At 43.8% G+C, this 57,671-nt stretch carries 55 protein-coding genes (1 of these 55 cut by a window edge); 29 read left to right on the forward strand and 26 right to left on the reverse strand.

Annotated elements, in window-relative coordinates; translation table 11 throughout:
* Positions 1-8 precede the first annotated feature (8 nt).
* Complete coding sequence (locus ACFGVR_RS23380) at positions 9-1,229, reverse strand: OmpP1/FadL family transporter (RefSeq protein ID WP_448700117.1); 1,221 nt, start codon at positions 1,227-1,229, stop codon at positions 9-11.
* 227 nt (positions 1,230-1,456) lie between these two features.
* Between ACFGVR_RS23380 and atpD the strand changes: the two genes are divergently transcribed.
* Both atpD and atpC read left to right on the forward strand, forming a co-directional pair.
* On the forward strand, positions 1,457-2,959 hold the full coding sequence (atpD, locus tag ACFGVR_RS23385; protein ID WP_448700118.1) for a F0F1 ATP synthase subunit beta: 1,503 nt from the start codon (positions 1,457-1,459) through the stop codon (positions 2,957-2,959).
* Positions 2,960-3,098: 139 nt separating this feature from the next.
* Positions 3,099-3,356: an ATP synthase F1 subunit epsilon gene (gene atpC / locus ACFGVR_RS23390; RefSeq protein WP_448700119.1), complete on the forward strand. Its 258-nt coding sequence runs from the start codon at positions 3,099-3,101 to the stop codon at positions 3,354-3,356.
* Between the two features lie 175 nt (positions 3,357-3,531).
* Here the strand turns inward: atpC and ACFGVR_RS23395 are convergent, their stop codons facing one another.
* Entirely contained in the window at positions 3,532-4,038 is a 507-nt protein-coding gene (locus ACFGVR_RS23395) for a gamma-glutamylcyclotransferase family protein (RefSeq protein WP_448700120.1), read from the reverse strand.
* 537 nt (positions 4,039-4,575) lie between these two features.
* On the opposite strand from ACFGVR_RS23395, the gene ilvD reads away from it, so the two are divergent.
* The 11 genes from ilvD (at position 4,576) to fabF (ending at position 18,667) form a co-directional block, all read left to right on the forward strand.
* The gene (gene ilvD, locus ACFGVR_RS23400; RefSeq protein WP_448700121.1) at positions 4,576-6,273 is read left to right on the forward strand and encodes a dihydroxy-acid dehydratase; all 1,698 of its coding nucleotides are present in this window, start codon (positions 4,576-4,578) and stop codon (positions 6,271-6,273) included.
* Between the two features lie 83 nt (positions 6,274-6,356).
* On the forward strand, positions 6,357-8,096 hold the full coding sequence (gene ilvB, locus ACFGVR_RS23405) for a biosynthetic-type acetolactate synthase large subunit (protein ID WP_448700123.1): 1,740 nt from the start codon (positions 6,357-6,359) through the stop codon (positions 8,094-8,096).
* Between the two features lie 32 nt (positions 8,097-8,128).
* A complete protein-coding gene (ilvN, locus tag ACFGVR_RS23410) occupies positions 8,129-8,719 on the forward strand; it encodes an acetolactate synthase small subunit (protein ID WP_448700124.1) in 591 nt (196 codons plus the stop codon).
* Positions 8,720-8,879: 160 nt separating this feature from the next.
* Entirely contained in the window at positions 8,880-9,938 is a 1,059-nt protein-coding gene (gene ilvC / locus ACFGVR_RS23415; RefSeq protein WP_448700125.1) for a ketol-acid reductoisomerase, read from the forward strand.
* Positions 9,939-9,999: 61 nt separating this feature from the next.
* A complete protein-coding gene (locus tag ACFGVR_RS23420) occupies positions 10,000-10,773 on the forward strand; it encodes a class I SAM-dependent methyltransferase (protein WP_448700127.1) in 774 nt (257 codons plus the stop codon).
* A gap of 148 nt (positions 10,774-10,921) precedes the next feature.
* A complete protein-coding gene (locus ACFGVR_RS23425) occupies positions 10,922-12,088 on the forward strand; it encodes a 2-isopropylmalate synthase (protein ID WP_448700128.1) in 1,167 nt (388 codons plus the stop codon).
* A gap of 43 nt (positions 12,089-12,131) precedes the next feature.
* Positions 12,132-13,538, forward strand: coding sequence for a 3-isopropylmalate dehydratase large subunit (leuC, locus tag ACFGVR_RS23430; RefSeq protein WP_448700129.1), 1,407 nt, complete (start codon positions 12,132-12,134; stop codon positions 13,536-13,538).
* An 83-nt stretch (positions 13,539-13,621) separates the two neighbouring features.
* Positions 13,622-14,218: a 3-isopropylmalate dehydratase small subunit gene (leuD, locus tag ACFGVR_RS23435; protein ID WP_448700130.1), complete on the forward strand. Its 597-nt coding sequence runs from the start codon at positions 13,622-13,624 to the stop codon at positions 14,216-14,218.
* 162 nt (positions 14,219-14,380) lie between these two features.
* Positions 14,381-15,898 (forward strand): alpha-isopropylmalate synthase regulatory domain-containing protein, encoded by a 1,518-nt coding sequence (locus tag ACFGVR_RS23440; protein WP_448700132.1) that lies wholly within the window; start codon positions 14,381-14,383, stop codon positions 15,896-15,898.
* A 244-nt stretch (positions 15,899-16,142) separates the two neighbouring features.
* The gene (gene leuB, locus ACFGVR_RS23445) at positions 16,143-17,204 is read left to right on the forward strand and encodes a 3-isopropylmalate dehydrogenase (protein WP_448700133.1); all 1,062 of its coding nucleotides are present in this window, start codon (positions 16,143-16,145) and stop codon (positions 17,202-17,204) included.
* Positions 17,205-17,422: 218 nt separating this feature from the next.
* Positions 17,423-18,667 carry a beta-ketoacyl-ACP synthase II gene (gene fabF / locus ACFGVR_RS23450; RefSeq protein WP_448700134.1) on the forward strand — a complete coding sequence of 415 codons (1,245 nt, stop codon included), beginning with the start codon at positions 17,423-17,425 and terminating at the stop codon, positions 18,665-18,667.
* Positions 18,668-18,757: 90 nt separating this feature from the next.
* Here fabF and ACFGVR_RS23455 read toward each other — a convergent pair whose 3' ends face one another.
* The 4 genes from ACFGVR_RS23455 to ACFGVR_RS23470 form a co-directional block, all read right to left on the reverse strand.
* Positions 18,758-19,771, reverse strand: coding sequence for an ABC transporter ATP-binding protein (locus tag ACFGVR_RS23455; protein WP_448700135.1), 1,014 nt, complete (start codon positions 19,769-19,771; stop codon positions 18,758-18,760).
* Between the two features lie 120 nt (positions 19,772-19,891).
* Entirely contained in the window at positions 19,892-20,695 is an 804-nt protein-coding gene (locus tag ACFGVR_RS23460) for an outer membrane beta-barrel protein (protein ID WP_448700136.1), read from the reverse strand.
* Between the two features lie 31 nt (positions 20,696-20,726).
* Positions 20,727-21,491, reverse strand: a complete 765-nt coding sequence (locus ACFGVR_RS23465; RefSeq protein WP_448700137.1) for a hypothetical protein — start codon at positions 21,489-21,491, stop codon at positions 20,727-20,729.
* Positions 21,481-22,050 carry an RNA polymerase sigma factor gene (locus tag ACFGVR_RS23470; RefSeq protein ID WP_448703052.1) on the reverse strand — a complete coding sequence of 190 codons (570 nt, stop codon included), beginning with the start codon at positions 22,048-22,050 and terminating at the stop codon, positions 21,481-21,483. The genes ACFGVR_RS23465 and ACFGVR_RS23470 overlap by 11 nt, the downstream gene beginning before the upstream one ends.
* A gap of 69 nt (positions 22,051-22,119) precedes the next feature.
* Between ACFGVR_RS23470 and ACFGVR_RS23475 the strand changes: the two genes are divergently transcribed.
* Positions 22,120-22,935, forward strand: coding sequence for a hypothetical protein (locus tag ACFGVR_RS23475; RefSeq protein ID WP_448700138.1), 816 nt, complete (start codon positions 22,120-22,122; stop codon positions 22,933-22,935).
* A complete protein-coding gene (locus ACFGVR_RS23480) occupies positions 22,932-24,194 on the forward strand; it encodes an amidohydrolase family protein (protein ID WP_448700140.1) in 1,263 nt (420 codons plus the stop codon). Before ACFGVR_RS23475 ends, ACFGVR_RS23480 begins: the two co-directional genes overlap by 4 nt.
* Positions 24,195-24,540: 346 nt before the next feature.
* On the opposite strand, the gene ACFGVR_RS23485 is transcribed toward ACFGVR_RS23480, so the two are convergent.
* Positions 24,541-24,999: a nuclear transport factor 2 family protein gene (locus ACFGVR_RS23485; RefSeq protein ID WP_448700142.1), complete on the reverse strand. Its 459-nt coding sequence runs from the start codon at positions 24,997-24,999 to the stop codon at positions 24,541-24,543.
* A 147-nt stretch (positions 25,000-25,146) separates the two neighbouring features.
* Between ACFGVR_RS23485 and ACFGVR_RS23490 the strand changes: the two genes are divergently transcribed.
* The 4 genes from ACFGVR_RS23490 (at position 25,147) to ACFGVR_RS23505 (ending at position 28,693) form a co-directional block, all read left to right on the forward strand.
* On the forward strand, positions 25,147-27,489 hold the full coding sequence (locus ACFGVR_RS23490) for an ATP-binding protein (RefSeq protein ID WP_448700144.1): 2,343 nt from the start codon (positions 25,147-25,149) through the stop codon (positions 27,487-27,489).
* Between the two features lie 107 nt (positions 27,490-27,596).
* Complete coding sequence (locus tag ACFGVR_RS23495) at positions 27,597-27,905, forward strand: PqqD family protein (protein WP_448700146.1); 309 nt, start codon at positions 27,597-27,599, stop codon at positions 27,903-27,905.
* A gap of 15 nt (positions 27,906-27,920) precedes the next feature.
* A complete protein-coding gene (locus tag ACFGVR_RS23500) occupies positions 27,921-28,364 on the forward strand; it encodes a lasso peptide biosynthesis B2 protein (RefSeq protein ID WP_448700148.1) in 444 nt (147 codons plus the stop codon).
* Positions 28,365-28,510: 146 nt separating this feature from the next.
* Positions 28,511-28,693 (forward strand): hypothetical protein, encoded by a 183-nt coding sequence (locus tag ACFGVR_RS23505; RefSeq protein WP_448700149.1) that lies wholly within the window; start codon positions 28,511-28,513, stop codon positions 28,691-28,693.
* A 26-nt stretch (positions 28,694-28,719) separates the two neighbouring features.
* Here the strand turns inward: ACFGVR_RS23505 and ACFGVR_RS23510 are convergent, their stop codons facing one another.
* From ACFGVR_RS23510 to ACFGVR_RS23540, 7 genes are all read right to left on the reverse strand, one after another.
* Positions 28,720-29,604 carry a sulfotransferase domain-containing protein gene (locus ACFGVR_RS23510; protein ID WP_448700151.1) on the reverse strand — a complete coding sequence of 295 codons (885 nt, stop codon included), beginning with the start codon at positions 29,602-29,604 and terminating at the stop codon, positions 28,720-28,722.
* Positions 29,597-30,505: a serine kinase gene (locus tag ACFGVR_RS23515; protein WP_448700152.1), complete on the reverse strand. Its 909-nt coding sequence runs from the start codon at positions 30,503-30,505 to the stop codon at positions 29,597-29,599. Before ACFGVR_RS23515 ends, ACFGVR_RS23510 begins: the two co-directional genes overlap by 8 nt.
* Before the next feature lie 108 nt (positions 30,506-30,613).
* Positions 30,614-31,417, reverse strand: a complete 804-nt coding sequence (locus tag ACFGVR_RS23520) for an inositol monophosphatase family protein (protein ID WP_448700154.1) — start codon at positions 31,415-31,417, stop codon at positions 30,614-30,616.
* Positions 31,383-31,874 carry a GtrA family protein gene (locus tag ACFGVR_RS23525; RefSeq protein WP_448700156.1) on the reverse strand — a complete coding sequence of 164 codons (492 nt, stop codon included), beginning with the start codon at positions 31,872-31,874 and terminating at the stop codon, positions 31,383-31,385. The genes ACFGVR_RS23520 and ACFGVR_RS23525 overlap by 35 nt, the downstream gene beginning before the upstream one ends.
* The gene (locus ACFGVR_RS23530; protein WP_448700158.1) at positions 31,867-33,048 is read right to left on the reverse strand and encodes a prolipoprotein diacylglyceryl transferase; all 1,182 of its coding nucleotides are present in this window, start codon (positions 33,046-33,048) and stop codon (positions 31,867-31,869) included. The genes ACFGVR_RS23525 and ACFGVR_RS23530 overlap by 8 nt, the downstream gene beginning before the upstream one ends.
* A gap of 30 nt (positions 33,049-33,078) precedes the next feature.
* A complete protein-coding gene (mtaB, locus tag ACFGVR_RS23535) occupies positions 33,079-34,398 on the reverse strand; it encodes a tRNA (N(6)-L-threonylcarbamoyladenosine(37)-C(2))-methylthiotransferase MtaB (protein WP_448700160.1) in 1,320 nt (439 codons plus the stop codon).
* 36 nt (positions 34,399-34,434) lie between these two features.
* Positions 34,435-34,944, reverse strand: coding sequence for a hypothetical protein (locus ACFGVR_RS23540; RefSeq protein WP_448700162.1), 510 nt, complete (start codon positions 34,942-34,944; stop codon positions 34,435-34,437).
* A gap of 136 nt (positions 34,945-35,080) precedes the next feature.
* Here ACFGVR_RS23540 and ACFGVR_RS23545 point away from each other — a divergent pair, with 136 nt between their 5' ends.
* The gene (locus ACFGVR_RS23545) at positions 35,081-35,869 is read left to right on the forward strand and encodes a tetratricopeptide repeat protein (protein WP_448700164.1); all 789 of its coding nucleotides are present in this window, start codon (positions 35,081-35,083) and stop codon (positions 35,867-35,869) included.
* Positions 35,870-35,992: 123 nt separating this feature from the next.
* Here the strand turns inward: ACFGVR_RS23545 and ACFGVR_RS23550 are convergent, their stop codons facing one another.
* The 4 genes from ACFGVR_RS23550 to ACFGVR_RS23565 form a co-directional block, all read right to left on the reverse strand.
* Complete coding sequence (locus tag ACFGVR_RS23550; protein ID WP_448700166.1) at positions 35,993-36,559, reverse strand: UbiX family flavin prenyltransferase; 567 nt, start codon at positions 36,557-36,559, stop codon at positions 35,993-35,995.
* A gap of 201 nt (positions 36,560-36,760) precedes the next feature.
* Positions 36,761-37,639: a Ppx/GppA phosphatase family protein gene (locus ACFGVR_RS23555; RefSeq protein ID WP_448700167.1), complete on the reverse strand. Its 879-nt coding sequence runs from the start codon at positions 37,637-37,639 to the stop codon at positions 36,761-36,763.
* A 5-nt stretch (positions 37,640-37,644) separates the two neighbouring features.
* Complete coding sequence (gene ppk1, locus ACFGVR_RS23560) at positions 37,645-39,690, reverse strand: polyphosphate kinase 1 (protein WP_448700168.1); 2,046 nt, start codon at positions 39,688-39,690, stop codon at positions 37,645-37,647.
* 93 nt (positions 39,691-39,783) lie between these two features.
* Positions 39,784-40,362 carry a hypothetical protein gene (locus ACFGVR_RS23565; protein WP_448700169.1) on the reverse strand — a complete coding sequence of 193 codons (579 nt, stop codon included), beginning with the start codon at positions 40,360-40,362 and terminating at the stop codon, positions 39,784-39,786.
* A gap of 161 nt (positions 40,363-40,523) precedes the next feature.
* Between ACFGVR_RS23565 and ACFGVR_RS23570 the strand changes: the two genes are divergently transcribed.
* From ACFGVR_RS23570 to ACFGVR_RS23580, 3 genes are read left to right on the forward strand one after another with little or no spacing between them, the layout of a single operon-like run.
* Positions 40,524-41,015: a YajQ family cyclic di-GMP-binding protein gene (locus ACFGVR_RS23570; protein WP_448700170.1), complete on the forward strand. Its 492-nt coding sequence runs from the start codon at positions 40,524-40,526 to the stop codon at positions 41,013-41,015.
* A 50-nt stretch (positions 41,016-41,065) separates the two neighbouring features.
* A complete protein-coding gene (locus tag ACFGVR_RS23575; RefSeq protein ID WP_448700171.1) occupies positions 41,066-42,043 on the forward strand; it encodes a hypothetical protein in 978 nt (325 codons plus the stop codon).
* Between the two features lie 9 nt (positions 42,044-42,052).
* Positions 42,053-42,553 (forward strand): hypothetical protein, encoded by a 501-nt coding sequence (locus ACFGVR_RS23580; RefSeq protein ID WP_448700172.1) that lies wholly within the window; start codon positions 42,053-42,055, stop codon positions 42,551-42,553.
* A 308-nt stretch (positions 42,554-42,861) separates the two neighbouring features.
* Here the strand turns inward: ACFGVR_RS23580 and ACFGVR_RS23585 are convergent, their stop codons facing one another.
* Positions 42,862-43,299, reverse strand: a complete 438-nt coding sequence (locus ACFGVR_RS23585; RefSeq protein WP_448700173.1) for an Hsp20/alpha crystallin family protein — start codon at positions 43,297-43,299, stop codon at positions 42,862-42,864.
* A 156-nt stretch (positions 43,300-43,455) separates the two neighbouring features.
* On the opposite strand from ACFGVR_RS23585, the gene ACFGVR_RS23590 reads away from it, so the two are divergent.
* A complete protein-coding gene (locus tag ACFGVR_RS23590; RefSeq protein ID WP_448700174.1) occupies positions 43,456-43,899 on the forward strand; it encodes an acyl-CoA thioesterase in 444 nt (147 codons plus the stop codon).
* A 132-nt stretch (positions 43,900-44,031) separates the two neighbouring features.
* Positions 44,032-45,462 carry a DUF4419 domain-containing protein gene (locus tag ACFGVR_RS23595; protein ID WP_448700175.1) on the forward strand — a complete coding sequence of 477 codons (1,431 nt, stop codon included), beginning with the start codon at positions 44,032-44,034 and terminating at the stop codon, positions 45,460-45,462.
* Positions 45,463-45,468: 6 nt separating this feature from the next.
* Here ACFGVR_RS23595 and ACFGVR_RS23600 read toward each other — a convergent pair whose 3' ends face one another.
* Both ACFGVR_RS23600 and folB read right to left on the reverse strand, forming a co-directional pair.
* Positions 45,469-46,866, reverse strand: a complete 1,398-nt coding sequence (locus ACFGVR_RS23600; RefSeq protein ID WP_448700176.1) for an FAD-binding oxidoreductase — start codon at positions 46,864-46,866, stop codon at positions 45,469-45,471.
* Positions 46,856-47,224: a dihydroneopterin aldolase gene (folB, locus tag ACFGVR_RS23605; protein WP_448700177.1), complete on the reverse strand. Its 369-nt coding sequence runs from the start codon at positions 47,222-47,224 to the stop codon at positions 46,856-46,858. The genes ACFGVR_RS23600 and folB overlap by 11 nt, the downstream gene beginning before the upstream one ends.
* Positions 47,225-47,584: 360 nt before the next feature.
* Between folB and ACFGVR_RS23610 the strand changes: the two genes are divergently transcribed.
* Together ACFGVR_RS23610 and ACFGVR_RS23615 are read left to right on the forward strand one after the other, a co-directional pair.
* A complete protein-coding gene (locus ACFGVR_RS23610) occupies positions 47,585-48,766 on the forward strand; it encodes an acyl-CoA dehydrogenase family protein (protein ID WP_448700178.1) in 1,182 nt (393 codons plus the stop codon).
* Positions 48,767-48,917: 151 nt separating this feature from the next.
* Positions 48,918-50,999 carry a tetratricopeptide repeat-containing sensor histidine kinase gene (locus tag ACFGVR_RS23615; RefSeq protein WP_448700180.1) on the forward strand — a complete coding sequence of 694 codons (2,082 nt, stop codon included), beginning with the start codon at positions 48,918-48,920 and terminating at the stop codon, positions 50,997-50,999.
* Positions 51,000-51,102: 103 nt separating this feature from the next.
* On the opposite strand, the gene ACFGVR_RS23620 is transcribed toward ACFGVR_RS23615, so the two are convergent.
* Together ACFGVR_RS23620 and ACFGVR_RS23625 are read right to left on the reverse strand one after the other, a co-directional pair.
* Complete coding sequence (locus ACFGVR_RS23620; RefSeq protein WP_448700181.1) at positions 51,103-51,942, reverse strand: hypothetical protein; 840 nt, start codon at positions 51,940-51,942, stop codon at positions 51,103-51,105.
* Between the two features lie 475 nt (positions 51,943-52,417).
* Entirely contained in the window at positions 52,418-52,876 is a 459-nt protein-coding gene (locus ACFGVR_RS23625) for a hypothetical protein (RefSeq protein ID WP_448700182.1), read from the reverse strand.
* 103 nt (positions 52,877-52,979) lie between these two features.
* Here ACFGVR_RS23625 and ACFGVR_RS23630 point away from each other — a divergent pair, with 103 nt between their 5' ends.
* Together ACFGVR_RS23630 and ACFGVR_RS23635 are read left to right on the forward strand one after the other, a co-directional pair.
* Positions 52,980-54,917 carry a heparinase II/III domain-containing protein gene (locus ACFGVR_RS23630; RefSeq protein ID WP_448700183.1) on the forward strand — a complete coding sequence of 646 codons (1,938 nt, stop codon included), beginning with the start codon at positions 52,980-52,982 and terminating at the stop codon, positions 54,915-54,917.
* Between the two features lie 6 nt (positions 54,918-54,923).
* The gene (locus ACFGVR_RS23635) at positions 54,924-55,334 is read left to right on the forward strand and encodes a hypothetical protein (RefSeq protein WP_448700185.1); all 411 of its coding nucleotides are present in this window, start codon (positions 54,924-54,926) and stop codon (positions 55,332-55,334) included.
* Between the two features lie 92 nt (positions 55,335-55,426).
* On the opposite strand, the gene ACFGVR_RS23640 is transcribed toward ACFGVR_RS23635, so the two are convergent.
* The 3 genes from ACFGVR_RS23640 to recQ form a co-directional block, all read right to left on the reverse strand.
* Positions 55,427-55,948, reverse strand: a complete 522-nt coding sequence (locus ACFGVR_RS23640) for a tetratricopeptide repeat protein (RefSeq protein ID WP_448700186.1) — start codon at positions 55,946-55,948, stop codon at positions 55,427-55,429.
* Between the two features lie 301 nt (positions 55,949-56,249).
* On the reverse strand, positions 56,250-56,609 hold the full coding sequence (locus ACFGVR_RS23645) for a hypothetical protein (RefSeq protein ID WP_448700187.1): 360 nt from the start codon (positions 56,607-56,609) through the stop codon (positions 56,250-56,252).
* 49 nt (positions 56,610-56,658) lie between these two features.
* Positions 56,659-57,671, reverse strand: partial view of a DNA helicase RecQ gene (gene recQ, locus ACFGVR_RS23650; RefSeq protein ID WP_448703053.1) — the 3' end only. It continues 1,183 nt past the right edge of the window; only the last 1,013 of its 2,196 coding nucleotides appear in the window; its start codon lies beyond the right edge, outside the window; its stop codon occupies positions 56,659-56,661.

Here is a 57,671-nt window from a genome sequence, read left to right on the forward strand (position 1 = left end):
TTAAATGATTACCAGTGATAGGCAAGTGATATACCCGGAATAAATACATCGGTACGGAATGTACCGGCCAGTTGTGATTCGATATTGGTTTGGGTACGGGCATTAACGTGTTCGTACTCAAACGACAGATCAAGATCTAAATGGCTGGCAACCTTGTAACCTAAGCCACCGGTTACATAATAACGGTTAGCATCCGGAGCCTCTGGGGTTACATACCCGTCTTGAACAGGGCTTATGCCATAACCACCGCCAAAACGCAAAGCGGTTTTTGTATTGGCTTTATACTCGGCCCCGCCCCTAAAGGCAAAACCATCGCGGTAGTTACGGGCAGAGCTTGTGTTTTGTAAAGCAGAGGTAGTTGTGCTATAAACAAAATCTAATGATTTATAGGGCTTCCAATCAATATAGTTAATATCTACGGCTAGGGTCCAGTCTTTACATGGGTAGAACCCAAAAGCCAGCGTAGTTGTTGATGGCAACGGTATTGATGACGCAAAGGTGCCATTGGGGAAGTTTGCTTCTAATGAAGGGGGCACGGTAAAGGTTGTTTTACCTGCTTCTATCTTGGTATCAACTTGTGAACGGTAGGTTAAACCTACGGTCATACCAACTTCAGTTTTAAGGTAAATACCGGCGTTCCAGCCGTAACCATGGCCGCTGCCGTCTAACTCTGCTTTACCATCTGCAGCGCCTGCGCTTGATAACGGAATAGCTTTGGTTAAATTTACACTACCGTAATTATAAACAAAGCCACCGCCAATACTTATAAAATCGGCCAGCTTAATACTCAAGGTAGGCTGGAAATAAATAGCTTTCAGGTTAAGGCTCTCTAATGCATATTTGCCCTGCCATTGGTTACCCCAGTCGGTTAAACCGCCAAACGGTGTGTAAACACCTAAGCCTAATTTCCATGGCGCATTTTTGGGCCCCCAAACAGCATAAGCCGTAAAGGGTGTGGCAACTTTGTTAGCATTATTATATTGAGTACCGGTACCGCTGCCTGCAAATGCTGATTTAAAAAACAGCGGACTGATACCGCCCTGAACGTAATTTTCAGGCAGCATAGCTACTGCGCCTGGATTAAATAATACAGACGCACCATCCTGCAACAATGCAGCACCTGTGTGCCCCATACCAATTTGCTTCTGTCCATGTAAATTAACCTGGAACCCTTGTGCCATAGCCAGAGCCGGAAACAACGCCAAGGCCATTAGTAGTAATCTTCTCATAATCTATTTTTAGGTTTACCGAATGGTACTTTGTTATGCAAACATAATAAAAAAATACTATGCTAACATAGTAAATAATTATTTTTTTTATATTTTTTCAACGTTGATAAATTCTTTCGCCGAAGTATTTGATTATCGGATAGAAAGCTTAATTTTGCAACCCGAAACAGCCCGGCATCAAAAAACGGGTTGTGAGTGATAATTTAAAAAAGAATTACCCAGATAGTATGCCAAACATTGGAAAAATAGCACAGATCATTGGTCCGGTAGTTGACGTAAGCTTTGCAAATGACGCTGAGCTTCCACGTATTTATGACGCTTTAGAGATCACAAAAGAGAATGGCCAAAAGATCGTTCTTGAAGTTCAACAACATTTAGGTGAAGACCGTGTACGTGCCATCGCGATGGACTCGACCGACGGTTTATTACGCGGTATGCCTGTTTTAGATACAAAATCGGCTATTAAAATGCCTGTTGGAGAAAAGATCAAGGGCCGTTTATTGAATGTTGTGGGCGAAGCTATTGATGGTATCGATACTTTAGATAACTCAGCAGGTTATCCTATCCACAACAAACCGCCAAAATTTGATCAGTTATCAACCGAAACCGAAGTACTTTATACCGGTATCAAGGTTATCGATTTGTTAGAGCCTTATGTAAAAGGTGGTAAGATCGGTTTGTTCGGTGGTGCCGGTGTAGGTAAAACTGTATTGATCATGGAATTGGTAAACAACATCGCGAAAGCTTATGCAGGTTTATCTGTGTTTGCCGGTGTAGGTGAGCGTACCCGCGAAGGAAACGACTTACTGCGCGAGTTTATCGAATCGAACGTAATTAACTACGGCGATGCTTTTAAACACTCAATGGAAGAAGGCGGCTGGGATTTAAGCGTAGTTGATAAAGAAAAATTAAAAGAATCAAAAGCAACCCTGGTATTCGGTCAGATGAACGAGCCGCCGGGTGCACGTGCACGTGTTGCCCTTTCGGGATTAACAGTTGCCGAATATTACCGTGATGGTGAAGGCGAAGGCCAGGGTAAAGATATCCTTTTCTTCGTGGATAACATTTTCCGTTTTACCCAGGCAGGTGCCGAAGTATCGGCTTTGTTAGGCCGTATGCCATCGGCGGTAGGTTACCAGCCAACACTGGCTACCGAAATGGGTTTGATGCAGGAACGCATCACTTCAACCAAACGTGGTTCGATCACATCTGTACAGGCCGTTTACGTACCTGCGGATGACTTGACCGACCCTGCGCCGGCTACAACCTTTGCCCACTTAGATGCTACAACAGTATTATCACGTAAAATTGCCGAGTTAGGTATCTACCCTGCGGTAGATCCACTGGATTCAACTTCACGTATTTTGAACCCGGTAGTATTAGGCGATGAGCATTACAACACCGCTCAACGTGTTAAAGAAACCCTGCAACGTTACAAAGAATTGCAAGATATCATTGCCATTTTAGGTATGGACGAGTTGAGCGAGGAAGATAAATTGGTGGTATCGCGTGCACGCCGTGTACAACGTTTCTTATCACAACCTTTCCACGTAGCTGAGCAGTTTACCGGCTTAAAAGGTGTATTGGTTGACATTAAAGATACCATCAAAGGTTTCAACATGATCATGGATGGCGAAGTTGACGAATACCCTGAAGGTGCATTTAACCTTGTTGGTACTATTGATGATGCTATTGAAAAAGGTAAAAAACTGTTAGCGGAAGCAAACTAATAGTATTGAGATATGCGTATTGCGTATTGAGAGTTTTACTCTTTTCGCGGTACACAATATTAACTAACAAAGTATTGAGGTAGCTCATTTGATATTTATATCGCAATACGCAATACTCACTACGCAATACTAAACAGAAATGAATTTAGAAATACTTACTCCCGATAAAAAAGTGTTCGAAGGCGAAGTTCGTTCGGTAACCGTTCCGGGCACTATGGGGTCGTTTGAAATATTGAACAACCACGCTCCTATCATCTCAACTTTAGATGATGGCAAGTTGATCGTTCGTACCGGCGGTCACGAAGATGTTTACCTGGTTAAAGGCGGCGTTGTTGAAGTGCTGGATAACAAGGTAGTTGTTTTAGCCGAGGGCATTGCCCAGCGCGAAGGCAAATAATTACTTTATAGTATAAGGTATAAAAGCTCTGGAGAATATCCGGAGCTTTTTTTGTTTTTATACTTACGAAGGATTTAACCGGAGCGCGGGAATGTCATGGTGAGCTTGTCGAACCAATGCGGCCAGGCCAATCAACTCTGAAAAAAATCCGAAATCGAACATTCGAATTCCGAAATCAATCAAGGCTTTCTCTAAACTTCTTCATCCTTCGCTCCGCACGTTTAGTATTAGGATCAGGTTTAGCCGGCATCAGTTTCAGGGCGGCTACATAATTACCGGGTAATTTCTCCATCACAGCAAGGGTTACCAACTTTTCTTTATACCATTCATACGGAAGCAAATACTCGTTAACTGCGTGCGGCAACGAAATAAACACATGCGCAGTTACAAAATCTCCTTTTTCATCAACACACTGCATCGGCTTTAGCTCCATGTGTTTGTGCCAATCGCCTTTATCAAACATCCGGGCATCCTGGTCGCTAAATTCAAGCAGCACTCCCCACACCGGCACATCCGGATTATCAGCCAGCACAACGTTTGCCTTCGACGACCGGTCCTTCCCTGTTTTATTAAATGCAAAAGCATATCCGGGCAAGTGAGCGTTTCCCAGTTTTTGGGCTGATGGCAACGACCGTTTAAAGTCCTTTACATTCATGTTAGAGGCATAAGCAAATAAGATCATGATTGTAGTTTTTTGCGACACTTTTCTCCCATGAAAAGCATAACTAAATTTACACAATTTTTGAGCCAGTAAGTCAATTTCAGGCAGAATTTTGGCTCGTTACAAAAATCTGACAAAAGTTATACCGTATACCAAATTTAACTTTGGTATACGGTATACCATTATAAATTTCACGCAATGCAATTTATCAATATATTATATCGTTAATAATACAAAATCGAAATTATATACTTATTTCAAAAAAGCATTATAGGGTATTGCCTGTTAAAATCCAACTGCCTATCTTACAGATATAGAAATTCAATACAAAATGAACCCTGATATAGCAGTTAACTTAACACTTTTAAGAAGCCGGATTTCGGTCATTCTTAACAGTATTCTGCTCAGTGTTGTGGGTATTCAAATTTTGCTGGTGCTGGCACCGGTACATAATTGCGGGAAGCGTTTTAAACTATAATAAATACAACCACCAAAAACGCCTTCCCAATAAAAATAAGAAGGCGTTTTTTTTGTAAAGACCGATTTTAAAAACAGAATATGAGTACTACTACCGATACCGTTGAGATCAACAAATACAGCAAAACACTAACGCAAGATCCTACCCAGCCTGCGGCCCAGGCCATGTTATATGGAATTGGCCTTACGGATGATGATATGAAAAAGGCGCAGGTGGGCGTGGCAAGCATGGGTTACGATGGTAACACCTGCAACATGCACCTCAACGATCTGGCTAAAATTGTAAAGCAAGGCATTTGGGATGAAGAATTGGTAGGTTTGATATTTCACACCATTGGCGTAAGCGATGGCATGAGCAACGGTACCGAGGGTATGCGCTACTCGTTAGTTAGCCGCGATGTGATTGCCGATTCGATTGAAGCGGTATGTGGTGCACAATATTATGATGGCCTGATCACCTTGCCGGGATGCGATAAAAACATGCCGGGCTCAGTTATGGCTATGGGACGCTTGAACCGTCCATCTATTATGGTATACGGTGGGACCATTAAACCAGGCCACTATAAAGGTGAAGACCTCAATATCGTATCAGCATTTGAAGCATTAGGTAAAAAAATAGCCGGACAGATAGATGACGTTGATTTTATGGGCGTCATCAAAAATGCCTGCCCAAGCGCCGGCGCCTGTGGTGGTATCTACACAGCTAATACCATGGCCGCAGCTATCGAAGCTTTGGGCATGAGCTTGCCTTACTCCTCTTCAAATCCAGCGTTAAGCGATGAAAAGAAAGCGGAATGCCTGGCAGCAGGTAAAGCTATCCGCGTGTTGCTGGAAAAAGACATCAAGCCATCGGATATCATGACCCGCAAAGCTTTCGAAAATGCTATCGTAACTATAATGGTGTTAGGCGGATCGACCAACGCCGTATTGCACCTCATAGCTATGGCAAAAAGTGTTGATGTTGCGCTTACGCAGGATGATTTCCAGGCGGTAAGTAACCGTATACCGGTTTTAGCCGATATGAAGCCAAGTGGCAAATACATGATGGAAGACCTGCACAACGTTGGCGGTGTGCCCGCAGTAATGAAATACCTGTTAAAATTAGGCTGGCTGCATGGCGATTGTTTAACCGTTACCGGGAAAACACTGGCTGAGAACTTAGCCGACATTGCTGAAATAAATTTTGATACTCAAAAGGTGATCTGGCCGATGGAAAAACCCATCAAGGCTACCGGCCACTTACAGATATTATACGGAAACCTGGCCGAAGGCGGCAGCGTTGCCAAAATAAGCGGCAAAGAGGGCGAGCGTTTTGAAGGTCCAGCCCGTGTATTCGACGGCGAGTTTGAATTGATAGCAGGCATACAAAGCGGCAAAGTAAAAGCCGGCGATGTGGTAGTTATTAAAAACGTTGGACCGAAAGGTGCTCCGGGCATGCCCGAAATGCTGAAACCAACCTCGGCCATATTTGGCGCAGGGTTAGGCGCTTCGGTTGCTTTAATTACCGATGGCCGTTTTAGCGGCGGTACTCACGGTTTTGTAGTTGGCCACATTACCCCCGAATGTTTTGACGGTGGTTTATTAGGACTGGTTAATGATGACGATAAGATCATTATCGATGCTATAAATAACACCATCGATCTGGTAGTGAGCGACGAGGAGATTGCGGCACGCCGCGCGGCCTGGCAACAGCCAAAGCTCCGAGTCAGCAAAGGTTTGTTATATAAATATGCTAAATCGGTATCAACCGCAGCCGAAGGTTGCGTAACCGATCAATAGAGAGAGTGAGTGGAGGATGGCGAGCAGTGAATGGTTGCCTGATAACCCAACAACACAATAACTAATAACTAACAACTACTTACATGGAAGTTGCACAACAAGACATAACAATTGAAGCTGAGAAAAAAGAAACTGTTAACGTTTCAGGCTCTGTAGCTTTATTAGAGGCATTGATAACCGAAGGTGTTGAAACCATTTTTGGCTATCCGGGCGGCGCTATCATGCCCATATACGATGCCCTTTACGATTATAACGATAAATTAGAGCACATATTAGTTCGCCACGAGCAGGGCGGTATACACGCTGGCCAGGGCTATGCGCGCACATCGGGTAAGGTAGGCGTAGTTTTCGCTACCAGCGGACCGGGCGCTACAAACCTCATCACCGGCTTAGCCGATGCGCAGATAGACAGCACACCTTTGGTTTGCATTACCGGCCAGGTGTTTGCACATCTTTTGGGTACCGATGCGTTCCAGGAAACCGACGTGATCAATATCACCACACCGGTAACCAAATGGAACTACCAGGTAACCGATGCTACCGAAATTCCGGAAGTTATCGCCAAAGCTTTTTACATCGCAAAAAGCGGCAGACCGGGTCCGGTTTTGATCGACATTACCAAGAACGCACAGATCCAAAAGTTTGATTTTGAGGGCTACGTTAAGTGTAACCATATCCGCAGCTACAAACCCAAACCGGTAGTGAGGCATACTTATGTTGAGCAAGCTGCCGAACTGATCAACAAAGCTAAAAAGCCGTTCATCCTTTTTGGCCAGGGTGTAATATTAGGTGGTGCCGAACAGGAGTTTAAAACTTTCATCGAAAAAACCGGTATCCCTTCCGCATGGACGGTTTTAGGCGCCGGTGCTATCCCGACAGATCACCCGTTAAACGTAGGTATGTTAGGTATGCACGGCAATTATGGGCCAAACGTATTAACTAACGAGTGCGACGTTTTGATCGCTATCGGGATGCGTTTTGATGATCGCGTAACCGGTCGTTTAGATAAATATGCCAAACAGGCACAGGTTGTTCACCTGGATATCGATCCGGCCGAGATCGACAAAAATGTAAAATCAACCGTTCCGGTTTGGGGCGATTGTAAAGAGACTTTGCCTTTATTAACCAAACTGGTTGACGAAAAAAAACATACCGAATGGCTCAATAAGTTTCACGACTATACCCGCCAGGAAGTGGAAGCAGTTATTGAAAAAGAACTGAACCCAACCGAAGGCGAAATGACCATGGGCGAAGTGATCAAGCAATTAAATGATCTTACTCAAGGTGAAGCGATTATTGTAACCGATGTTGGCCAACACCAAATGGTGGCCTGCCGTTATGCCAAATTTAACAATACCCGTAGCAATGTTACCAGTGGTGGTTTAGGCACCATGGGGTTTGCCCTGCCTGCCGCTATTGGCGCTAAATTTGGCGCGCTTAACCGCACAGTTGTTGCCATTGCCGGCGATGGCGGTTTCCAGATGACCCTGCAGGAAATGGGCACCATTATGCAAACCGGCATTGATGTAAAGATCATTATTTTAAACAACCGTTTCCTGGGCATGGTTCGCCAATGGCAGGAGCTGTTTAACGAACGTCGTTACTCATTTGTGGATATCCAGAGCCCCAATTTTGTAACTGTAGCCAGCGGTTATGGCATTGCAGGCAAAAGCATCAGCGAGCGCGCCGATCTGCAAGGCGCACTGAAAGAAATGCTTGACCACAAGGGCTCCTTCCTGTTAGAGGTGATGGTAACCAAAGAGAATAACGTATTCCCGATGGTACCGCAAGGGTGTAGTGTAAGCGAGATCCGTTTGAAATAAGAGTCAAGAATCAAGAGCCAAGACAAAGCAAAATGGAAAGACAAGAATATAACATTACCGTTTACACCGAAAATCAGATCGGGTTGTTAAACCGTATCGCCATCATATTTACGCGTCGTAAGATAAACATCGACAGCCTTAATACTTCACCATCCGAAATTGACAGCATACACCGCTTCAATATCGTGATAACCGAAACGGAAGAAGTGGTGCGCAAACTTTGCCGCCAGATCGAGAAACAGGTGGAAGTATTAAAAGTATATTACCATACCAACGAGGATGTGATATGGCAGGAAATGGCACTGTACAAGGTATCAACAGATATTATTGCCGAAAAGGTAAGCGTTGAACGCTTATTGCGCGAAAATGGCGCCCGTGCGGTAGTGATCCGTAAAGATTATACCGTGTTCGAAACCACTGGTCACCGCGAAGAAACAGATCAGCTCATTAAAATTTTACAGCCATACGGCCTGATAGAATTTGTACGCAGCGCACGTGTAGCCATTATTAAAGACAGCGATGGCTTTAACAGCAAACTGCGTGAGTTTGAGCGTTTGGAACCAGGTGAAGATGTTTACGAGAACGAATACCTGAATAAAGGCGAGAAAGTATTTACGATGTAATGAGCCGGAAGCTGGAAGCAAGAGGCACGAAGCAAGAACAACAATCGGTGTATTCAAAAAATCATCGGTGAAATCAGATAAATAAATAAATAGTCAAATCAAAACAATCGGTGAAATCAAAAAATCATCGGTGAAATCAAAATCAATAAAAACAAAAACAATGGCACAACTAAATTTCGGCGGCACTTTAGAGAATGTAGTAACCCGCGAAGAGTTCCCGTTAGCTAAAGCACAGGAAGTATTAAAAAACGAAACCGTAGCAGTTATCGGTTACGGCGTTCAGGGCCCCGGTCAGGCGTTAAATCAAAAAGACAATGGTATCAACGTAATTGTTGGTCAGCGTAAAGATTCAAAAACATGGGATAAAGCCATTGCTGATGGTTTTGTACCTGGCGAAACTCTTTTTGAAATTGAAGAAGCACTGCAACGCGGTACCATTATTTGCTACCTGTTGAGCGATGCTGCACAGATAGCTTTATGGCCAACTGTTCAAAAACATTTAACTCCGGGCAAAGCTTTATATTTTTCTCACGGCTTTGGTATCACTTTCAAAGAGCAAACCGGTATCGTTCCACCTGCCGATGTTGACGTATTTTTAGTTGCGCCTAAAGGTTCGGGTACTTCACTGCGTCGTATGTTCCTGCAAGGCCGTGGCTTGAACTCAAGCTACGCTATCTTCCAGGATGCTACAGGCAAAGCGTTTGAGCGTGTTATCGCTTTAGGTATCGCTGTGGGTAGCGGTTACCTGTTCGAAACCAACTTTAAAAAAGAAGTATACAGCGATCTAACCGGCGAGCGTGGTACGCTGATGGGATGTATCCAGGGTATTTTTGCAGCTCAGTACGATGTACTGCGTTCAAAAGGCCACACGCCATCTGAAGCTTTCAACGAAACTGTTGAAGAGCTGACCCAATCGTTAATGCCTTTAGTTGCTGAGAACGGTATGGATTGGATGTACGCCAATTGCTCAACTACTGCACAACGCGGTGCTTTGGATTGGTGGAAAAAATTCCGCGATGCAACTAAACCGGTATTTGAAGAATTATACGAAAGCGTAGCTACCGGTAAAGAGTCACAACGCTCTATCGACAGCAACAGCCAACCGGATTACCGTGTAAAATTGGATGCTGAACTGAAAGAATTACGCGACAGCGAATTATGGCAGGCAGGCAAAACTGTACGCAGTTTACGCCCTGAGAACCAGCCGGTAGAAGCATAACAACATCTTACATAGCGATGGGTTTGAAACCCATCGCTATCTGTTAAATCAAATCAAATCTGTGAGATCCAGAATCATGAAATGGAACGCTGAACTATATGACCAAAAACACGCCTTTGTATCGCAATTTGGCGAAAGTGTGTTGGAGTTGCTGGATGTAAAACCCGGTGAGCGTATCCTTGATATTGGTTGCGGCACAGGTTACCTGGCACAGCAGATCAGAAATTTAGGTGCCGATGTTTTGGGTACCGATCTTTCGCCGGATATGATCGCACAAGCAAAAGCAAATTACCCTTTGGTTGATTTTGCGGTTGCCGATGCATCAAGGTTCAGCTTTACCGAGCCGTTCGATGCCATATTTAGTAACGCGGCATTGCATTGGGTAAAAGATCATGATGGCATGATGAAGTGCGTTTACAACAGCCTAAAGCCCGGCGGCCGTTTTGTAGCCGAAATGGGCGGCAAAGGCAACGTGGACTTACTGATAACAGCCATTAAAAACACATTAATAAAATACGGCTACGATAAACAGGCCGAACTTGAATTATGGCGTTTCCCCAGCTTGGGCGAATACGCTGCCGAACTGGAAGCACATGGTTTTAAGGTAACCTATGCTATCCATTTTGACAGGCCGACACCTTTACAGGACGGCGACCTTGGAGTAACCAAATGGATCTCCATGTTTGGTTCACCTTATTTTGAAGGTGTACCGGCAGAACAAAAACAGCTGATGCTGGAAGAAATTACCGAAATACTCCGCCCCGACTATTACCAGAACGGGCAATGGTATTCGGATTATAAAAGATTGCGATTTAGCGCTGTTAAAGAGATTTGAGTATTGAGATGTGAGATATGGAGATTATAACATATTGCACAATTCAAAAACTGATCCGACAAGAAAAAAATAAAATAAAAACCGATGGCAGGTATATGATAAGAGAAAAATCTCAAATCTAATATCTAACATCTCAAATCTAAGACAAATGTTACACGATCCGAACCATGTCTATATTTTCGACACCACGCTGCGCGACGGCGAGCAGGTGCCCGGTTGCCAGTTGACAACCCCTGAAAAAGTTGAAATTGCTAAGGAACTCGAAACCCTCGGTGTTGACATTATTGAGGCTGGTTTCCCTATTTCCAGTCCGGGTGATTTTTTAAGCGTTGTTGAGATATCAAAAGCGGTTAAAAACCCAACCGTGTGCGCGCTTACCCGTGCCAATAAAGGGGATATCGATGCCGCTGTTGAGGCTTTGGCATATGCCAAACATCCCCGGATCCATACCGGTATCGGCTCGTCTGACATGCATATCAAACATAAATTTAATAGCACCCGCGAAGAGATATTGGAGCGTGCTGTTGAAGCAGTGAAGTATGCCAAAAAATCCGTCGAAGATATTGAGTTTTATGCCGAAGATGCCGGTCGTGCAGATGTACATTTTTTGGCCAAAATGGTGGGGGCGGTCATCGCGGCAGGCGCAACCGTGGTAAACATACCCGACACTAACGGCTACTGCCTGCCAGACCAATACGGCCAAAAGATCAAATTTTTAAAAGAGAACGTTAAAAATATCGATAAGGCAATTATCTCGGTACATTGCCATAACGACCTGGGTTTAGCCACTGCAAACTCTATTGCAGGCTTACAAAACGGCGCCCGTCAGATCGAGGGTACCATTAACGGTATCGGAGAGCGCGCAGGCAACACTTCTATCGAAGAGGTGGTAATGATCCTGAAAACGCATACCGGTTTAGGCTTAACCACCAACATCAACACCAAAAACTTTTACGAACTGAGCCGCATGGTAAGCACACAGATGCGCATGCCGGTACAGCCTAATAAAGCTATCGTAGGTAGCAACGCTTTCGCACATAGCTCAGGTATACACCAGGATGGCTTTTTGAAGAATCGCGAAAATTACGAGATCATTCGCCCGGAAGACGTAGGCTTCCCGAACGCGAGTATCGTACTAACCGCACGCAGCGGCCGTCATGCCTTAAAGTTCCATTTGGAGCGTTTAGGCTATAGCCTGGATAAGGACGAATTAGCCGGTGCATACACCCGGTTTTTAACCTTAGCCGACAGTAAATTGGATATTAATGATGATGATTTAACTTTGTTGATGAAAGCTGTAAAGCAATTAGCATAAACCGGTCATCTGAAAAAGATAGATATTAATTAGAAATAAAAAAATGAGCAAAACATTATTTGATAAGGTGTGGGACAAGCACGTGGTACGTAAGATAGAGGGCGGTCCCGATGTGGTTTTTATCGATCGCCACCTTATCCACGAAGTAACCAGCCCTGTTGCCTTTTTAGGTTTAAAAAGCCGCGGCATCAGGGTTTTATACCCTAACCGTACGTTTGCTACGGCCGATCACAACACGCCAACCATTAACCAGCACTTACCGGTTGCCGATCCGCTTTCGGCTAACCAGTTAAAAGCTTTGGAAACCAACTCGAACGAATACGGCATTAGCCACTGGGGTTTGGGTCACCAAAAAAATGGTATTGTACATGTTGTTGGTCCGGAATATGGTATTACCCAACCAGGCGCTACCATTGTTTGCGGCGACAGCCATACCTCAACCCACGGTGCTTTTGGTGCGATAGCATTCGGTATCGGTACATCCGAAGTGGAAATGGTGTTGGCTACCCAATGTATTATGCAGCCTAAGCCTAAAAAAATGCGTATCAACGTTAATGGCAAATTAGGTTTTGGTGTTACCCCGAAAGATGTTGCGCTGTTCATTATTTCGCAATTAACAACATCAGGCGCTACAGGATATTTTGTAGAGTATGCCGGTGATGTTTTTGAAAACATGAGCATGGAAGGCCGGATGACGGTTTGTAACCTGAGCATCGAAATGGGTGCCCGCGGCGGTATGATCGCTCCGGATGAAACGACCATCAACTATGTAAAAGGCCGCGAGTTTAGCCCTAAAGGCGAAGCATGGGACAAAGCTTTGGCATACTACAAAACTTTAAAAACAGATGCTGATGCTGTTTTTGATAAAGAATATACTTTTGATGGTTCGACTATCGAACCGATGATCACCTATGGTACCAACCCGGGCATGGGCATGGGCATTTCGCACGAGATACCCGATGCTGCACATGTTGAAGGGGGTGCCGCCACTTACGAGAAATCGTTAGGTTACATGGGTTTCCACGAAGGTGAATCAATGATCGGCAAAAAAGTTGATTTTGTATTTGTGGGCAGCTGTACCAATGGCCGTATCGAAGATTTCAGGGCGTTTACTTCCCTTGTAAAAGGCAAACACAAAGCCGATGACGTTACTGTTTGGCTGGTACCGGGTTCGCACATTGTAGAGAGTCAGATCAAAGAAGAAGGTTTGCTGGATATTTTAACCGAAGCAGGTTTCGTACTGCGTCAGCCAGGTTGTTCTGCCTGTTTGGCCATGAACGATGATAAGGTACCTGCAGGCAAATACGCGGTGAGTACATCAAACCGCAACTTTGAAGGCCGCCAGGGCCCCGGTGCACGCACTATGCTGGCCAGCCCGTTAGTTGCAGCAGCAGCAGCAGTTACCGGTGTAGTAACCGACCCGAGAACGTTAATTGAAGAATTAGTTTAAGAAGAAGACCATAGACCATGGTCGATAGTCCATAGATATTTTTTGCTATGGACTATCGACCATCGACTATAAACTCAAAAAAAATGGCTTACGATAAATTTAATATACTGACAAGCACCGCGGTACCACTACCGATAGAGAATGTAGATACCGACCAGATCATCCCGGCTCGCTTTTTAAAGGCTACCGAACGTGTTGGCTTTGGCGATAACCTTTTCCGCGATTGGCGTTATAATCCGGATAACAGCCCTAAACAAGACTTTGTATTGAACAACCCTGTTTACAGTGGCAAAATACTGGTTGGTGGTAAAAACTTTGGTTCGGGTTCATCGCGCGAGCACGCTGCCTGGGCAATTTACGATTACGGCTTCCGCTGTGTGATATCAAGCTTTTTTGCCGATATCTTTAAAAACAACTGCTTAAACATCGGTGTGCTGCCGGTACAGGTTAGCCCTGAATTTGCTGAGAAGATCTTCACCTCAATTCATGCCAACCCAAAAACTGAAGTTGAAGTTAACCTGCAACAGCAAACCGTTACTTTGTTATCTACCGGCGAAAAAGAAAGTTTTGACATCAGTCCGTATAAAAAAGAGAACCTGTTGAATGGTTTCGACGATATTGATTACCTGCTGAACATTAAATCGGATATTGAGGAGTTTTCAGCTCAGCTTCCGCTTTAAAAAATATAAAACACTCTTGCTTAGCTCTGTGAACTTTGCGAGAATCCCGGTGTCCTCTGTGCTAAAATTAACCGCAGAGAACACTGAGAAAAACACAAAGTACACAGAGTAGTTCTCACCAAATGTGTGTAGTTACACACAGCCAATAACCTTATCCATTAAATGGAAAGAAAGAAAATAGAGATAATGGACACTACACTTCGCGACGGGGAACAAACCTCGGGAGTGTCGTTTTCTGTATCCGAAAAACTGACCATCACCCAGTTACTTTTAGAAGAACTGCATGTCGACCGCGTGGAGATCGCGTCGGCACGTGTATCCGACGGTGAGTTTCAGGCTGTGAAAAGCATTTTAAACTGGGCTCACGAAAACGGTTATGCCGATAAAATAGAAGTGCTCACCTTTGTGGATAACGGCGTTTCTATCGACTGGATGGTAAACTCGGGTGCCAGGGTGCAAAACCTGCTCACTAAAGGTTCGATGAACCACCTCACCCACCAGCTTAAAAAAACACCGGAGCAGCACTTTGCCGAAATTAAGCAGGTAATTGATATGGCCGAAAGCCACGGCATTGTTACTAACGTTTACCTGGAAGACTGGAGTAACGGCATGCGCAACTCGCCGGAGTATGTGTTTGAATTTTTGGATTTTCTGACCAAACAAGCGGTAAAACGTATATTACTGCCCGATACTTTAGGCATTTTAACGCCCCAGGAGACCTTCAAATATCTGACCGAAATACGCGCTAAATACCCTGAAATACATTTTGATTTCCACGCCCATAATGACTACGATCTGGGTACGGCAAACGTATTGGAAGCAGTAAAAGCAGGCGTAAATGGCTTGCACCTTACTGTTAACGGTATGGGCGAGCGTGCGGGAAACGCCCCTATGGCCAGCGTGATCGCAGTAATTAAAGATTTTGCGAAGGACGTGGATATGCGCCTGAAAGAATCGTCGATATACAAGGTGAGCAAATTGGTGGAGACCTTTTCGGGTGTGCGCATCCCATCCAACAAACCTATTGTTGGCGAAAACGTGTTTACCCAAACTGCCGGTATCCATGCTGATGGCGACAATAAAAACAACCTGTATTTTAACGACTTGCTACCCGAGCGGTTTGGTCGCAAGCGCGAGTACGCCCTTGGTAAAACATCGGGCAAAGCCAATATCGAAAAGAACCTGCAGGAGTTAGGCTTAAAACTTAACGACGCCGACCTGAAGAAAGTGACCCAGCGCGTAATTGAACTAGGCGACCGTAAGGAAACGGTAACCAAGGAGGATCTGCCCTACATCATTTCGGATGTGTTGGATAGCAGTTTGTACGAGGAGAAGGTTACTGTACAATCCTATGTGCTGATGAACTCGATGGGTTTGCGCCCATCAGCAACGATATCTATCACTATTGATGGTGAGAAGTTTGAAGAGAACGCCCAGGGTGATGGCCAGTTTGATGCCTTTATGAATGCGTTGACCAAGGTTTATACTAAAAAGAAAAGGCGTTTGCCAAAGCTGATTGATTACGCGGTGCGCATTGCGCCGGGTAGCAGCAGCGATGCTTTGTGCGAAACCATTATCACCTGGGAGACAGAGCAAAAGAAATTTATTACCCGTGGCCTGGATTCGGATCAAACAGTATGCGCCATTAAGGCTACGCAGAAGATGCTGAACATTATTTAGATTAAAGAGCAAAGACCAAGGATCAAAGACAACTTTAATATAGATATTTACAAAATGCCTGCGTTAGGGATGGCAGCGGATACCGGCCTTGTGCTTAATGCCTGTGCAGTATGAGCGTACAGCCCGGGCCGAAGGTAACGCCCGGATAAAACAGAAGAATAATAACACGTAACTAAATATTATACCTCCATTCTCAACAACTATTCAAATAAGTTTTGAGAAAAGGCAAAACACTAATAAAACAATGAAATTAAACATCGCCCTTTTGGCAGGAGACGGCATCGGTCCGGAAGTTATTGACCAGGCTGTTAAAGTATCAAACGCTGTCGCAAAAAAATTCAACCACGAAATTGTATGGACATCAGCCTTAACCGGCGCGGCAGCTATTGATGCCGTTGGAGAACCGTACCCCGATTCGACACACGAAGTTTGTATGGCTGCCGATGCGGTATTGTTCGGCGCTATCGGTCACCCGCGTTTTGATAACGACCCTAAGGCAACCGTTCGCCCGGAGCAGGGTTTGTTAAAAATGCGTAAAAAACTGGGGTTATTTGCCAATGTTCGTCCAACGTTTACCTTCCCGTCATTGATCGATAACTCGCCTTTAAAACGCGAGCGTATTGAGGGTACCGACCTGATCATTCTGCGTGAGCTAACCGGTGGTATTTACTTTGGAGAGCGTGGCCGCAAAGATGACGGCAACACCGCTTTTGATACCTGTACCTACACCCGCGAAGAAGTAAAACGCCTGGCTAAATTAGGTTTTGAAATGGCGATGGCACGTGGTAAAAAACTGTGCTGCGTGGATAAAGCCAACGTTTTGGAAACTTCACGCTTATGGCGCGAAACCGTGCAGGACATGGAAAAAGATTTCCCTGAAGTTACGGTGAGCTACGAATTTGTTGACGCGGTTGCCATGCGTTTGGTACAATGGCCGAACAGCTATGATGTATTGATCACCGAAAACCTTTTCGGCGATATACTGACCGACGAAGCGTCTGTTATCTCGGGTTCGATGGGCCTGATGCCGTCTGCTTCTATCGGTGTGCACACCTCGTTGTTCGAGCCTATTCATGGTTCATATCCGCAGGCAGCCGGTAAAGATATTGCCAATCCGTTGGCTACCGTACTTTCGGCCGCAATGATGTTCGAGGATGCCTTTGGTTTGAAAGAAGAAGCCGAACTGATCCGCGAAGTGGTGAACAAGTCGCTTGCCGAAGGTATAGTGACCGAAGACCTTGCCGGCAAAGAAGGTAAAGCTTACAAAACCAGCGAAGTTGGCGATTGGCTGGCTAAAAATATCTAAAACCTACTTTAACCAAGTAAAACCTGAATCTTTCAGTAAAGCAGTCTGTTTACGGGCTGCTTTTTTGTTGATACGAAAGTGATAAGCACGCAAAGGCGCTAAGATTTTTAAAGCCTTTTCTTAGCGACTGATGCGTGTTTGCGCGAAATCATATCCAAACATTTCATTAGGGATATTTTGATTTTTTTAAGTACTTCGCCCCGTAATTGAACGAACCCATGCTGAAAAGAGTTGTAGTAACAGGTATTGGCGCATTGACCCCACTGGGTAATGATGCCGAAACGTTTTGGAAAAATATTGTTGCAGGTAAAAGCGGTGCTGCGCCGGTTACACGGTTTGATGCTACACCCTTCCGCAGCCACGCGGCTTGCGAGCTGAAAGGTTTTGATGCTACCGCAGTGCTCGACCGTAATGATATTAAGCGTAACGACCTGTTTACCCAATACGCGTTGGCAGCTACTGATCAGGCTATAGCCGACTCGGGTTTCGAGCTGGATAAAATGTCGCCCTTTGATGTGGGAGTGATATGGGGATGCGCGCATGGTGGCACCATTACTTTCGAAGAGCAAATGAAGGAGTATGTTAACGGTAATTATGTACCCCGCTTTAACCCTTTCTTTTTACCAAAAGCGCTGATCAATATGGCCTCGGGTATGATATCCATACGGCATGGTTATATGGGGCCAAACTATACCACGGTTTCGGCGTGCGCCAGCTCTAATACCGCTTTAATGGATGCTTTTAATAACATCCGTTTGGGTAAGGCTACCATTATCATCACCGGCGGTTCAGAAGCGCCTATAACCGAGTCATCTTACGGCGGGTATTGTGCCTTAAAGGCGATGTCGGTACGCAATGATGATCCTGAACATGCTTCGCGCCCGTTTGATATACACCGCGACGGTTTTGTGATAGGCGAAGGTTCAGGCGCTTTGGTTTTGGAAGAATACGAACACGCTAAAGCTCGTGGTGCCAAAATATATGCTGAACTGGCTGGTACCGGCGCTACCGGCGACGCTTATCACATGACGGCTACACATCCTGAAGGTATCGGTGCTATCCGCGCCATGCAAATGGCTTTAAAAGAAGCAGGACTAAGTATAACAGATGTAGATTATATCAACCCACACGCTACCTCGACACACGTTGGCGATCTATCCGAAACCAAAGCTATCGCCACGCTTACCGGCACCCAAAAAACCAAACTGCACCTTAGCGCTACCAAATCCATGACGGGGCATTTACTGGGTGCCGCAGGTGCTATTGAGTCGATCATTTGTTTATTAGCTATCCGCGATGGTATTATACCACCAACTATCAATACTACCGAAATAGATCCGGAAATACCTCAAAACCTTAATATCGTATTAAAAGAAGCCTTACAGAAAAAAGTCAATGTAACCATGAGCAATACCTTTGGTTTTGGCGGGCATAATGGTATTGTGGTGTTTAAGGGGGTGTAAAACAAGTAGCAGTGGCAGTTATTAGCAGCAGTAAAAACTTTTAAAAAGAGTTATAAAAATAACTGCTACTGCAACTCTAAACTGCCACTACTATTTCCACTGCCCGTACTCCAAATGCTGTTTAATGCGGATGCTCAGCGGCGTGCCAACCGGGTATTTATCACGCTCGAGGTTAAGCACCCTCAATTTTGTATCTGCTTTTTCGATAATCAGTTCTTCAAAAAAACCTTTAAATAATACCTGAGTAACCGTCCAGTCCTTCTTTTTGCCCCAACTGTTAACGATCTCTATATTTTCGGGGTTAATGGCAACGGTATCATGTTCGGTTTCAATACCGCAAACCTTGGCCTGTTCTTTTGTTAACACCGAGCAGTTGGATAGTATTTGCGCAGTATACAGCATACCCGGGGTTTGGTATAATTCTTCCGGAGTACCGGCCTCAACAATTTCGCCCTGCCTGATCACAACCAGGTCATCGGCCATCGAGAGTACTTCGGCAGGGTCATGCGATACCAGCACAACCGTTAAACCTGTATCTTTTACTATGGTGCGGATATTTTGCTGCAAACCTTCGCGAAACGAAGCATCAACCTGGTTAAAAGGTTCATCTAAAAACAACACCTCCGGGTTGGTGATCAGTGCTTTGGCAATAGCTACCCGTTGCTTTTCGCCGCCGCTTAAATCAATTATACGCTGATCTCTCAAATCCCAAACCTTCATCTGTTTTAATGCTTTTTCGGTTTGCGTTTCTTTATATTTAAGATCGGTATTGGGCAGCAGCGCCGATACATTTTGCCAAACGGTTGCAAACAGGTTCAGGTCGTCGGTATGCTGGGTAACCATCTTCATACGGTCGTGACCGGGAATCAGCTTCTCTTCGGGACCGATGATCCGCTCGCTTTTAAAAAGCACCTCGCCTTGCAGAGGGCTTAGCAAGCCGTACAACAGTTTAAGCAGGGTGCTTTTGCCGCTGCCGCTTTCGCCAACAATGGCTGTAATTTTTCCTTGTTTAATGGAGAGGGTAATGTTATTTACGCCCGATTTCTTATCGTTACTATAGCTTTTAGTTACCGATACCGCGTCTAAAAAAGATGGGGTTAACATGCCGGTAAAGATAAAAATAGTTACTGAGTTATTAGGTTATTGAGTTATTGCAGGGCAGTTATTGTGTTAACTCAATAACCAATACCTAATAGCTCAATAACCAATAACCTAATAACTTATTTAAAACCCAAACTGCAGGCCGAAGTTAAAGCTCTTTAAACCTTTCTGGTCGGGGCTGTTCACAAACATATCGTTAAAGAAATATTTGGTAAATAGGCCAAAGCTGCCATAGCCTACCTTTAAAGATCCTCCGATCTCAAAGCGGTCGAAATGGAAATCGTTATAGTTTTTGGTTTTACCGTGTTCGGGGCTTATTTGTTTTTGCATACCATCTATCAGAAAGCCAACCTCGGGTCCGGCAATAACATGGAAGCGGTTATTGTGCCTGTCGGGCGATGTCCTGAAATCGAACGCAAGCGGTACCATCAGGTAGTTTGACGTGAACCTGTTTTTTGTAAAATGATTAACGGTATCAACTACATAGGTTAGGGTCGGGACATCGGGCACTATGTTAATGTTTTTTTGCAGGCGTATGTGGGTCCAGTCAAAACCGCCTGATACCCATATTTTAAAGTGATCGTTAAAACGGTATCCAAATTTAAAAAAGCTAAAACCTACATAGCTTGTTTTGCCCTGGCTGTAGTTTAAAAAGCTGTTTTTTGGCGATAACGTAAAGCTGCCGTTATCGAGCAGGGTAGCAAAACCCAGGTGAAAATCATAAAATGATACGCCTATCGAAAAACCGTTATTGTTTTTTTTAGCCTCTGCTTTTTTAATCGAATCCTTATACAAGGCTTTGTTATACCAGGTTTTATGCTTGATGATGATGGTATCCGATTTACTTTTGTTCGGATCTGATTTCTGCTGAGCATATACGCTTCCCAGCATCCCGCAAAATATTGCGGTAATTATTAAACGTTTCATACTATTTGTGGGGTTTATTTTTTAAACTGATTTAATTTTGTTTTTTAACTTTTATTGGGCCCAGGTTTACACCGGTAACATTCAGCAGGTCATCATCGTCGTCATCGCCGCCGCTGCCAAACTGTATGATCTTATTATCGCGCTTATCAACCTTGGCAATTACCACATTGAGCAAATCGCCCAGGCTGTGTATCTTTTTCTTTTTAACCGTTTCGGTTGTTTTGGTTGCCAATGGATCGGTTTTAGGCGCAACATTAACGGCAATACTATTAGTAACCGGGGTAACAGGTTTGATGAGATTATTATTGTTATCCTGCTTATCGGGTTTACCAATGTTTACCGGTTTAATCAAAGTTAAAGCCGGCATGCTGTCAATCGGGTTAACTATCTCTGGTGTGCCCTGTTTGCCCTTATTAATTGCATAATCTGTTTTAGCTGATTTAACAGCCACTGCCGTTTGAGGCTGCTCTGTTACCGGCTGCTCGCCTGTTATATCCGGCACCTCTTCGGTATCCTGTGGTTGCTCAGTTACGGCAGCCACCGCTTCAGTTATCGTTTGCTGTGGGTCGTGATTACCATGCAGGGCCAGTTTTTGTGTACGCGGCATAAACAACAGGCCCGCGGTAAGCAGTATCACCAGCGTTGCCGCGATGCTCAGCATGGGTGCCAGGCCCGACCGCGTTTTGCTGCTGCCAGGTATTTCGGGCACTATTTTACCCCACAACTCGGCCGATGGCGCAACCTCCAGGTCGGTTAGTTCAGCGTTAAATAGTTGATCAAGTTCTTTATCCGACATTTTCATATCTCTTTCCCTCTAATTTTGTGATCTGTTCTTTCAATATTGTTCTGGCCCTTGATAGTTGTGATTTTGATGCCCCTTCGGTAATCGTCATCATCTCTCCTATCTCTTTATGGCTGTATCCTTCAATAGCATATAAGTTAAACACCATCCGGTAACCCGGCGGCAGCTGCTGTATCAGTGCAAGCAACTCTTTAACACCCAGGTTTGATGATGCAAGCGGATCGGCACCCGGTACCTCGTGTGCGGTATCGATATCAATTGCCTGCATCATTTTATGATGTTTGCGATAATACTCGATAGATGTATGCACCATAATGCGCCGTATCCAACCCTCAAACGATCCCTCGCCTCTAAAATCGTTCATCTTATTAAAAACCTTAATAAACCCGTTTTGCAACATATCCTCCGCTTCCATTTTATCGGTAGCGTAACGCATACAAACGCCCAGCATTTTTGCCGCGAAGGATTTGTACAGTCCTTCCTGCGCTTTACGCTCACCGTTACGGCAGCCTTTTATTAATTGTTCTATAGTAAGGTTGTGTTCCAAAAACATCATTTAAAGGTAAGATGAAATGTTTAAGCAAATGGTTGCATGGGGTGAAAAAAAATTTAATATTTATAAATGGTAAATTTAAATGGCAAAGATTATAAGTTATATTATCTGGATACTTGCGCACTAAGCAATATGGTAAAAGATCGCCCTGGATTTGGAAGTAAACTATTAAACCTTGTTCTTGCTGATGGAATCATGGCTATTTCCTCTTACTCATTATGGGAATTAAAATCTCATTCTATTTATGATGAAGTAATATCCGTCATTACTGTTCTTCCCTGCGTATTACTTAAATCTGAACAATTGATGTTTGAAAGTGAATTTGAACATTTTAATAATGATCAAATCATAATATCTCCCATCCTGGCAAGTATGTTAAAAACAAAAAACAATATTGATATAATCAGTTTAATTGAAGAACATATTACCAATATCAAAAATATTAAGTTTAAAAACAGTCGTTCCCAAACATTTCAATTTATATCCCAAGAAGCATCAAATATATATTCCAGAGAAGATTTAAAAGTGTTATCAAAACTACAATTCAGTGTATCGATGGCTGCTTATATGTTAGCAAGTGAGTATATACCTAATGTGCTTCGTAAATATGTAGATGCGGAGGAAGAATTCCCTATTGATAAGTTTCCATCACTTTTGTCAATATCCTATATGAAACATTACAAATACCTCCAATCAAAGAGAAAAGGGGAAGAAAGTGACATACCGGATATACTTATGTCCGCTTTGTATCCTTATGTTGATGTTATTATAACTGAAGGAAACCAGTGTGAGTTAATTAAACAGATTAAAAGAAATCATAATTTTTGGTCTAATGCTACACCAATTTCAATAAAAGAATTTAATAAAAAGTCTCAAGAAACATGAAAAGGAACATTCCTATAATCTTATTTGTATTATTAACAACGTTTGTAAGAGCTCAGGACACCGCCACCCTGTTTAAACCCGACCGTGTTTTCGACGGGCAAACTATGCACCCCGGCTGGTGGGTACTGGTAAAAGGCAATCATATAGAAGCCGCAGGCGAGCCATCGGCTATCCATCCGCCTCAGTTGGTCAAGGTTATTTCCCTTCCGGGGATGACATTGCTGCCCGGACTGATCGAGGGGCACTCGCACCTGTTTCTGCATCCCTATAACGAAACATCATGGAACGACCAGGTGTTGACCGAAAGCCGCGCCGAGCGCACCGCCCGTGCCGTTACGCATGCCTACGCTACGCTGATGGCAGGCTTTACCACCACCCGCGACCTGGGTACCGAAGGTGCCGGGTACGACGATGTGGGCCTGAAAACAGCCATAGATAAAGGTATTATCCCCGGTCCACGCATGCTGGTTGCCACCCGGGCCATTGTAGCTACCGGCAGTTACGGGCCAAAAGGTTTGGTTACCGAGGCCCTAATACCCAAAGGCGCCGAAGAAGCCGACGGTACCGATGCCTTAACCAAAGCCGCCCGCACCCAGATAGGTAACGGTGCCGACCTGGTTAAAGTTTATGCCGACTATCGTTGGGGACTGAACGATACCCCTGCCCCTACCTTTACCATCGATGAGTTAAAAACTGTTGTTGATGTTGCAGCCAGCAGCGGCCGGATGGTGGTTGCGCACGCCGGTACCGCCGAGGGGATGCGCCGGGCCGTGCTGGCCGGCATTAAAACCATTGAACATGGCGATGGAGGCGCCCCCGAGATATTTAAGCTGATGAAGGAAAAAGGCGTTGCCCTAACCCCTACCATAGCCGCTGCCGAAGCCACTACGGGTTATAAAGGCTGGCGCAAAGGCATTGATCCCGAGCCCGAGCGCATTATCCAGAAACACAAAAGCTTTACCGCGGCCCTGCAAAGCGGCGTTACCATTTGCTTTGGCGGCGATGTAGGCGTGTTCCCTCACGGGGATAATGCCCGCGAAATGCTGCTGATGGTTGAGTACGGCATGCAACCCGTAGATGTACTGCGCTCGGCCACCTCGGTAAATGCCGAAGTATTTGGTCTGCACAACTTAGGTAATATTAAACCCGGCTACCTTGCCGACCTGGTTGCTGTTAAAGGCAACCCCATTGATGATATTAAACTGATGAAACAGGTGCGTATGGTGATGAAGGACGGGGTGATGGTGAAGAAGGAGTAGTAATACCTGTAAAGACCTTATACACCTTGTCACCTCGACCGAAGGAGAGATCTTCTGCTTCAATACCAGTCTACAGCAGAAGATTTCTCGCTATCGCTTGAAATGACATGGAGTAAATTGCATGGCAACCTGTTGCCAATTTGCCAATAATTGCGTATATTGGAGGTGTAAGCGCGAGGTTTACAGTTACAAAAATGGCAATTGAGCACCGATATTTTATGTAAAAATACCGACAAATACCCCCCTTCGGGAGATTTTCGTTACAAAATTGATAATGAAAAATCCATTGCGGTTATAGCAGTATTGATCAAACAATAACTTAATAACCCAATAACAAGCAACCAGGTTACACCACCTTAACCGCCTGCCTGGCCAGCAGCTTCCACTCGCCGTGTTGTTTTTGCCAGATGAGCAGTATGCTTAAATGCACGGCGCCTGGTTTGCCGCTATCGTTGGTTTTTGCGCTTAAAATATGTCTTACAATGGCGGTGTTGCCAACCACTTTAATGGTTTGCTCGGTAAACTCGAGAGTTACAAATACCGATGCACCGGTGGCAAAGCTGCTGATAAATTCGTTTTTGTTTTGCAGTTTACCGCTGCTGTGGCCGTAGCTTAGCTCATCAAGGGCAATATTGCGCAATTGTACGGTATCGGCCTTAACCATGGCTGTACGCAAGCCTTCAACAGCCTGGGCCACTTTTTTTTCGTCTTTGCTTTGCGCCGATGCTGTTATCGCCGTAAGGCAAAAGGTAAAGGCAAGCAGGGTAAAAAATAATGTTTTAACAGGTTTTAGTGTTCTTCTCATGCTCAAATATCTTTATTGTGCAACGCATTTGCAATAGCTGGTAACAATAATAAACCGGCACATATAAATGCAGCAACCCGCGCGGCGTTTGTTTAGTTGATACTGTGTATATTTGCAGTGGCCTTTGTGTATGTTGATGTGTAATAGATGAGTGTGAATGGTGATGGTAATGAGGCGCAAAGCGAAATGGTTAAAAAACTAAATAAGCTTGAGCTAACGCTAAGTAAAGCGCAGCAATTAATGAACTTTGGCACCTGGGAGCTCGACCTAAGTACCATGAACCGGTATTGGAGCGACGAGGTGTACAACCTTTTAGAGATCCCCCCTGCTAAACGCGGACATGTAGCCGACCCTTTTGAATATTATTCGGCCGATAGCTTACCCATCGTAAAAAAATCGATGGCCAAAGCTGTTGAGGACGGCGCCCCCTGGGATATTGAAGTAAAAGTAGTTACCGAAAATGGTAACGAACGCTGGGTAAGAACCTGCGGCGAAGTGACCATGGAGAATGGTAAAGCCATAAAGCTTTTTGGTATTATCCAGGATATTGACGACCGCAAACGCGCCGAAGAAAACCTGAAAGTACTTTTTGAATATTCGGCGGATGCGCATTTGCTGTTTGACGAAAACGGCCTGATAGATTGTAACCACACTGCCGTTGAAATGCTGCTGTACAACAACAAAGCAGAGTTGCTGGCATCACACCCGGCAAAGTTTTCGCCCGAGTATCAGCCCGATGGCCGCCGGTCTGACGAAAAATCGATTGAAATGGACAGGATAGCCCGCGAAAAGGGTACGCACCAGTTTGAGTGGGTCCATCGTAAAAGCAATGGCGAAGATTTTACGGTGCAGGTAACCTTAAAGGCGATAACCCTTAATGATAAACCTGCCTGGCTGGTTGTTTGGCACGATATAACCCGGCACAAACGTGCCGAAGAACGGTTACGCCAAAGCGAGGCCATGCTCACCGAATCGCAAGTGCTAACGCACAGCGGTAGTTGGGAAGCCGATCTGCTTACGGGTAAAAATTATTGGTCGGCCGAAGCCTTTCGTATTTTTGGGCTCGAGCCTGATACAGACGGCCCCCCAACAGATCTGTTTTACCAAATGATACATCCCGATGATAAGGAGATGTATAAAACCAGGGTGAAGGAGGCTGTTAACCAGCAAACACCTGCCAGCTTTGACCTAAGAATAGTATTGCCAAGCGGCAAGGTTAAATTTATAAGGGCCATAGGCAGGCCCTTTGTTAACGAGGCAGGCAAAGTTACCAAACTGTATGGCGCTATACAGGATATTGATGATCACAAACGATCGGAAGCGGAACTAATCAAAGCTAAAGAACTTGCCGAACAGGCGGCTATAGCCAAATCGCAGTTTTTAAGCACCATGAGCCACGAGATACGCACGCCCATGAACGCCGTAATTGGCTTTACGCATTTGTTATTGCAGCATGAGCCCCGGCCAGACCAGCAGGAATATTTAAATATCCTCAAATTTTCATCGGAGAATTTGCTGGTGCTCATTAACGATATTTTGGATTTTAATAAGATAGAGGCCGGTAAAATCGAGTTCGAGTCGGTTGATTTTAACCTGAGCAGGCTTATTGATAACATCCGTTTAGCGCAGGCGCAACGTGCCCAGGAAAAAAACATCAAGCTAAAGCTGATGATGGACGAAGACCTGCCCAACGCCGTGATAGGCGACCCTATCCGTTTAGGGCAGATATTGACCAACCTGATCAGCAATGCGGTAAAATTTACTCAGGAAGGCAAAGTGGTAATAACAGCCTCATTGGCCGAACGTCAAAAAGATCATACCATTATTGATTTTGAAGTTGAGGATACCGGCATAGGTATTGCACCCGATAAACTGGATCATATTTTTGAGAGCTTTACCCAGGCAAGCTCAGACACTACACGAAAGTTTGGCGGCAGCGGGTTAGGCTTAACTATTTCAAAACGCCTGCTTGAACTGCAGGGCAGCCATATCAAGGTTAAAAGTGAGCTGGGCAAGGGCTCTGTTTTTAGCTTTAGCATGAAGTTTAAAAACAGTACCAAACAGCTGGCCCCGGTATTAGAAGACATACAGGATATTAAAAGCCTGAGGGGCACGCGCATACTGATAGCCGAAGATAACCAGATAAACGTACTACTGGCTAAACAGTTTATGAAACAATGGGATGTGGATTGTGATGTAGCCGAGAACGGTATTATAGCTTATCAGCTCATCCAAACCAATAATTACGACCTGGTGCTGATGGACCTGCAGATGCCCGAAATGGATGGCTACGAAACCACCCAAAAGGTGCGCCAGTTACCCGACCCAAAATATGCCGAACTGCCTATTATAGCTTTAACGGCATCGGCTATGCTGGATATTAAGGATAAAGCTTTTGAATCGGGCATGAACGATTATGTAAGCAAACCATTTAACCCGGATGACCTGTACCGTAAAATAGCAACCTATGCGCGCCATAAACTTAATTGACTGGAAAGTAAATTGCATCAAAAAGAAAATTAATGGCTTGGTTTTTTTATTACGATGTTTTTGTAGCTTTGTCTAAACGAACCCTGTAAACTCTAATTAGTAACAACATGTCAAATTCTACTCCCCAGGTTTTTAATGCAGATACCGTTATACAAAGAAATGAGAGCCGTTTTTTAGCCAGCCAATTAGGTACCGAAACGGTGATGATGGATATGGATAGCGGCGATTATTTAGGTATCAACAGTGTAGCTTCGGATATGTGGACGCTTCTTGAAGCGCCTATAAAAGTTGAAACACTCATCAAAACTATGGTTGAGCTGTATGATGTAAGCGAAGAAATTTGCAAAGCCGAAGTTGAAACATTCTTACCAAAAATGTTCGCTCAAAACATGCTCATCGTTCAGGAAGCAGCTTAATATTCTTATATCCCAATGAAGATACTGCGTAAGTGTAAAACATTTGTTAAACTACCCATACGCACCAAACTTTTGTTTGCCGAAGCTTTTTTTACTTCGGCCTGGGTTAAGGCGAGCCTCAAATTCTTCCCGTTTAAACGGGTAATGGGCTGGCTTGGCGGTATACAGGTTGAAAGCGCTGCCGATCCTGATCCTGAAACTTTAGAGCTACGCCGCCAGGTTAAGGCCGCCGTAGCGCTTTGCAACAAATATGCACCTTGGCCAACCGAGTGTTATACACAATCGCTCACGGGTAAATTGTTATTGCGCCGCCGCCACGTAAAAAGCACACTGTATATTGGTTTTATGAAGGATGAGAACGGTAAGTACAAGGGCCACGCCTGGTTACGTGCCAACGATCTTTACATATCGGGTATTAAAGAGGCACGCGGTTTCCAGATACACTCGCGTTTTAGCTGATCGCTAAAATCAGCCTCTCAGCCCTACCAGGGCATTTTTATCACATTTGATGTAATTTAATTTACTGATCGTCAAACTTTTATGCGCAGCTATTGTATTAATAAACAAAAAATAGTTGTACATTTAATATACCAATTATATACATCATGGAAAAAGACTTAACTATTCAGGTAGTTGCTATGCGCGTTGACAAAAAAAGGTGGGAAAATCCGACACTTGTAGTAATAGACCCGGGAAATGTAGCCGGCGGCCCGATTAATGCAGTAACTGAAAAAACAACACCAACTGCGGTCAATCTTCCCGGATTCACTTCGACCAACCATTCGTAGTTTTTGAATATGTTTGGCAGTGGTGCCTAACTTTCGGCATCAATTACTGTTGGATAACCATACTTTTCCATCACAGCTTTGTGATGGGTGATAATGGATTGTATCTGCTCGGCGTTAAGTTCATCCTTCCAGCCGCCGGATTTGCCTTTGCGGAAGAAAGACTCGCTTTTTACATTCTTTTCGCCAAAGCCTTTTTCTTTTTCTTTTTCTTTCAGTTTTTCAAAGTTACTTGCTATAATGGCATTTTCAACCTGGCCAGGCTGTACATCAATCCCCATAAACTCAACGGCTTTGGTAAATGTGGCTAAACCATCATGCAGCATATCCTCATAACGCAATACCAGTACCGGGAAAGGCAGGTCGGCCGTCCAGCTTTCAACATGTCCGCTCCAGCTATACATCAGCTGCCTAAACTGGTTGTTAACGTTAAAGTTGCCTTTTTGCCTTGCTAAACTGCCTTTGGGCTTATTCATGATACCTATGGCCTCATCCAGGGTGCCATTATTATGATTAGCAAATGATGCCACAACATCGAGCGGGTTACGTATAAAATAGATGGCGCACCGGGTAGGTTCGGTAGGTACAATTGGGTTATTTTCGGTATTTAGTGCATAAGCATCATGTATCTTTATAAAAAGGTGCTTTTTTTGATACCAGCTTGCCATATCCCTAAATACATCGGGCAACATGTTTTTAACTTCCTCGTCGTACAGGTAGGTCGAGTCGAGGTCGGTACTGTTATCAAATATAAAACGCGATGAAAATATGCCATCGGTTTTCATCTGGTTGATATCGATCTCGCCTTCGTTGAGCAGGGCAGTTAAAAATGCTCTGAACCAGGTATTACCGCTTTTAGGGTACGATGCCAGCCAAACTATTTTTTGTTGTTCGGGTGTTTCCTCGTTACTCATTAGGCTCCAGTACGTTGGTTATCAAATCAATTACCTCGGTTAAAGTATTGCCGCCCAATGGCCTGCTTATTTTATAAATAGGCGCTGCATTGGTTAACCTGGTTATCGCATTAAAGTGCTGGTTACGTTTTTGCATGGCATTCATTTGCACCGGGCGGTAGGTGTTGCGCTGTAACATGGCAAAGGCCGCAATTGAAGCTAATGGCTTAATAGAGGTCTCTGATGTGGTATTGTTGCTATCCAACAAAAAGATCTGCTTAACCGGTTTTGGAGCAATATCAAACTCTTCGTGATAAAAACGGGCAAATTTGGCTAATTGCGGTCGTATCTTTTCGTCCTCGGTAGCCATATCCAAACCGGTTTTGGAAAAGCTGTCGGCCCAAAGTTTGATCATCGGGTATGATGGTACTGCGGTAACCTGGTCGCCATCAATCTTTAACACACAAACATCATCCGAAAAAACCTTATAGCCTTTTTGCTGCAGCATAGTGGCCGTGGTTGATTTACCTGCACCGGATGGACCGCAAAACAAAACAATGCCATCACCGTGCATTACCGCTGATGCATGTAATGGAATGGAGTTACGCTGGTGTAAAACAGCAGCCATCGCGTTGCTCAGCAAAAACAAACGGATGCTTTTTTCGTCGGCCCCGGCTACGGGTTCAACTAACACCTGGTTGCCGTTAGCTACATAGTACGTAGCAACTGCCGTTTTTTGCAGGTACTCGGTCGCAGTCATCGAAACGTTTACCTTTTTAACCAGGCCCTCGCCGGTTAGTTGGGTTGGAACTGCACCCATTTTTATGGTCAGTTCAGGTTCGCTTGTAAACGTAAATGGCAGAAATTCAGGAAATTCAATTTCGGACGAGATGAGTAAGCCAAAGCCCCAGTATTGGTGCATCAATAGTATAATTTAATAGTAGAAAAATTACTGCAATTAAGCAAAATTATGCCGGATATAAAAATCGAATTCAGTTAACCAACAAATTTGCATTAACGGTAAGAGCTTTTAATTGCTTCCTTCCGGAAAATATTTTTGGATTATGCTCAATAGTTCCTGGGTAATTGCACCATTGGTAGCCACTACCTCGCGGGTATCAAACAAATTGGCACCTCCTAAAAAGTTGATCACCTCTCCCCCGGCCTGGCGCACTATCACAATACCCGCAGCCATATCGTACGAGTTTAAGTTATATTCATAATAAGCATCAAACCTGCCACAGGCAGTATAGGCAAGGTCCACAGCGGCCGAACCTAAACGTCGCAAGCCATGGCAGCCACGCATCAGTTCGGCAAACATTTCGATATAGGCGCGTTGCTTTTCAAAATCGTAATACGGAAAACCTGTAGCAATTAGGGTATCGGCAATTTTGGTTGCTTTACTTACTTTAATTTCCTTCCCGTTAAGGTAAGCCGGCATACCCTTACAAGCGTAAAAGCATTCATCCTGGTTAATTTCGTACACTACGCCCATTACCAGTTCATCGTACTCCTGCAGGGCAATACTTACCGAAAATACGGGCAAACCATGTATGAAATTGGTGGTACCATCCAGTGGATCAATGATCCAGGTATATCGCGGGCCTATATTGCTCTTTGTCTTTTCCTCGGTGATGAAACCCGCTTCGGGTAATATCTTTTCCAGTCCGGCTACTATCTGTTCTTCGGCGCCTTTGTCAACGTATGATACCAGATCGTTGGTGCCTTTGTATTCAATATCATCAGTGTTGAATTTTTTACGCTCCTGACGGATAAAATCGCCCGCTTGTTTAGCTAATTCAACTACTTGTCTGGTTATGTCTTCGAGGTGCATGGTGACGTAAGGCTAAACTGAATGAGAAAAATTTATGTACAAAAAAACTGGCAAAAAACAAGCTCAACGCAGCCAGTGGCCTTGCAACCGGCGGATACATACCCAGCCAATGGATAAACAATTTTAACATACCCAGGTTTGCAAAAAAACCAATAACAGCTACCGATGCAAATCTGAAGAACTGTTTACCGGGGGATAATTGCGATTCGGCAAATACCAAAAACTTGGTAATAAAAAAATTAACCAGCACCCCCAAAGCAAATGATACCTCCAGCGAAAGTGTATCATTAGGTATCCTGAAATTAAAAAAGTAATAATTACGCGTGGTAAATATGTAATGGTAAAAAATGTAATACGCCAAAACATCAACCACAAACCCCGTACCCGACGATACGATGAAACGGAATACCTGGTTATCTAACAATTTATGGCCTACAACCGGATTTGTTTTAGCCATTATGTGCTGCTTTGGCCTTAAAAGGATGCTTTAAGGCGTAGCCTGTTAAGCCTATACCGGCGATAATTAATATGAGTGAGATCAGTTCGGCCTGGGTGAACGATATGCCGGCTACCACATATTTGGTGTTAACGCGAATCAGTTCGATAAGAAAACGTTCAGCGCCTGTTACGATCAGATAGATACCAAACATTAAACCCGGCGCATGCAGCTTTTTACGGATGCTCCACAAAAAGAAGAACAGCACCATACACATCAACGTTTCGTAAAACGGTGTAGGAAAAACGGGTATGATCAGTTCGTGACAAAATTTGCCTGCGCAATTAGGTATCAGGTTATGCGGATCGCTTTGGTTTACGTTATGCGGATATTTAAAGGCCCACATCCAATCGGGAGCCCAGCTTAACCAATGTGGTTTGGGTGCGGCGTTATTAATGCCCCAATCGCCATCACCAGCCATCTGGCAGCCTATCCGGCCAACGGCATAGCTTAACATCATACCCGGGCCGCCAATATCCAGCATGGTTAAAGGTTTAACCCCATTTTTATTAGCGATATACAATACTGCCGCGCCACCGCAAATTAAGCCTCCGTAAAAAGTTAACCCGCTAAAGCCGATCAACATCCCTACCGGATCGGCCATAAACTCGTTCCAATTTTCTAAGGCGTTAAATATTTTGGCACCGGCAAATCCCGCAACAGCGGCCCACAATAAAATAGAGCCCATTAGCTCATGCGGATGTACGGTTACCTGCACCTGTTTAGGTTCAGGGTCCTGATCGGCAACTTTCTTTTTTTCGTAATAACTCCAATAACCTAAACCTGCGGCGCCTGCAATGCCGCCGGGCCAGTTACCCCGCATAGACAATAAAAAATCCTGCGGACTATCAACAAAACCCGAATAATGCACAAAGGCATCAACCAGTTTATAACCGATAATAAAACCAATGATCACATTTAAAAAAACTTCGGTGTAATTAACCGGACCACCTATGGTAACCATTTTTTTAAATGAGTGGACGTAGCCTAATTGCTCTTTGCGTTTAAACTCGCGCTCGAAGGCCCAGAAAGCACACATAAAAGCAATGGCCACAAAAAAGCCAAAGGTTTGTATAGGTAACGGAAAATTCCAGCCGGTAAGGTACTTAATGAGTTCGGTTATGGTTGGGAACATTGGTTATGATTTGTGAGCGAATATAAAGATTTAATGAACCAATGTTTCCTGTACTTCGGTTATTTCAACATCACCATCAGGTGAAATTTCGGTTAACTGCACAGTTTTCAGTTCGTTAACCAATACAGGGTCATACTTGGCCCTTACCTTAACGTAATTACGGCTAAAACCGTGCATATAGCCATCCTTTATATCGGCTTCGAATAGTATTTCTTCAAACTTACCTAACTGGCTTTCATAAAAGGCACGCCGCTTTTTGTCGGACAGGATATGCAGCATCTTGCTCCTGTCGGCACGGGTTGAACCGGGAACAGTGCCAGGCAGTTCGGCTGCAATGGTATTTTCGCGCTCCGAATAGGTAAACACATGCAGGTATGATATATCCAGCCCGTTTAAAAAATTGTAAGTATCAATAAAATCTTCGCGCGTTTCGCCGGGGAAACCCACGATCACATCCACACCAATACAACAATTGGGCATCAATTCTTTAATTTTAGCTACCCGGTCGCTATATAAGTCGCGGCGATAACGGCGGCGCATTAGGCCCAATATCTTATCGCTGCCTGATTGCAGCGGGATATGGAAATGAGGCACAAAACGCTTTGAGCGCGATACAAATTCAATGATCTCGTCGGTTAACAGGTTTGGTTCAATGGATGAGATCCGGTAACGGTCTATTCCTTCAACTTCATCCAACGCTCTCACCAGGTCGAAAAACTTATCTTCGCGCTTACCATCGCGAATACCGTAGTCGCCCAGATTTACACCGGTTAAAACTATCTCTTTTACACCCGACGCTGCTATTTCTTTTGCCTGTGCGATCACACTTTCGATGGTATCGCTGCGGCTGGCACCACGTGCCAGCGGAATAGTACAAAATGTACACGAATAATCGCAGCCATCCTGAACTTTCAGGAAAGTACGGGTACGATCGCCAAATGAATAGGATGATACAAACTGGTTAGCCTGGCTTACAGGCTGGTTAAATACCAATGCCTTGGGATTTTTGGTCAGATCGGTAATATGCTCAACGATATTAAACTTTTCGGCGGCACCTAAAACCATATCTACGCCTTCAATTTCGGATATCTCCTGGGGTTTTAATTGTGCATAGCAGCCTACTATGGTTACATAAGCATTGGGCGATATTTTTAAGGCTTCCTTAACTACCTTTTTGCATTTTTTATCTGCATTTTCGGTAACGGAGCAGGTATTGATCACAAATACATCGGGCACATCCGTAAAATCAACCGTATCAAAACCTGCCTTGTTAAACAGGCGGCCGATGGTTGAGGTTTCGGAGTAATTAAGCTTGCAGCCCAGTGTGTAAAATGCGACTTTCTTATTCATTTTTGCAACCGCAAAGATAAGAAATTGAAGTGATGGTTAAAATACAAACCTTGAAGCTGGGGTACAGTTGTAAAGCACATCAACAGATATTACCAAAATCAGACAAAAAACCACCAAAATATCCCGTTTATTGATCAGATATTTAGTTAACATTGGCTTTTGCAGAAACAATATTGTTGTTATGATGCATACAAGTAAAAAGAATACAACCGGCAACAAGTAATTTGGTGCTATTGAAATGAACCTATGCTTACTAAAGATTTGTACAACACCATAACCGATACTACAAACAAGCAACGAAATATTAATCAGCCATCCGGATTTTTTATTTAACATCAACAAGATGCCCGCGGCAATTAACATTCCTACTGTTAACAAGTCGGCCTGCGCACTAATTCCAATCCCTCCATAAAACAGCTCTGTAGTCGCTTGGCGGCTATCCCAAAGCATCTTCCAAAAAAGATAAAACTGATAAAGCGACAAGAAGCCCAGAAGAATTATCAGAACGGCATAAATCTTTTCAAAAAGCAACCATTTACGATTCATCACAGTATAAATTTAGGTTTGAAATATACAATAAATTTAGTATACCTTTGTCCTTCTATATCCCCGATATATTATAGGCACGCGTTTTGTATAAGTAATAATGTACTGAACTGTTAGCAGTTGTAAATCGGTTAATATGAAAAAAACAACCTTTGCCTTATTCACGCTTTTAGTTTTTGGGGTTTTCGCGGGAAACGCGCAAAGCGTAGGCACTATGCAAAAAACACTGGATACCGCCACAGATGTATGCCAAAAGCTGGACTTATATACGGCCATAGCCAAAAACCTGGTACAATTCGACCAACCTAAAACACGCGAGATAACTTATGCCGAAGCCGGTAAGGCCGTTGATTATGTATTAAAAGCCATACATATTAATTCGCAGGATGGTGACTATTATGCCCTGCGCACTGATTACGATCTGTTAACCCAGGCCTACTTAATCCAGAAAAAATATACACAGGCCAAATGGTTCAACCTGCAATCCAATAACATTTCGCGCAACCTGCACGATATGTCTCATGTGATTTGGTCGCTGATAGAAATGGCGACCATTAAATCGGCAATCAAAGATTATAAGCTTGCCCAGCAAGACCTTGATGAAGCTATGCTGGTGGCCAAAAATACTTACAACCTTATCTTACAGATTGAAGTTGAACGCAACATGGCTATACTGTATGATAAAACCGGGAACACAAAGCAAGCTATAGCCATGCAAAAACACTACAGCATGTTATTGGCTAATTTAAAAATAGCACAAACACCTACGGCAGTACTGGCCATGCAGAAAAAACAAAAGGCAAAAGCAAAGACAAAATTACCAGCTATTGCTAAAGCATCGGTAAAACCTGCGGCTACTCAAAAAACTACTGCTGCCGATGGCAAATTAAATCCGGAGAATGGTGTTGCTGTTGTGAAAGACTGATACTTTCCTTAAAATGTAAGGCAATACATGGCTGACCTTTTATTAGGTATTGCGTTACCGCTCACTATAGGCTAACCTACGCAATGACGTTTTAAGATTTTTTGACTTTTTAATTTTGACCTTTTACTTACCCTCGCTCCAACGGTAGCTTTCATTTTCTAAACCCATAAGATCAATTATGCGGTTAACTACGGTTAAGGCAACCTCTTCAACGGTTTGCGGCTTGCTGTAAAACGACGGCACGGCAGGGCAAATAATACCTCCGGCTTCGGTTACGGTTTGCATATTGCGGATATGGATGAGGTTAAAAGGCGTATCACGGGCAACCAGGATCAGTTTACGGCGTTCTTTCAATATCACATCGGCAGCGCGGGTGGTCAGATCATTTGATATACCGCCGGCTATGCGCCCAAGCGTACCCATAGAGCAGGGCACAATAACCATGGTATCGTACTTTGCCGAGCCTGAAGCAAAGGGCGCCATAAAATCATTTTTATCATAAAACTTAAACGGGTAGTTGGTATAGCCTTCGTTATCCAGTTCAAGCATCCACACCTGGCGTGCGTTATCGCTCATAATTACACCAACTTCGGCAATCTGGCTTTGCAATTGTTGCAGTTTGTTTAACAAAAGCCGGGCATAGATGGCTCCGCTGGCCCCGGTAACGGCAACAACTATTTTTCGTTTCATGAAAAGCAAAGTTAGACTAAACGGAGGACATTGCAATAAAAAAGGGTCGAATACGAATATCCGACCCTACATCTACCTATGAAAAACATGCTCTTACGAGCACTACAAATATAAATACAGATTATTACAATTTAAACATTTTGTTAACAATTATTTTTGTTAGCGCTTGTAGCACAAAACTTTGTTTGGTTATGCCTGATATTACTCGAGGTTTTTTTCAATTAAAGTTTGGATGATACCATCAACCAAGCCTACTTTAGGCACGTGCATGTTTTTGATAGCCGCCCATTTCATTAAGGTAATATAGATCTCGCAGGCGGGGATGATTACGTCGGCACGGTCGTTATTTAACCCTAAAACATTAATTCTATCCTTTAAAGAAAAAGAATTGAGGTAGTTATAAAGCGATTTTAACTTGTTAAAAGTTAAAGGCACATTCTCTTTTTCCTCGGATATTTTGAATATTTTGTTGATGTTGCCACCGGTGCCGATAGCGGTTATTGATTTATATACCTTGGTATTTTCTTTTACAAAATCGTGCATCTCGTTCCAGGTTTCTTCTTTGTCCTGGTTATCAAGAATACGGATAGTACCGATGTTAAAAGATTGCGATGCAACCATTTTACTATCCGAAAACACAGAAAGCTCGGTACTACCACCACCTACATCAATGTACAGGTAGTTTCTGTTTTTTTCGAGATTGCGCTCAATATGGCTCGAATAAATAATATTAGCCTCTTTTTGCCCGTGAACTATCTCCAGGTCGATCTCGGCCTGGGCTTGTACCTTTTTAACTATCTCCGGTCCGTTTTTGGCTTCGCGCATTGCTGATGTAGCATAAGCCAAATAATCGCTGCATTTGTATACATCCATCAGGTTACGGAAAGCCTGCATGGTTTTGATCAGATCGGTTATTTTTTTATCAGAGATACACTGGTCCAAAAAAGCGTCGTCGCCCAAACGCAAAGGCACCCTGATAAGGGTATTTTTTTTAAACGAGTAGGTGTGATCGTTTTCAACAACATCGGCTATAAGCAACCTTACAGCATTCGAACCTATATCAATTGCGGCGTATCTCAATGTAATTAGTTTTTATATTTTAAATAGCTATAGATATCAATTTGTGCGCGGTAAGGGATCTTTTCGCGCGTTTTAACATATTTATTATTGTTTTGCCCGTTAATTTCGCGGGCCTTGGTATTATCCTGGAGTTGTATGTTGATGATGTCGCGAACCTCTTTATACAGGTTCTCGTCGTATATCGGGAAACCAACCTCAACCCGGTGATCAAGGTTGCGGGTTAAAAAATCGGCCGAAGTTAAATAAAGCACTTCCTTGCCCCCATTACAAAATATGTGTACACGGGCATGCTCAAGATACTTGTCAACAATGCTGATCACTTCAATATTTTCGCTGTAGCCCTTGGCGCCTGCCACTAAGCAGCACATGCCTCTTATAATCAATTGTATTTTAACACCTGCATTGCTGGCTGCATACAATTTCAATATCATTTGCTCGTCGGCAAGGCTATTCATTTTGAGTATGATATAGGCCTTTTTACCTGCCTTTGCATTTTTGATCTCGGCATCTATCATTTTAAAATAAAACGGCCGCGAATCAACCGGCGACACCACCAGGGTTTTTAAATTGCTCGGCACCGTATTTTTAACGAGCGCTTTAAACACATTCACCATATCGGCCGTAATGCGTTTATCGGCGGTAAGCAAGCTATGATCTGCGTAAAGTGCTGCTGTCTTCTCGTTAAAATTACCGGTTGACAGGCAGGCATAGTATTGCGTTTTATTTTTTTCGATGCGCGATACCAGGATGATCTTGGAGTGAACCTTAAAACCCGAAATACCGTATATCACGTTCACGCCTTCTTCGGCTAAGCGCCGGCTCCAGCCAATATTGGCCTGCTCATCAAACCTTGCCTTTAGCTCCACCAGGCAATTAACCTTTTTACCATTCTTGGCAGCATTGATCAAGGCGTGAATAACCCGCGAATCTTTAGCCAAACGATACAACGTGATGTTGATCTCTTTTACCTTCGGATCGATAGCTGCTTCGCGCAGAAAGTGAATGATATAATCGAAGGACTGATATGGGGTATTTACTAAATAGTCCTTTTTCGCGATAAGCGCGATGAGACTTTTGCCGAACGACAAGCCATCGACAGGTAAAAAATCGTATTTGGGATACTCCAGTTCGGCGCGGCCAACGTTAGGAAAGGCGATAAAATCCTTAAAGTTATGGTAACGGTTACCCGGGATGAGGCTCTCGGAGTTTACACCCATTTTGGCCACCAGGTAAGCCAGCATATCCATTGACATTTCGGTATCGTACAGCAAACGCATGGGCCTGCCTTTTTTACGTTTCAATAAACTCCGCGAAAGCGACTCGATAAACTTATCGCTAACCTCTTTATCCAGGTCAAGCTCGGCATCGCGGGTAAGCTGGATGGAATAGGCTTCGATGTTATCATGATCGAATATGAAAAAGATGTCCTCTAAGCTATAGCGGATGATATCATCAACCAGGATAATAAATTTCAGATCGTTGGTTTGCGGTAGTACAACAAAACGCGGTACGTTTTCGGGTATTTCTATCAGCGCAAGCTTGGTTTTATTGTTTTTGGTAAGCTTTACAAAAAAGTAAATCCCGCGGTCGCGTAACTCGGGCAGGGGTTCGTTATCATTGAGCATAATGGGCACCAGCGTAGCCAAAATATTGTCGCGAAAGTAACTTTTAACGAATGCTCCGCGGGTTACGTTCAACTGCTTGTCGTTCAGGATAAAGATCTTTTCTTCGGCAAGTTGCTTAATAATAATGTTTTCGTACAGGTTATTGAATTTACGCTCCTGCTTTACCACCAGGTTACGTATCTGGTTGAGCAACTTTTTAGGGTTGTAGCCAAATACCTGCTTGGCTTTTTCGTTCAGGTTACTTAAGCGGCTCAGTGTGGCCACACGCACCCTGTAAAACTCATCAAGGTTTGACGAAAATATGGCTAAAAACTTTATCCGGTCAATCAGCGGTACGGTTGGGTCGGCAGCTTCCTGTAGTACCCTGTCGTTAAAATAAAGCCAGCTTATTTCCCTGTTAATTAGCGGAATGCGTTTAATATCCATATAATAGAAAAGTCTCCGGCGGATGCGCCAGAGACTACAAATTTGCCTAATTTAATGTTAATGTTATATTAACAAATTAATTTAAATGTTAACTTATTTTTTAGTGGCTTTGGCTGCAGGCTTTGCAACCGGGGCAGCTTTTGCAGCGGCTTTAGTTGCAACCTTAGGCACCGATGCAGCTTTCGAAGCAACCTTTGAGGCAACCTTTTTAACAGGTGCGGCAGTGGCAGCCTTGGTATCGGCTATAGCATCATCAACCTTAACAACTGCTTTTTTAACAATAGCTTTGGCATCTGCTGCAGCCGACTCAATTTTATCCGCCGCTTTTTCAACCGGTTTGCGGATCCGTTTTTCGGCAACTTTAGCGGCCTTAGCTATTACCTTTTCAACCTTTACGGCTTTTTTAGTGATATCTTTTTTAGCGGTAGATGCCGACTTTTCGGCCTTTTTTACAGCTTCTTTAACCGGTGCTGATTCCAGTTTTTCTTCGATAGCGCTTTTTACTTCTTTAAACTTGCGTTCAATTTTTTTAGTTACAAATTTGCTCGCCTTTTTCACTTCACGTTTTAGCTTTTCGGCATCGTGACCAAGTTCGGTAAGGGCAGCCATAAACTTTTCGGTTATGGTTAGTTCCAGTTGTTTTTTAGCACTTTTTTTATCGGTAGTTTTCATATAATTAATTGTGATGATTGACCTGATGTAAACTAACTAAATACACTTTGCAGCCATATTGTTTTAATGGTACATAAAGTTAAATAAAATCCTAACGGTTTGATATTTAATTAACAAATAAATAGAATAAGTTTGCAGTAGTAAACCAACCCGTATAACTTATGCCTTCATTTGATATTGTTAGTAAAATTGACGCGCAAACACTTGATAACGCCATCAATAACGCAAAAAAAGAAATTTTGAACCGCTATGATTTTCATGGTTCAAAAAGCACTATCGAACTGGATAAAAAAACCAATGCAATAACTGTGGTTACCGAGGATGATATGCGCCTTAAAGCTATTGAGGGATCGATCATCAGCCGCATGGTTAAACAATCATTAGATCCAAAAGCGCTCGATTTTGGCGATGAACAATATGCATCGGGCAACATGATCCGCAAGGAGATAAAGATCAAAGAAGGACTTGATAAAGAGGCTGCTAAAAAAGTAGTAAAGAAGATCAAGGACAGCGGTTTAAAAGTTGAAGCATCAATTATGAGCGACCAGGTGCGCGTTACCGCAAAAAAAATAGACGACCTGCAGGCAGTGATCAGTTTATGCCGTACCGAGGATTTTGGCCAGCCCCTGCAGTATATTAATATGCGCAGTTAAGCCACCAGATACACAAAACCCTACCGCCTGAACCCTAACGCAATTAAACTATGATAAAAGTTTACCAATTATTACCGGGTTACTTGCTGGCATTGTTGATTTTAGTTATTGCATTGCCAGGTTGTACACTTCCTGATCCCGGTATTTATAAAAACAACCAGATACCCAAGGGAAAACAAGATGATTTTCATGATCTGAACACACAATTGTTTCAGGCTGTTGAATCGGGCCACGAAAAAGAAGTAGACTTGCTTCTTTCGGCAGATCTGCTGGCTGCCAATTACAATGCTGATAAGATCGCGTATCGCTTAAAATCGGCTAAATACAAAATGGTTGATGAATATTATGTTGTACATAAACATAACGGCAGCCAAACTTTTAAAACCGGGAAGGCTTATTATTTAAATTATACATCGGTTGCCCGGGAAATGTATATCGCTTTCTATTTGCCTGACGAGGGCGATGAGCGGTATATGATTACCGTGGTATATGCCCGGTACAAATATGGCTGGCGGGTTGCATCGTTAGCCCAGGCGCAGTATTGCATTAACGGTAAAACCGCACCCGATTTATACAGACAGGCAAAGGCTGATTATAACCAAGGTTATTTTGCCAGTGCTGTAAATAATTTGGAATTAGCCGAAAAGTGTATAAGGCCGAGTGAAGTGTGGCAATACCCTAATGAGACTGATATAAACGACCTGTATTCGAAAGCTATAGAAACCGCGAATGAAACATACCATTTTCCGATCGTGGTGAAAGCGGTGTCAACCTCGCCCAGAATATTCAGGGTTATCAACCAAAGCATCCCTGAAGGGACGTATCCGGCGATCTATTATCAATCGGCTATCAACCTGAAAGATACAGTAGCATTGAGAAAAGAAAACACTGCTATCAAAAATGTGATAGAGCACGTTTTGCCCGGCATTACCAAAAACAAAAGATATATTTTGTATTCGGCATTTAATGAGATGCCATCACCGGTAAAATATGTAAAATCATACGATGTAACCGACAGACTGCAATAATTAACCATCATGAAGCAAGTTACAGCTAAATCAAAGCAAACGGCTTTACATGCTATTACCGATGTGCTCACCCTGATACTGGGGTTAACCGGCTTAATTTATGCTTATATTGAGTTTGAAATAACTCTGATTGACTATAAGATATGTTTTGGGGTTTTAACAGTTACCGGGATATTATTTGCATTACTGATTAAGCGAAAACACAAGTTTGTTTTGGCTTATGTGTTTTTGTATGGCGGGATAGCATTGGGCCTGCTATTTTTTTTGAATAATGGCTTTACAGAGGGCACAACTACTAAAATAAGGCCAAGGATAGTTGACAGGCAAGCATCCAACTTTAACATCTCGAAACCCAACGTTACCATTGATATGGACAGTTACACCAAATCGGTAACCATTGGCGAAAACCAGGACCGGTATGTTGCCGCCGCCGCAAATATTGTACTAACCGTTGACAAGGGTTTGTTAGGCTTCGAGATCATTGTCGACAAAAGATTAACGGATGATTAATTTTTTGATTTCGGATTTCGGATTTCCAATTTCGGATTTATATTCGTCAGGCTAAAATCCTGCAATTTATTTAGTTTACTTAAAAGCCGCCCCTGCCGGGAGATTTGAAGGGACCCAAAAAAAGGGGCACCGCTTTCGCAATACCCCTTTTCAACTAAACTAACAACCTATATATGAAAAACACTCTACATTTGAGTACCTTTTATTCATGATAATGTGCCTATGTGCGGATATCCTGCTCTCACTTATCCTGCTCTCTCATCCGCACATTTAAAACCTGCACATTATTTCAACCTGCTTATTTGCAATTACTTAACCTCAATTTCGCGTGTTTGAATTTTAGCTTCTTCTTTTTTAGCTACATTGATGCTTAAGATACCATCGGTATATTCGGCAGCAATTTTGCTTTGATCAGCACTTTCGGGTAAGGTAAAGTTCCTTACAAACGATGCGTAACTGTATTCTTTTTTGCTGTATTTTTTTGTTTCCTCAGTGTTTTCGGCTTTCTTTTCAACAGCAACACTCAGTACGTTTTTCTCAACGCTGATCTTAAAATCTTCTTTCTTTAAGCCGGGGGCAGCCAGTTCAATATCGTAACCGTTTTCGCCTTCGGCAATGTTTACTGCCGGTGTTTTGCTAACCAGCTTATCGCTTAAAAATGTATCGTTCAATATCGAATCAAATACATCTGTAAATAATGGGTTGAAACCATTTTTGTGTCCGTTTGCAAATTTTACAAGTGTCATTTTTATATTCTCCTTATTTTGTTTTTTATTAACTTCGTAAACATATATTCAATGCACATACCAATTGAATAGTTGAACACAATCCGGCAGAAAATTGCAAATAATGCAGACAAATTGGCGTATTGTAATTTTTTATACAGACAACCTGACATATAAATGACCCCAAACATCGCCAACTTTAAATACAGCACCCCAATACACATACGTTTTTCGGATATGGATGCCTTCGGGCATGTGAACAACGCGGTATACTTAACCTACTTTGAAATAGCACGTGGCGACTATTGGCGCAACATCATCAAATGGGATTGGAACGAAATGGGTATTATTTTAGGCCGCTCGGAAATTGACTACAAAAAACCCATCACCTTAGACGATCGTATTAAATGTTATGTACGCACCTCACGTGTGGGTAACAGCAGCTTTGATGTGGAATATATTTTGGTACGGATAAAAGATGATAAAGAAGAAATTTGCACCACCGGCAAAACCGTTTGCATCAGCTATGATTATAAAGCCGGTAAGTCAAGTCCAATACCTAAAGCACAGCGTAATCAGATGATTGCTTATGATGAACCGAGGTTGATTATGAATAGTTAACCTTGATGTAGATCGGTTGGGGTAAAGATAGAAGAGGTGAATCAGGTTCGCTGATCATTAATTCTTTAATTATTGTTCTAAATTTTATGGAATTCGGTATTACTCTGCATCTATCCTAAAAGCGATTTACCGATGAGAAAATTCTACCTTACCTTATTTTCAATTATTAGCACGTTTGCATGCTATGCTCAAAAAAGCGTAACGTTTACTGTAGAAAAACTAACACCGCCGACCAGAACATTAAGAGTCGAGGACTACCAGGTGATACTCGAGGACCTTATCCGGCTGGATAACGGCGTATCACGTTACCCTTTAAACCGGCCACACACCGATCCCGCATTTAACATCATCGCTAAAAGCAAAATTACCGATAGCCTGGTAACATATGGCTACCATCCGTTTTTTGAAGGCATGTTCGGTGCTTATGCAGATCATCGCCCGTTCACGCTTTCGCCGGATATGATGTGGTTGCTTATTAGCCAGGGTTTTGCCAACCACGTTAACAATAACAGCGAAGAACTGCGCAAATTATTTGTTGATTTTACTGGTAAAACAAGCTTGGTTGTACGCAATGACAAGATAAAACTGGATGATCCAAAAAGTCCGTGGGCCGAGGTTTTCCCTGAATTTAGCAGGCAGATAGCCACCCACACCGGACAGCAGCTTACCGATGCCTTAACTGCCGATTTTAGTACGACAACTCCTGTTGCTAAAGTAGCATCACAAATTACGCTGATGAATGCTGTACAACGGTACTTTGATTTTATCGTAATTAGAATGGCCTGCGGTATACCTAAAATCACGTTGGAAGGCACAACGCAAGACTGGCAGCGCGTTTTAACCAAAACCGAGGCCCTGAGAAAGTACAAACTGGACTGGTGGATTGATGAAATTGAACCCTGTTTGAAACAGTTTGTGCAGGCATCACAGGGTAAGGTCGACCGAGATTTCTGGAAGGCTATGTTTAAATACCATTCGGAAGGTAAATGCGGTTCGCCCACCATTATTGATGGCTGGATAGTTAAATTTTTTCCATACGATAAAGATGGCAAACGCATGGGCCTAAAAGAAATTGCAGGAACAGGCGGCCTGCCAAACGAGATTGTTAAAGTTGACCTGGAGTATCAATCGGGTAATGGTGCAGGTAACTTTACCAAAACGCCGCTTGAGTTATGGGCCGGCTTTTTTGGTTTAAAGCAAAATGACAGAACATTTGGTTTAAGACCCGAAATTGGTTGGATGATCAGAAAGAAAGACACCACAACCATCAACAAACTGCTGGTTGATAAATTAAAGCAGGAAAATACATCCGATAGCTGGAGCGGCATTATGCTGCGGGGTAAAACAATCCCGCAGGAGATCTTTCAGATAGGCCCTATAAACTCGCTCACTGTATATTTTAGCAATGGTGTGAATATCCCCGACGAAATGGCGAACATAAAAGTGCGACAGTTTAGGATATATGGAGATATCACCCCTGTTGAAACTGAGAGGATACGCAAGCTAATGCCAGATACAAAGCTCATCGTCAACAATCAGGAAGTTAAGGTCGAAACAAGGTAGGGCACCCTAAAATATCTTCCCCGGATTTAAAATCCCATTAGGGTCAAACACCGCTTTGATGCCCCGCATCAGGTTCAAATTAATTTCGGAATATTTTAAAGGCATATAATCCTTTTGCACCAGGCCAATGCCGTGCTCGCCGCTGATGGTGCCACCTAAGGCTATGGTAAGTTCAAATATTTCTGTAATGCCAAATTTTAACTTGTTGTTCCAGTCATCGTCGCTCATGCCTGCTTTAATAATGTTAACGTGCAGGTTACCGTCGCCGGCATGGCCGTAGCAAACCGATTCGAAGCCATATTTGGCGCCAACCTCCTTAATCCCTTTGATCAGTTTGGGTAATTCGGCACGGGGTACCACGGTATCCTCTTCCTTATAAACCGAGTTTGATTTTACCGATACTGCCATGGTGCGGCGCATGGTCCACAATTCTTCCTTCTGTGCAGACGAATCGGCGAAAAGCACATCCTGGCACTCAAATTCTTCCAATACCATATTGATCTTTTCGCATTCGCCGAAGATGACGTCCTGGTTAGTGCCATCTACCTCGATCAGCAGGTAAGCTTCGATACCGGGTTTAATATCGAAGTTAATACCATCGTGCTCAACAACCCACTCCACTCCCCTGCGCTCCATAAACTCGAGCGCGGATGGAATTACACCCGCCCTAAAAATAGCCGAAACCGCACCGCAGGCCTGCTCATTGGTATTGAAAGATGCCAGCATCAGTACATTTTGCGTTGGCTTTGGTATCAGTTTCACTACTATTTTAGTGATGATACCCAAGGTACCTTCCGAGCCTATTAATAATTGCGTAAGGTTATAACCTGAAGCGTATTTAAGGGTGTTTGCGCCGGTCCATATCACATCGCCGTTAGGCAAAACCAATTCAAAATTCAATACATACTCGCGGATGGTGCCGTATTTTACTACACGTGGGCCTCCGCTGCAATTGGCCATATTGCCGCCAATAAAGCAGCTGCCTTTGCTTGCCGGGTCCACGGGATAAAGCAGACCTTTGTCTTCAACAGCATTCATAAACACTTCTGTGATCACGCCGGGTTCAACAGTAGCCTGTAGGTTACGCTCGTCAATTTCGATAATGCGGTTAAAGTTCTCCATCGAGATCATCAGTCCGCCATATACCGGCAGTGCTCCGCCCGCCAAACCTGTACCTGCACCACGCGGCGTAACAGGGATATGGTGCTCGTTGCATAACTTCATCAAAGCCGAAACCTGCTGGGTATTTTGCGCGCGCACGGCAACCTGTGGATAGTAATGCAAGTCCTCGGTTTCGTCGTGGCTATATTTTTCAAGATCGTCTTTGGTAGTATAAACCAGGTTTTCGCCAACTATCGCTTTGATCTGCGCGAGCACAGCATCGGTAATTTTATTATAGGTCATTGGGTTTATGATAGGTAATTTCAATAAAGGAGCTATCCACAATACCCGGCAGCGGCGGGTTGAGCTTTTTAAGCCCTACGCGGATGGTTTCAACAAAAGGATAAGCAGTTTTCAGCTCGTCGATAATAGCCTGCACTACCGTTTCAAGTAGCTTGCGCGGCTGTTTCATGTGCCGGGCCACAGCAAGGTAAAGCTGCTCGTAGTTTACGGTATGTGCAATTTCGTCACTGGTAAAATGCTGCTGTTGTAAAAATTCAACTTCCACGTCAACCACAAAATGATTGCCCAGCACCTGCTCTTCGGGGTAAAACCCGTGGAAAGCAAAAAACCGCACGCCCTGCAACGCTACTTTAACCATGCGCCAAAGTTATGGAATTTGGTTAAGCCCCCCAACCCCCTAAAGGGGGAGCTAATTTCAAATTCCAAATCGACGAACTGCAGGTCTGCGTTAGCGATTGCAGCGGATACCGGCCTGTGGCTAAGGCCTGTGTAGTATGAGCGGAAAGCGCGGGCCGCAGGCAACGCCCTAATAATTTTATATATTTTCTCAATAAACCTTCCTAACCAAAAATAAAAATCAATCGTATTTCTCTTTTTGACCCTTCTTTCTATGCCCTTTGTGCTATGCTCTACACCCCCTTTCTTACTTTAGTGCGTTTAAACGCTATTGCCAAATGCGCCTTATTTACCGAAATTAGCCACATATCAAAACACTGTTATGGCTAAGACCGACCTGTACGAAGCACCCGATTATTACTGGATAGACGAATTACTGACCGAAGAACATAAGCTGATCCGCGCAAGCGCGCGCGACTGGGTAAAGAAAGAACTGAGTCCGATCATTGAAGATTATGCGCAACGGGCCGAGTTCCCCAAACAAGTAATTAAGGGCCTTGCCGGGATAGGTGCCTTTGGGCCAACCATACCCGAAGAGTATGGCGGCGCAGGTTTGGACTATATCGCCTACGGCATTTTGATGCAGGAACTGGAGCGCGGCGACTCTGGCATCCGGTCGACAGCCTCGGTACAAGGTTCATTGGTGATGTATCCTATTTACGCTTACGGATCGGAAGAGCAGAAAAAGAAATACCTGCCCAAACTGGCCAGCGGCGAAATGATGGGTTGCTTTGGCCTGACCGAGCCTGACCATGGCTCGAACCCGGGTGGCATGACCACTAACTTTAAAGATGCGGGCGATCATTATGTATTGAATGGCGCTAAAATGTGGATCTCGAACGCGCCGTTTGCCGATATTGCCGTTGTTTGGGCAAAAAACGAAGCCGGTAAAATACACGGGCTTATAGTTGAGCGTGGTATGGAAGGTTTCAGCACCCCCGAAACGCACAACAAATGGTCGTTACGCGCATCGGCCACTGGCGAACTGGTTTTTGATAACGTCAAAATTCCTAAAGAAAATGTATTTCCGGGTGTTTCGGGTTTAAAAGGGCCGCTGGGTTGTTTAAACCAGGCCCGCTACGGCATTGCCTGGGGCGCTATCGGTGCTGCGATGGATTGCTACGATACGGCCCTGCGTTACTCAAAAGAACGGGTACAGTTTGGCAAACCGATAGCGGGTTTCCAGTTGCAGCAAAAAAAACTGGCCGAAATGATCACCGAGATCACCAAAGCGCAATTACTGGTTTGGCGCCTGGGTGTATTGAAAAGCGAAAATCGCGCTACAGCGGCACAAATATCAATGGCCAAACGTAATAGTGTGGAGATAGCCATCAACATTGCCCGCGAGGCACGCCAAATGCTGGGTGGTATGGGCATCACCGGCGAATACTCCATTATGCGCCACATGATGAACCTCGAATCGGTAATTACATACGAGGGCACACATGATATCCACTTATTGATCACTGGTATGGATGTTACCGGAGAAGACGCTTTCAAGTAACGATATCATGACATTACAGGCTGATAAATAACTTATCCGCCTAAGTCAAAGCATCTTATATTCATAGCATAAAGTGTTATAATTAGGCTTGGGAGTATCCCCAATAAATATTTTGACTATATTTGGTAGCAAAACGTTGCTAATGCCCCCCATGCATCATAAAATACCGCGTATTGATAACAATATACGCCTTATCTTTTTATACTTCATTTGCTGCGCGTTTTTGTCTCTCTTGTTTTCGTGCAACAGGCAACAAAACAATGATTCATCATCTGCCAACGATTTTACAAAAGAGATCGATAAAGCCAGAGACCTCTACAACAACAATCCCGACAAGGGCATACATTATTTAGACTCGCTTGCGGCAAAACACCGGGACATTGGCACGGCAAATCAATTTGAAGCCTATGAAATGCATTGTGCTTATTTTTACCACGCCCATGTTAATTATGATAAAGCCATGCTATATGCAGATAGCATGCTTAACCTGATACAAAACAGTGGTAACCTAAAGGCTTATACCAAGCAACTGGGTATAGCTTATTTTTCGAAAGGTGATGTTTACTTTGCGGTGAACCATTTTCCAGAGGCTTATCATTACTATTATCTGGGTAAGGTAACCGGTAAGGACAATTTTAATAATTGTACACTAAGCGATTATAGCTACCGCATGGGTATGATCATGTACAAACAGGCGCATTTTAACATAGCGGCTAATTATTTTAAAGAAAGTTTTGCCGAAGGTGCCAACTGCACCATGAATTTTGTAACTTTTTACCGCAACCAGGAACTGCTGGATAATACCGCCATCAGCTACAGCAAAAGCGGACTTACAGACAGTGCACGCATTTATTATGAAAAAACGCTGGCTTACATTAACCGGGAGAGTGCAAATTACAATAGCAGAGCTTACCTGATCGATGTAGCCCGGGCAGTTGTTTATGGGAATCAGGCACAACTTTATACGGCCAAAGGTGATTTTGCCCGGGCAGAAGATTTGTTAAAGAAAAGCATCGCCATTAATTTAAGAAAGGGGAACGATAACCGCGATGCACAACTGAGTGAACTAAAGCTGGCCAATATTTACACCAAAAAAAACCACCCTGAGCTATTTAAACTGCTAACCGACATACGCGCGCAACTGGACAGTGTAAAAAACCCGGACGCCGAGGTAGAATGGAACCATTTAATGGCCAGTTACTATGAAAAGCATAATGAATTAAAAAAGGCCCTCAGTTATTTCGACAAGTACGATTTTTTAAAAGACTCGTTATCAAAAACGACTCAAAAACTCAAGGAAAGCGATGTTAACCAACAGTTTAAGGATTTTGAAAACCAATCAACCATCAATAATCTGAAAACCGACAACCAGTTAAAGCAAAACTATTTAACTGTAGCACTGATCTACTCGGTTATGGCGTTGGTGATTATTTTGCTGATATTTTTAAATTGGCGCCGGTCAAAAGCTAACGTTAAAACTTTGAGCCAGTTAAATGCACAGATATTACAGCAAAAAGATACGCTGGAGCAGGCTTTTTATGAACTGGAAGTAACTGATAAGGAGAAGGACAGGATATTACGCGCCGTTGCACACGATCTGCGCAACCCGATAGGCGGCATTGCCTCACTTACTGCTTTAATGCTGATGGAAGACCTGGACAGCGAACAGAAACAACTGCTTGAACTGATACAAAATACTACAAACAATTCGCTCGAACTGATCAATGAGATATTGGAAGCCACGGGCACACCATCAGCAAATACTATTAAAAAACAGATGGTGGATATTAACACGCTGCTGAGTAACAGTATTGAACTTTTGCGCTTTAAAGCCGCCGAAAAGAACCAGAAAATAATGCTCGAAATGCTGGAATCGCCCGAGGAGCTATACATCAGCCGCGAAAAGATCTGGCGGGTTATCAGTAACCTCATCAGTAATGCCATTAAATTTAGTCCGCAGGGGTCTGATATTTACGTTAAGGTTATTAACGAGGGCAAGCACATCCGCATATCGGTTAGCGACCACGGCATTGGCATACCCGACAACATTAAAGGACAGGTATTCAATATGTTTACACAGGCCAAGCGCGTAGGTACTGCCGGTGAGCCTTCATTTGGCCTTGGCCTTTCTATCAGCAAGCAAATTATCGAGAGCCACGGCGGCGATATCTGGTTTGAGAGTGCGCCGGGTGATGGGACCACGTTTTATATCCGGTTAAAAAAGCAGGCGTAAATACCTTTGCTTTAGCAATCTCCCAACCACTTTCCTCTATAAAACAAAAAACCACCCCGGTATCGCGGCCGGGATGGTATCATGGAAAACAAACAATCAACAGTTAAAATCTTGTAGGGCGGGGTCCATTGTTTTGGGCAAAGTGCTGTTGTCCACCATTATTGCCGCCGTTCATGTGGCCGCCTTGTTGCTGTGCAGGCTGACCTTGCTGGTTACCGTTTTGTTGTTGGCCGCGGTTGCCACCACCATTGTTATGGTCGTTATTTTGTTGCGGCTGTGGCTGGGTCTGTTGCTGGCCACCCCTGTTAAACCCGCCACGGTTATCATTTTGCTGCGGCTGGGCTTGTTGCTGGCCACGGTTATTGTTCCAGCTGTTGTCGCGGTTATCATTTTGCTGCGGCTGGTTTTGCGGGCCACGGTTAAAATTATGGTCGTTGCGTTGTGGCTCTATACCACGGCCGTAGTTGTTACGGTCAAAATGGTTATCGGGCCTTGCATTACCGCGGTTTTCAAAACCATGGTCGTGGTTGTCGTGGTCGGCATACATCCGGTTATCGTGTTCATCACGATAGTTCCAGTTTCTGTGCTCCATACCGCCATAACGTGAACGGTAAACCTCGCTGTGCAAATATGGGCGCGCTTCTTTTATTTCGACGCGGCGGGCATAGTGCCAGTCGTAATTACGGTAGGCGCCTGGTAAATAAACGGCCGATACCCAATTGTAACCATCGTTATAGTAGTAGCAATTTTCTCTAACAGAGTAATAGGCCTCAACATCGGGCAGGTAATAATAATCATCTGCATAAACAGGTGCAGGTTGGGGAGCCACATAAACCGGCGAACCGCCTAAATGTAAATTAATATGTATGCCTATCTGGGCGTTAGCCGATTGAGCTATTAAACCACTAACTGCCATTGCTGATAAAATCATTAACTTTTTCATATGCTTATTTTTTAGTTGCTACAGATGCGATACGCTTTTATTTAGTGATGCATATCCGGCCATCTGCGTTGTTTGTTTTATACAGTAATAGACGATAGTTAGCCGCAAAGGTTTAATGTTATTTATTTAATTATTTTGAATAATTCAAATTATAAAGAATATAAAACTTTATAAATAAATATAAACAGAATTTAATTTTATAAAACATTAAAAATAAAGAGATATGGAAAATTAAATTTCTTTACCAAAGGCCGAAGTTACTGAAGATATGGTTTGGCGAAATCTGATGAAAAACAGATGAAGAAAGAAATCTTTTTAGAAAAGGAACAAACATAGAGCTTTCAATTTGGGCGTTGCCTCCGGCCGCGCTTTCCGCTCATACTACACAGGCCTTAGTCACCTGGCCGGCATCCGCTGCAATCGCTAACGCAAAAAATCAACTTGATCAACTCAATTAACCACTCGCCCAATCAACCTAATCAACTACCTCACTAAACGGCCGCATATAAGGTACTGGGGTATTGCGTACATCGTGCTGCCATAATACCATGCCACCGCTGATGATGATGATGTTTTTCATGATATACTGGCCAAGCAAGGTAAGGCCGAGGTGGCTAAAGGTTTGCTGGGGGAAGAAAATAAACGGTGTGAAGGTAAAGCTCATGTGCACAAACATGAGCAGCAAAACGGTTTTCATAAAACGCCTGCTGATGAGCAGAACACCTAAGGCACACTCCCATGTGGCCAGTATCTGTATGGCGAAATGATCGGGCATTAAGCCAAAAGTAAGCTGATGGATGGTTTGTGATGCTATTTGCTCGGCCGGGCTTAAACCGTAAAAGAATTTTAATATGCCAAACCAAAGATAAATTACGCCGATACTGATCCGCAGAATACGGAACGGGTTTAGCGGGTTTGATTTGACTTCGGTCATCAGGTAGTAATTATTGCGTTTTACCTTTTGAACGATTATTTGTCAAATGGTTTAAATTGTAATTGAATTAAGTTATTATCTTGCTGAGCCAATTATCTAACCAATGAAAAACCTGTTTACACGCCTGTTCATCATTTTACTATTCGTTAACTTAACGGCAAAAGCACAGCTAACACATCGCGAGCTTTTGCAAAAAGCATCCGCCCGGTTAGCGCAGCAGCTTATTCCGCAAAATCAGTTCAAACCATTTCCGCAATCGCCCGAAGGCTGGAAAGCGATATTGCCCGACACCATCATCACCAAGCTCATTAAACGTGGCGAAGCAGCCCTTAAGCCCGAGTTTAAAAACATCCCGGCAACGGTAATGCTCGAGTTTGTACGCAACGGCAATCGTACCGATTATGAGAAACTCTCGTTTGCTAAACGTAACCAGTTGTGGGATCTGGTATTGGCCGAGTCGGTAGAAGGCAAGGGGCGCTTTACAGATAAGATAGTAGACGGGATATGGTCAATAAGCGAGGAAAGCTTTTGGGGTATCAGCGCACACGTAGGCGCGCAAAAGGCAGGTGCCGGTTTGCCCGACGTGCAGGACCCGATAGTTGACCTGTTTGATGCCGAAACCAGTGCCGTAATGGCCTGGACGGACTATTTCATCGGTCCGCAACTGGATAAGGTATCAAAACTGGTGCGCCCGCGTATCCGTTATGAGATTGAGCGTCGCACCCTTAACCCCATGCTTACCGCCAGATACGGCTGGATGGGCGGCGGCAATACCGAAGCTAAGCTGAACAACTGGGCGCCCTGGATAGCTTCGAACTATCTGGTATCTACCCTGCTGGTAGAGAAGGACGAAGCCAAACGCCTTGACGCGGTACAGCGCGTTATTAAAATTACGGATCAATATATCGACGGCCTCGGTGCAGATGGCGGTTGTGAAGAAGGCCCGAGTTACTGGACGGCAGCCGGTGGCTGTGTGTACGATGTGCTGAACCTGTTGTACGATGCCACAGGCGGCAAGACCAATGTTTACAAAGACCCATTCATCCAGAAGATGGGGGCCTATATCTATAAAACCCACATAGCAGGCGAATACTTTATTAATGTAGCCGATGCCCACCCTACCCTGAAACCGGATGGACTGATGATCTATCGTTTTGGCAAGGATATGGATTACCAGCCCATGATGAGTTTTGGTAGTTGGGCCTATCACACTTTTGCGGGCGAAGATGTGGGTTATGAGCAGTTTCACCGTACACGTGGCTTGTATAACATGGCTGCCGTTAAAACCTGTACAGCCTATCCTGCAAAGGAAACCGATGTTGCCGACATGTGGTACAGCGATGTGCAGCTGATGGCTTCGCGATCGAATAACGGCTTGTTTGTATCGGCGCATGGCGGTACCAATGGCGAGAGCCATAACCACAATGATGTTGGCGATTTTACGGTTTATGCCGATGGTTACCCGGTTATTATAGATGTAGGTTCGGGCACGTATACTGCGCGTACGTTTGGCCGTGACAGGTATAAGCTGTGGTTCAATACATCGCCATACCATAACCTGCCTACTATCAACGGGCATGAGCAAAGCACAGGTTTAAAGTTTGAGGCTACTGATGTAAAATATAGCCAAAGCGGCAATATGAGCACACTGAGTATGAATATTGCCAAAGCCTACCCTGCCGAGGCCGGCATTAAAAGCTGGCAGCGCGTGGTAAAGATGGATAAAAGTAAAGGCATTGAGGTTAGCGATAGCTTTGAAGCAACCGGTTCGGTAAACAGCCTGACACAATCGTTGATGACGGTTTGCGATGCAGATGTAAATACACCGGGTAAGATCGCTTTTATGCTGCCCAACCACAGTAAGGTTTACCTGGATTATGATGCTACTTTATGGAACGTGAGCAAGGATAAAATGATGCTGGATTCACCCGAGGACCAGGGGTTAAAGCATAGCTGGGAAGGCAAGGATATTTGGCGGGTGTTATTAACTTTTAAGGGGCATGATGGTAGTAAAGCGTTGAGGTATACAATACATAAGTAAATGGCAATGAAAAGAAACACAATAATTGCGATAACGATATTGATGATAGTAATTTTAGCAATTGGCGGCTATTTTATGAATGGCTACTCACAACGGTCGACATTAAAAACCGCGCTTAATATTAGCGAGTTACCCGGAAGCCTGAAGATAATGCAGTATAGCGACCAGGGGGTAAGCAGCTTTAGAGCTGAATACTACCTATCGGTAGATCCGGGCCAATTTGATGAACTGATCAAAGGCAGGAAATACGAAATGCTTCCGGCGTCAACAGCTGACATGGTACAACACGTTACCGGGTCGCCGGGTGGCGGGTTTGAACCTGTTGCACTGCTTAAATGGGGTACCGAAAAGAACCGAACCCTCATCTACATCAATATTAACAAATCACTGGTATATGTGGTATGGGATGAGAATTGAGAGGTATAATGCAGACTGTCATGATGGGATGCCGAAATAAATTCGGCATGACTATTTAATATTAATAACAAAGGCGCCAATTGGCGCCTTTGTTAGTTTGAGAAATGATAGCTGTAGGTTTTGCTTTTTTCGACCTTAAAACGGATCCGGCTGATGTTCTCTTCTATCTCTGTTTTTTTATCGTTGGCTGTAACCAGCATTAAACCCTCGTGATAAAAGGCCATAGCCTCTTTCAGTTTGCGGTTCTTTTCGGCGCAAAGCCCCATTAAGTTATAGATAGCCGAAGCGTTAACCCCGGGCACGGTAATGGCTTTCTGCCCCACAGCGTTTAGCTGGCGTTCCATATTTAAAAATAACAGCAGGCTGATGTAGTGAAAATATACATCCGGAAAGGCAGGCTCCAGATCGGTGCATAGTTTAAAATGATAGCCTGCCGATTGGTAATCGTGCAGATCATAATAATACAGCTTACCTATCTGGTAATGCGCCCTCACAAACGATGGATCTTCGGCCAATATTTCGTTCAATAACTTTAACGATAGCGGAGTTTCACCATAATGCATCTCCTCAACCGCTTGCAGGTATTTCTCTTCAATAGTAAAATAATTGTCCATATAAAGTATTGTATAAGTAGCTTTCGCCGCAAGGCAAAAGGCATGGTAATAAAAATAGTGATGTGATTGTCCTGTTATAGTGCTACACTATACAGCGTTGGAGGTATGGAATGCAACATCCCCCTGAAGCATCCACATGGGCTGCTTTACGTATTGTTTACTCAGGTTAGTAAGGATAAGCATTGTAATAATTTTTTGTAAAGATAAGGATAAATTACTGAATTGCAAACAGGTAGATATGCAAATGTGCTGCTCTGTGAGGCGGTACCGCAATTTTAGGTACGCTAAGTAACGGTCTTATTTAAAACGCAAAATGATGGTCGTTGCTGATAAATGTCGCTATGGTCCAATAAGATAGTACAGATACGATGGTTAACGGAAGTATCAGTGGGATATAGTTGTATTTTTTATACCAGTTCCAATGGAAGATCATTGACAGCACACTGATCACAACCAACCCGATGGCAGCGATGCCTAACAGATGGCCCGCAAAGGTCTCTAACGACATATCGTCGTCATCATCGTCGCCTTCGCCAACGCTGAATATGGGGATGCTTGCCAGGTAAACGAGGACTAACGATACGGACCAAAACAGGTAGCACCACAATGGGTTTTTAAACGCTGTTGTCAATAACTTCAAAGGCCGGGTCAATAATGTCATATACGTTATTAGTAGCAATGAATTTTCGGTCAGCTCAGCCCTTCCCCGCTTAATTCCCCATCTCGCTCATAAATTTGATGCGCATCAATTGTACTTCTTCTATGGTATAGTCGCCCGCGCCAAGTTCGGCAAGGGCATGTTCTACCGAATCGTCTTCGGCAGTACGGAAGTAATCAAATACTTCTTCCTGCTTATCTTCATCAATAACCTCGTCGATATAATAATTGAGGTTAAGCTTGGTACCCGAGTTAACGATAGATTCCACTTCGTGGATCACTTCTTCCAGACTTAAGCCTTTGGAAGCCGCGATATCATCGAGCGACAAGTGACGGTCGATATTCTGGATGATGTACACCTTCATGGCCGATTTGTTGGCCGCGCTTTTGATCACCATATCTATCGGGCGGTCGATATCGTTATCCTCAACATACTTGCTGATCAGGTCGATAAATGGCGCGCCAAACTTCATGGCTTTGCCCGCGCCTACGCCCGAGATCTGTTTCAGCTCATCGATAGTGATGGGATAATGTGTACACATTTCCTCTAAAGATGGATCCTGGAAGATCACAAACGGAGGCAGGTTTTTCTGCTTGGCTATCTTTTTACGCAGGTCGCGCAGCATTTGCAGCAACACGGTATCCAAAGCGCTGCCACCCGCCTTACCACCTTCTTCCGAATCATCGCTGTCATCGGTCGATCCCATCGGCCTGTTCATGATAAACTTCAGGCTGTACGGGTTATCGATAAAAGCATGGCCGGATTTGGTAAGATGCAATACACCGTACTGGTCAATATCTTTGAATATATAGTTATTAAGCAATGCCTGGCGCATTAATGATTGCCAAAGCAGTTCGCCGTCTTCTTTACCCGAGCCAAAGGCCGGATCGAGGTGATGCTCATAATTGTGGATCTGCGGGTTATCAACGCCCATCAGCACACTAATGATGTGATGATCGTCGAACTTTTCGCCCAGGTGCTTCATTAAGGTTAAAACTTTATGCAGCGGTGCCTCGGCATCGAAGTATGTTTTCTGGGCGGCGCAGTTGTCGCACATGCAGTTAC

The organism is Mucilaginibacter aureus, assembly GCF_053514885.1.

Excerpts from the sequence above, each read along its gene's own strand:
- ACFGVR_RS23585 (WP_448700173.1), bottom strand. The coding sequence starts at position 43,299 with ATGACACTTGTAAAATTTGCAAACGGACACAAAAATGGTTTCAACCCA.
- ACFGVR_RS23440 (WP_448700132.1), top strand. The coding sequence starts at position 14,381 with ATGGAAAGAAAGAAAATAGAGATAATGGACACTACACTTCGCGACGGG.
- ACFGVR_RS23520 (WP_448700154.1), bottom strand. The coding sequence starts at position 31,417 with ATGCACCTCGAAGACATAACCAGACAAGTAGTTGAATTAGCTAAACAA.
- ACFGVR_RS23540 (WP_448700162.1), bottom strand. The coding sequence starts at position 34,944 with ATGAATCGTAAATGGTTGCTTTTTGAAAAGATTTATGCCGTTCTGATA.
- ACFGVR_RS23395 (WP_448700120.1), bottom strand. The coding sequence starts at position 4,038 with ATGATCTTATTTGCTTATGCCTCTAACATGAATGTAAAGGACTTTAAA.
- ACFGVR_RS23640 (WP_448700186.1), bottom strand. The coding sequence starts at position 55,948 with ATGGACAATTATTTTACTATTGAAGAGAAATACCTGCAAGCGGTTGAG.
- folB (WP_448700177.1), bottom strand. The coding sequence starts at position 47,224 with ATGGTTAAAGTAGCGTTGCAGGGCGTGCGGTTTTTTGCTTTCCACGGG.
- ACFGVR_RS23590 (WP_448700174.1), top strand. The coding sequence starts at position 43,456 with ATGACCCCAAACATCGCCAACTTTAAATACAGCACCCCAATACACATA.
- ACFGVR_RS23460 (WP_448700136.1), bottom strand. The coding sequence starts at position 20,695 with ATGAAACGTTTAATAATTACCGCAATATTTTGCGGGATGCTGGGAAGC.
- ACFGVR_RS23455 (WP_448700135.1), bottom strand. The coding sequence starts at position 19,771 with ATGTTAACCCCATCTTTTTTAGACGCGGTATCGGTAACTAAAAGCTAT.
- ACFGVR_RS23575 (WP_448700171.1), top strand. The coding sequence starts at position 41,066 with ATGATAAAAGTTTACCAATTATTACCGGGTTACTTGCTGGCATTGTTG.
- ilvN (WP_448700124.1), top strand. The coding sequence starts at position 8,129 with ATGGAAAGACAAGAATATAACATTACCGTTTACACCGAAAATCAGATC.
- ACFGVR_RS23510 (WP_448700151.1), bottom strand. The coding sequence starts at position 29,604 with ATGAGTAACGAGGAAACACCCGAACAACAAAAAATAGTTTGGCTGGCA.
- fabF (WP_448700134.1), top strand. The coding sequence starts at position 17,423 with ATGCTGAAAAGAGTTGTAGTAACAGGTATTGGCGCATTGACCCCACTG.
- atpC (WP_448700119.1), top strand. The coding sequence starts at position 3,099 with ATGAATTTAGAAATACTTACTCCCGATAAAAAAGTGTTCGAAGGCGAA.
- leuB (WP_448700133.1), top strand. The coding sequence starts at position 16,143 with ATGAAATTAAACATCGCCCTTTTGGCAGGAGACGGCATCGGTCCGGAA.
- ACFGVR_RS23495 (WP_448700146.1), top strand. The coding sequence starts at position 27,597 with ATGTCAAATTCTACTCCCCAGGTTTTTAATGCAGATACCGTTATACAA.
- ACFGVR_RS23620 (WP_448700181.1), bottom strand. The coding sequence starts at position 51,942 with ATGAAAAAGTTAATGATTTTATCAGCAATGGCAGTTAGTGGTTTAATA.
- ACFGVR_RS23610 (WP_448700178.1), top strand. The coding sequence starts at position 47,585 with ATGGCTAAGACCGACCTGTACGAAGCACCCGATTATTACTGGATAGAC.
- leuD (WP_448700130.1), top strand. The coding sequence starts at position 13,622 with ATGGCTTACGATAAATTTAATATACTGACAAGCACCGCGGTACCACTA.
- ACFGVR_RS23475 (WP_448700138.1), top strand. The coding sequence starts at position 22,120 with ATGGTAAATTTAAATGGCAAAGATTATAAGTTATATTATCTGGATACT.
- ppk1 (WP_448700168.1), bottom strand. The coding sequence starts at position 39,690 with ATGGATATTAAACGCATTCCGCTAATTAACAGGGAAATAAGCTGGCTT.
- ACFGVR_RS23500 (WP_448700148.1), top strand. The coding sequence starts at position 27,921 with ATGAAGATACTGCGTAAGTGTAAAACATTTGTTAAACTACCCATACGC.
- ACFGVR_RS23470 (WP_448703052.1), bottom strand. The coding sequence starts at position 22,050 with ATGTTTTTGGAACACAACCTTACTATAGAACAATTAATAAAAGGCTGC.
- ACFGVR_RS23570 (WP_448700170.1), top strand. The coding sequence starts at position 40,524 with ATGCCTTCATTTGATATTGTTAGTAAAATTGACGCGCAAACACTTGAT.
- atpD (WP_448700118.1), top strand. The coding sequence starts at position 1,457 with ATGCCAAACATTGGAAAAATAGCACAGATCATTGGTCCGGTAGTTGAC.
- ACFGVR_RS23485 (WP_448700142.1), bottom strand. The coding sequence starts at position 24,999 with ATGAGAAGAACACTAAAACCTGTTAAAACATTATTTTTTACCCTGCTT.
- ACFGVR_RS23525 (WP_448700156.1), bottom strand. The coding sequence starts at position 31,874 with ATGGCTAAAACAAATCCGGTTGTAGGCCATAAATTGTTAGATAACCAG.
- ACFGVR_RS23515 (WP_448700152.1), bottom strand. The coding sequence starts at position 30,505 with ATGCACCAATACTGGGGCTTTGGCTTACTCATCTCGTCCGAAATTGAA.
- mtaB (WP_448700160.1), bottom strand. The coding sequence starts at position 34,398 with ATGAATAAGAAAGTCGCATTTTACACACTGGGCTGCAAGCTTAATTAC.
- ACFGVR_RS23550 (WP_448700166.1), bottom strand. The coding sequence starts at position 36,559 with ATGAAACGAAAAATAGTTGTTGCCGTTACCGGGGCCAGCGGAGCCATC.
- ACFGVR_RS23580 (WP_448700172.1), top strand. The coding sequence starts at position 42,053 with ATGAAGCAAGTTACAGCTAAATCAAAGCAAACGGCTTTACATGCTATT.
- ACFGVR_RS23625 (WP_448700182.1), bottom strand. The coding sequence starts at position 52,876 with ATGACCGAAGTCAAATCAAACCCGCTAAACCCGTTCCGTATTCTGCGG.
- ACFGVR_RS23600 (WP_448700176.1), bottom strand. The coding sequence starts at position 46,866 with ATGACCTATAATAAAATTACCGATGCTGTGCTCGCGCAGATCAAAGCG.
- ACFGVR_RS23615 (WP_448700180.1), top strand. The coding sequence starts at position 48,918 with ATGCATCATAAAATACCGCGTATTGATAACAATATACGCCTTATCTTT.
- ACFGVR_RS23565 (WP_448700169.1), bottom strand. The coding sequence starts at position 40,362 with ATGAAAACTACCGATAAAAAAAGTGCTAAAAAACAACTGGAACTAACC.
- ACFGVR_RS23595 (WP_448700175.1), top strand. The coding sequence starts at position 44,032 with ATGAGAAAATTCTACCTTACCTTATTTTCAATTATTAGCACGTTTGCA.
- ACFGVR_RS23425 (WP_448700128.1), top strand. The coding sequence starts at position 10,922 with ATGTTACACGATCCGAACCATGTCTATATTTTCGACACCACGCTGCGC.
- ACFGVR_RS23530 (WP_448700158.1), bottom strand. The coding sequence starts at position 33,048 with ATGTTCCCAACCATAACCGAACTCATTAAGTACCTTACCGGCTGGAAT.
- ACFGVR_RS23465 (WP_448700137.1), bottom strand. The coding sequence starts at position 21,491 with ATGTCGGATAAAGAACTTGATCAACTATTTAACGCTGAACTAACCGAC.
- ilvD (WP_448700121.1), top strand. The coding sequence starts at position 4,576 with ATGAGTACTACTACCGATACCGTTGAGATCAACAAATACAGCAAAACA.
- ACFGVR_RS23645 (WP_448700187.1), bottom strand. The coding sequence starts at position 56,609 with ATGACATTATTGACCCGGCCTTTGAAGTTATTGACAACAGCGTTTAAA.
- ilvB (WP_448700123.1), top strand. The coding sequence starts at position 6,357 with ATGGAAGTTGCACAACAAGACATAACAATTGAAGCTGAGAAAAAAGAA.
- ACFGVR_RS23490 (WP_448700144.1), top strand. The coding sequence starts at position 25,147 with ATGAGTGTGAATGGTGATGGTAATGAGGCGCAAAGCGAAATGGTTAAA.
- ACFGVR_RS23630 (WP_448700183.1), top strand. The coding sequence starts at position 52,980 with ATGAAAAACCTGTTTACACGCCTGTTCATCATTTTACTATTCGTTAAC.
- ACFGVR_RS23380 (WP_448700117.1), bottom strand. The coding sequence starts at position 1,229 with ATGAGAAGATTACTACTAATGGCCTTGGCGTTGTTTCCGGCTCTGGCT.
- ACFGVR_RS23545 (WP_448700164.1), top strand. The coding sequence starts at position 35,081 with ATGAAAAAAACAACCTTTGCCTTATTCACGCTTTTAGTTTTTGGGGTT.
- ACFGVR_RS23505 (WP_448700149.1), top strand. The coding sequence starts at position 28,511 with ATGGAAAAAGACTTAACTATTCAGGTAGTTGCTATGCGCGTTGACAAA.
- ACFGVR_RS23480 (WP_448700140.1), top strand. The coding sequence starts at position 22,932 with ATGAAAAGGAACATTCCTATAATCTTATTTGTATTATTAACAACGTTT.
- ACFGVR_RS23635 (WP_448700185.1), top strand. The coding sequence starts at position 54,924 with ATGAAAAGAAACACAATAATTGCGATAACGATATTGATGATAGTAATT.
- ilvC (WP_448700125.1), top strand. The coding sequence starts at position 8,880 with ATGGCACAACTAAATTTCGGCGGCACTTTAGAGAATGTAGTAACCCGC.
- leuC (WP_448700129.1), top strand. The coding sequence starts at position 12,132 with ATGAGCAAAACATTATTTGATAAGGTGTGGGACAAGCACGTGGTACGT.